This window comes from Shinella sp. M31, assembly GCF_049199205.1.
Taxonomy (GTDB): Bacteria; Pseudomonadota; Alphaproteobacteria; order Rhizobiales; family Rhizobiaceae; genus Shinella.
This window is the reverse complement of sequence record NZ_JBLZPH010000046.1, coordinates 1-48,178: the sequence shown is the minus strand read 5'-3', so window position 1 is coordinate 48,178 and position 48,178 is coordinate 1. Positions and strand designations below refer to the sequence as shown.

Annotated in this window: 39 protein-coding genes and 1 pseudogene; 19 read left to right on the top strand and 21 right to left on the bottom strand. The window is 60.8% G+C overall.

Translation table 11 applies throughout. The features are described 5' to 3' along the window. Positions 1 to 1,302 (bottom strand): DUF4347 domain-containing protein (locus ACOZKU_RS06900; protein ID WP_421578228.1); only part of this gene is annotated, 1,302 nt, incomplete at its 3' end. A gap of 130 nt (positions 1,303 to 1,432) precedes the next feature. Beyond that, complete coding sequence (locus ACOZKU_RS06895) at positions 1,433 to 2,203, bottom strand: outer membrane protein (RefSeq protein WP_421578227.1); 771 nt, start codon at positions 2,201 to 2,203, stop codon at positions 1,433 to 1,435. Positions 2,204 to 2,539: 336 nt separating this feature from the next. Between ACOZKU_RS06895 and ACOZKU_RS06890 the strand changes: the two genes are divergently transcribed. The 3 genes from ACOZKU_RS06890 (at position 2,540) to ACOZKU_RS06880 (ending at position 4,637) form a co-directional block, all read left to right on the top strand. After that, positions 2,540 to 2,785, top strand: coding sequence for a DUF1778 domain-containing protein (locus tag ACOZKU_RS06890; protein WP_421578226.1), 246 nt, complete (start codon positions 2,540 to 2,542; stop codon positions 2,783 to 2,785). 291 nt (positions 2,786 to 3,076) lie between these two features. After that, a complete protein-coding gene (locus ACOZKU_RS06885; RefSeq protein ID WP_421578225.1) occupies positions 3,077 to 3,391 on the top strand; it encodes a helix-turn-helix domain-containing protein in 315 nt (104 codons plus the stop codon). Continuing rightward, positions 3,384 to 4,637 (top strand): type II toxin-antitoxin system HipA family toxin, encoded by a 1,254-nt coding sequence (locus ACOZKU_RS06880; RefSeq protein WP_421578224.1) that lies wholly within the window; start codon positions 3,384 to 3,386, stop codon positions 4,635 to 4,637. Before ACOZKU_RS06885 ends, ACOZKU_RS06880 begins: the two co-directional genes overlap by 8 nt. Before the next feature lie 210 nt (positions 4,638 to 4,847). On the opposite strand, the gene ACOZKU_RS06875 is transcribed toward ACOZKU_RS06880, so the two are convergent. Both ACOZKU_RS06875 and ACOZKU_RS06870 read right to left on the bottom strand, forming a co-directional pair. Beyond that, a complete protein-coding gene (locus ACOZKU_RS06875; protein ID WP_421578223.1) occupies positions 4,848 to 5,600 on the bottom strand; it encodes an alpha/beta fold hydrolase in 753 nt (250 codons plus the stop codon). 46 nt (positions 5,601 to 5,646) lie between these two features. After that, positions 5,647 to 7,407 carry a cytochrome c biogenesis protein DipZ gene (locus tag ACOZKU_RS06870; RefSeq protein WP_421578222.1) on the bottom strand — a complete coding sequence of 587 codons (1,761 nt, stop codon included), beginning with the start codon at positions 7,405 to 7,407 and terminating at the stop codon, positions 5,647 to 5,649. A 236-nt stretch (positions 7,408 to 7,643) separates the two neighbouring features. Between ACOZKU_RS06870 and ACOZKU_RS06865 the strand changes: the two are divergent. From ACOZKU_RS06865 to ACOZKU_RS06845, 5 genes and pseudogenes are all read left to right on the top strand, one after another. Beyond that, a pseudogene (locus ACOZKU_RS06865) lies at positions 7,644 to 8,686 on the top strand (alpha/beta fold hydrolase). A 92-nt stretch (positions 8,687 to 8,778) separates the two neighbouring features. Further along, positions 8,779 to 9,519: a response regulator gene (locus tag ACOZKU_RS06860; protein WP_421578221.1), complete on the top strand. Its 741-nt coding sequence runs from the start codon at positions 8,779 to 8,781 to the stop codon at positions 9,517 to 9,519. Next, a complete protein-coding gene (locus ACOZKU_RS06855) occupies positions 9,516 to 10,817 on the top strand; it encodes an ATP-binding protein (protein ID WP_421578220.1) in 1,302 nt (433 codons plus the stop codon). The genes ACOZKU_RS06860 and ACOZKU_RS06855 overlap by 4 nt, the downstream gene beginning before the upstream one ends. A gap of 174 nt (positions 10,818 to 10,991) precedes the next feature. Further along, on the top strand, positions 10,992 to 11,408 hold the full coding sequence (locus ACOZKU_RS06850) for an organic hydroperoxide resistance protein (RefSeq protein WP_421578219.1): 417 nt from the start codon (positions 10,992 to 10,994) through the stop codon (positions 11,406 to 11,408). Positions 11,409 to 11,436: 28 nt separating this feature from the next. Continuing rightward, the gene (locus tag ACOZKU_RS06845; RefSeq protein WP_421578218.1) at positions 11,437 to 11,562 is read left to right on the top strand and encodes a hypothetical protein; all 126 of its coding nucleotides are present in this window, start codon (positions 11,437 to 11,439) and stop codon (positions 11,560 to 11,562) included. 110 nt (positions 11,563 to 11,672) lie between these two features. On the opposite strand, the gene ACOZKU_RS06840 is transcribed toward ACOZKU_RS06845, so the two are convergent. Next, positions 11,673 to 13,241 (bottom strand): ATP-binding protein, encoded by a 1,569-nt coding sequence (locus tag ACOZKU_RS06840; RefSeq protein WP_421578217.1) that lies wholly within the window; start codon positions 13,239 to 13,241, stop codon positions 11,673 to 11,675. Positions 13,242 to 14,342: 1,101 nt separating this feature from the next. Continuing rightward, positions 14,343 to 17,642, bottom strand: coding sequence for a DEAD/DEAH box helicase (locus ACOZKU_RS06835; protein WP_421578216.1), 3,300 nt, complete (start codon positions 17,640 to 17,642; stop codon positions 14,343 to 14,345). A 185-nt stretch (positions 17,643 to 17,827) separates the two neighbouring features. Between ACOZKU_RS06835 and ACOZKU_RS06830 the strand changes: the two genes are divergently transcribed. After that, complete coding sequence (locus ACOZKU_RS06830; RefSeq protein ID WP_421578215.1) at positions 17,828 to 18,310, top strand: pyridoxamine 5'-phosphate oxidase family protein; 483 nt, start codon at positions 17,828 to 17,830, stop codon at positions 18,308 to 18,310. 308 nt (positions 18,311 to 18,618) lie between these two features. On the opposite strand, the gene ACOZKU_RS06825 is transcribed toward ACOZKU_RS06830, so the two are convergent. From ACOZKU_RS06825 to ACOZKU_RS06800, 6 genes are all read right to left on the bottom strand, one after another. Then, a complete protein-coding gene (locus ACOZKU_RS06825) occupies positions 18,619 to 19,899 on the bottom strand; it encodes an aminotransferase class I/II-fold pyridoxal phosphate-dependent enzyme (protein ID WP_421578214.1) in 1,281 nt (426 codons plus the stop codon). 108 nt (positions 19,900 to 20,007) lie between these two features. After that, positions 20,008 to 20,709 (bottom strand): winged helix-turn-helix domain-containing protein, encoded by a 702-nt coding sequence (locus ACOZKU_RS06820; RefSeq protein WP_421578213.1) that lies wholly within the window; start codon positions 20,707 to 20,709, stop codon positions 20,008 to 20,010. Positions 20,710 to 20,819: 110 nt separating this feature from the next. Next, on the bottom strand, positions 20,820 to 21,884 hold the full coding sequence (locus tag ACOZKU_RS06815) for an ABC transporter substrate-binding protein (protein WP_421578212.1): 1,065 nt from the start codon (positions 21,882 to 21,884) through the stop codon (positions 20,820 to 20,822). A gap of 4 nt (positions 21,885 to 21,888) precedes the next feature. After that, the gene (locus tag ACOZKU_RS06810; protein WP_421578231.1) at positions 21,889 to 22,644 is read right to left on the bottom strand and encodes an ABC transporter permease; all 756 of its coding nucleotides are present in this window, start codon (positions 22,642 to 22,644) and stop codon (positions 21,889 to 21,891) included. A gap of 106 nt (positions 22,645 to 22,750) precedes the next feature. After that, on the bottom strand, positions 22,751 to 23,644 hold the full coding sequence (locus tag ACOZKU_RS06805; RefSeq protein ID WP_421578211.1) for an ABC transporter permease: 894 nt from the start codon (positions 23,642 to 23,644) through the stop codon (positions 22,751 to 22,753). Then, positions 23,641 to 24,930, bottom strand: a complete 1,290-nt coding sequence (locus tag ACOZKU_RS06800; RefSeq protein ID WP_421578210.1) for an ABC transporter ATP-binding protein — start codon at positions 24,928 to 24,930, stop codon at positions 23,641 to 23,643. The genes ACOZKU_RS06805 and ACOZKU_RS06800 overlap by 4 nt, the downstream gene beginning before the upstream one ends. 15 nt (positions 24,931 to 24,945) lie before the next feature. Here ACOZKU_RS06800 and ACOZKU_RS06795 point away from each other — a divergent pair, with 15 nt between their 5' ends. From ACOZKU_RS06795 to ACOZKU_RS06775, 5 genes are all read left to right on the top strand, one after another. Beyond that, entirely contained in the window at positions 24,946 to 25,632 is a 687-nt protein-coding gene (locus tag ACOZKU_RS06795; RefSeq protein ID WP_421578209.1) for a GntR family transcriptional regulator, read from the top strand. 96 nt (positions 25,633 to 25,728) lie between these two features. Further along, positions 25,729 to 27,078 (top strand): aspartate aminotransferase family protein, encoded by a 1,350-nt coding sequence (locus ACOZKU_RS06790; RefSeq protein WP_421578208.1) that lies wholly within the window; start codon positions 25,729 to 25,731, stop codon positions 27,076 to 27,078. Beyond that, positions 27,075 to 28,790 (top strand): acetolactate synthase catalytic subunit, encoded by a 1,716-nt coding sequence (locus tag ACOZKU_RS06785; protein ID WP_421578207.1) that lies wholly within the window; start codon positions 27,075 to 27,077, stop codon positions 28,788 to 28,790. The genes ACOZKU_RS06790 and ACOZKU_RS06785 overlap by 4 nt, the downstream gene beginning before the upstream one ends. Beyond that, positions 28,787 to 29,563 (top strand): SDR family NAD(P)-dependent oxidoreductase, encoded by a 777-nt coding sequence (locus ACOZKU_RS06780; protein ID WP_421578206.1) that lies wholly within the window; start codon positions 28,787 to 28,789, stop codon positions 29,561 to 29,563. The genes ACOZKU_RS06785 and ACOZKU_RS06780 overlap by 4 nt, the downstream gene beginning before the upstream one ends. 11 nt (positions 29,564 to 29,574) lie before the next feature. Then, on the top strand, positions 29,575 to 30,288 hold the full coding sequence (locus tag ACOZKU_RS06775; protein WP_421578205.1) for a winged helix-turn-helix transcriptional regulator: 714 nt from the start codon (positions 29,575 to 29,577) through the stop codon (positions 30,286 to 30,288). Positions 30,289 to 30,780: 492 nt separating this feature from the next. Here ACOZKU_RS06775 and ACOZKU_RS06770 read toward each other — a convergent pair whose 3' ends face one another. The 3 genes from ACOZKU_RS06770 to ACOZKU_RS06760 are packed head-to-tail and all read right to left on the bottom strand — an operon-like array spanning position 30,781 to position 36,222. Further along, positions 30,781 to 34,038, bottom strand: a complete 3,258-nt coding sequence (locus ACOZKU_RS06770) for an error-prone DNA polymerase (protein ID WP_421578204.1) — start codon at positions 34,036 to 34,038, stop codon at positions 30,781 to 30,783. Further along, complete coding sequence (locus tag ACOZKU_RS06765; protein ID WP_421578203.1) at positions 34,035 to 35,546, bottom strand: Y-family DNA polymerase; 1,512 nt, start codon at positions 35,544 to 35,546, stop codon at positions 34,035 to 34,037. Before ACOZKU_RS06765 ends, ACOZKU_RS06770 begins: the two co-directional genes overlap by 4 nt. Next, positions 35,467 to 36,222, bottom strand: a complete 756-nt coding sequence (locus ACOZKU_RS06760; RefSeq protein WP_421578202.1) for an ImuA family protein — start codon at positions 36,220 to 36,222, stop codon at positions 35,467 to 35,469. Before ACOZKU_RS06760 ends, ACOZKU_RS06765 begins: the two co-directional genes overlap by 80 nt. Before the next feature lie 219 nt (positions 36,223 to 36,441). On the opposite strand from ACOZKU_RS06760, the gene ACOZKU_RS06755 reads away from it, so the two are divergent. Both ACOZKU_RS06755 and dinB read left to right on the top strand, forming a co-directional pair. Beyond that, positions 36,442 to 38,511 carry an ATP-dependent helicase gene (locus ACOZKU_RS06755; RefSeq protein WP_421578201.1) on the top strand — a complete coding sequence of 690 codons (2,070 nt, stop codon included), beginning with the start codon at positions 36,442 to 36,444 and terminating at the stop codon, positions 38,509 to 38,511. 1 nt (position 38,512) lies between these two features. Further along, positions 38,513 to 39,601, top strand: coding sequence for a DNA polymerase IV (dinB, locus tag ACOZKU_RS06750; RefSeq protein WP_421578200.1), 1,089 nt, complete (start codon positions 38,513 to 38,515; stop codon positions 39,599 to 39,601). A gap of 285 nt (positions 39,602 to 39,886) precedes the next feature. Here the strand turns inward: dinB and ACOZKU_RS06745 are convergent, their stop codons facing one another. The 6 genes from ACOZKU_RS06745 to ACOZKU_RS06720 form a co-directional block, all read right to left on the bottom strand. Then, complete coding sequence (locus tag ACOZKU_RS06745; RefSeq protein WP_421578199.1) at positions 39,887 to 40,090, bottom strand: hypothetical protein; 204 nt, start codon at positions 40,088 to 40,090, stop codon at positions 39,887 to 39,889. A gap of 450 nt (positions 40,091 to 40,540) precedes the next feature. After that, complete coding sequence (locus ACOZKU_RS06740; protein ID WP_421578198.1) at positions 40,541 to 41,491, bottom strand: carbohydrate kinase family protein; 951 nt, start codon at positions 41,489 to 41,491, stop codon at positions 40,541 to 40,543. 10 nt (positions 41,492 to 41,501) lie between these two features. Then, on the bottom strand, positions 41,502 to 42,713 hold the full coding sequence (locus ACOZKU_RS06735; protein WP_421578197.1) for a trans-sulfuration enzyme family protein: 1,212 nt from the start codon (positions 42,711 to 42,713) through the stop codon (positions 41,502 to 41,504). Between the two features lie 20 nt (positions 42,714 to 42,733). Beyond that, positions 42,734 to 43,570 carry a carbohydrate ABC transporter permease gene (locus ACOZKU_RS06730; protein ID WP_421578196.1) on the bottom strand — a complete coding sequence of 279 codons (837 nt, stop codon included), beginning with the start codon at positions 43,568 to 43,570 and terminating at the stop codon, positions 42,734 to 42,736. Continuing rightward, positions 43,567 to 44,460, bottom strand: coding sequence for a carbohydrate ABC transporter permease (locus ACOZKU_RS06725; protein WP_421578195.1), 894 nt, complete (start codon positions 44,458 to 44,460; stop codon positions 43,567 to 43,569). Before ACOZKU_RS06725 ends, ACOZKU_RS06730 begins: the two co-directional genes overlap by 4 nt. Before the next feature lie 65 nt (positions 44,461 to 44,525). Then, positions 44,526 to 45,779: an ABC transporter substrate-binding protein gene (locus ACOZKU_RS06720; RefSeq protein WP_421578194.1), complete on the bottom strand. Its 1,254-nt coding sequence runs from the start codon at positions 45,777 to 45,779 to the stop codon at positions 44,526 to 44,528. A gap of 143 nt (positions 45,780 to 45,922) precedes the next feature. Between ACOZKU_RS06720 and ACOZKU_RS06715 the strand changes: the two genes are divergently transcribed. The 3 genes from ACOZKU_RS06715 to ACOZKU_RS06705 all read left to right on the top strand — a co-directional run. Beyond that, on the top strand, positions 45,923 to 46,777 hold the full coding sequence (locus ACOZKU_RS06715) for a MurR/RpiR family transcriptional regulator (protein WP_421578193.1): 855 nt from the start codon (positions 45,923 to 45,925) through the stop codon (positions 46,775 to 46,777). Between the two features lie 22 nt (positions 46,778 to 46,799). Next, positions 46,800 to 47,483: a phosphoribosylanthranilate isomerase gene (locus ACOZKU_RS06710; protein WP_421578192.1), complete on the top strand. Its 684-nt coding sequence runs from the start codon at positions 46,800 to 46,802 to the stop codon at positions 47,481 to 47,483. 304 nt (positions 47,484 to 47,787) lie between these two features. After that, positions 47,788 to 48,178: transposase (locus ACOZKU_RS06705; protein ID WP_421578191.1), on the top strand; the 391-nt coding region annotated here is incomplete at its 3' end.

Here is a 48,178-nt window from a genome sequence, read left to right as displayed (position 1 = left end):
ATTGTCGAGTGTGATAAGGTTGGTCGCGTCGGTTACGCCGGCGTTCGGCGTCAAGGTAGCAGTCCAGGTGACGCCGCCATCGGACGAACTGACGGAGCTCAGCATGCCGTTGGCGATCGTCAGATCGGCATTGGTGAAACCGTTGACGGCTTCGCTGAAGATAAAGGTCACCAGCGAGGTCTCGCCTACCGTCAGGGCACTGTCCGCCACGATGATGGTTGCGGCTGGGAACGATGCTGAAATGACAATGTTATTGATTGTGTTATAGGTTATAGACTGATCGCCTAGATAACCGCCCGCGGAAATGTAGAGGCGAACATCATCAACAATATCGAAATCACCGTTCAGTGAAATAATCCGTGGAAGATAATCTGTATTATATCCCTCAAAGCTTGTTGACGCGACCTCGACGCCATCAAGATACCCTTTGACTGTAATTGTCGTGGATTCCGTTTCGCCCCAATTGTAGTATGTAAATCTATCGATGTTGAAATTGCTTCCATCGGCTGATGCTATCGACATGCCCTTCATCCCGGCATTATCGTTTATTGTCAGGCCGCTAAAGCTGCCATCGTTACTGAACAGGAAATTATTATCCTGCCACGAAACATTGTTCACCGGTGTGCCGTTGATGTCGCTTATGTTGCGCACCAGGATATCGATGCCCGACAGATCAATCGAGCCGCCTTCGCCGTCCTGTGCTATGCCATCACTCAGACCAGCCGTGCCGGTGAACGTTAAAGTGCCCGAGGTTGTCGCGAGAAGCGCGCCATAGGCTAGTGATCCATCTGCGCCAAATACGTGCGCTTCGATGTCGCCGAGCTGACGCTCAAGGTTCCAGTCGCCTCCCAGCTGTGCGGCGCCGGTTGCATCCGTTGATGCTGCAACATCCGCGCCCGAGTATCGGGCCAGCAAATCGATAAATTCTTCCCCTACCGCTCCCGCCGCAATATTGCAGCCATAAAGAAGAATATCGCCACCTTCGTTCAATGCTGAACCCAAAGATGCGAGTTCCTGGTTATGTGCGTCAAGCGCGGTGGCGTCGATTTGTGCGCCACCAAGCAGAAGCCTGCCGGGCGCACCGTGAGATATGATGTGAATGGCATCATAGCCAGACTTTCCAACGGCCCATGCGCTCATCGTCGCGATTGAATCGACGTCCGCAGCTATCCAGACAACGTCCGCGCCCGCCGGAAGCCGGCCGGCAAGTTCTTGCGCGCCTTGGAGACCTGCGTCGATGAACACCACACAGCGGCTGCCGGTTCCCGCACCGGCGGCGAGTTCTCCAATTGTCTCGGTCATTGTATCCCCCGGCAAAATCATTTGGACTTGATATTTCTCCGGGCTTCGCCGGAGGGTCCTGTGGAACTTGTTGTAATAGATTTTCTAGACAATATTTACGCGGCGCGCCGCTCTGCCAGGACCCTGAAAGTCACATTCGCCACTTCAGGCCCACTCGAATTGTGTCGAGCCTCACGTCGTTCTCGAAGCGTGGAAAGGCGCCTACCGGTTCGAAAGCGGGACCGGTCGCCGTCACGGAGCCGAAATCGTAATGCAGGTATTCGATTGAAAGCGACAGATTGGGCTTCGCGCGCCACTCCGCACCGAGCCCGGCCGCCCACCCGATTGTGGACCCGCCTCCAGATACGTCCATCCGCCCAAACGTAGGTGCCGTCGCATTATCGAACGCGCGTACGTTGATATTTGCGAGGGCGAGGCCGCCTGAACCGAAAAAGAGAATCTCACCCGCCTCAAGCCCAACGCGTGCGCGCAAACTGCTCGCCCAGTCGATGTCGTATTGCGTTTTTGTATCTGAATAGAGCGCGGACTGGCCGTCACCTGATATATCGAGCAGGCTGAAATCGACGACCCCGCCTATGATAAACGGCAAAGTTCCGGGCAGTTCGACGTCGCAACCAGCCTCGATGCCGACCGAAGCGCCGGCATTGTTCATGTCGATTGTTTCGTAATTCGGACCGGAGGAATTCCAGGAAAAGCCGGCTCCTGCGAATGGGCCGTCCGTGAAAGGACTGTCGGTCGCTACGACGTCCGCCCGCGCAGAGGCCGCATTGACGCCGACGTAACAGCCGTTCCAGGACTTGCGTACCATCGCGTGTGGGTCCGCGGCACCGGCCGGGCCGCTGCCGCAAACCAAGCCAACCGCCGCCAGAAGTAATAAATGCGATCGTATTGCCGCCAACATTGGACCATTTCCTCGCTCAGCACGGCGCTGGCTCAAGCCAACCATACGTTGTCAACTTCTCCATGATTTCCGCACACGCGTCTAGAGGGCGTTCGACAAACTCTGCAGCAGGTATCGATACGCCCGCCGCATTGGCACCCAAGGTAATCGCTGAACACCTGACCGATGATCCCAATTTCTGCAAACCCTGAGACAAGCCACGAAAATAATACAAGTGTGGGCATCTAGCCTGTACGCCTTGAAGGCGCACAACCTCGACGCCGGAGGGGTTTAGCCTATATCCCATTGAGAGACGGAGGCCCACATGCCGAGCATAGCGAACGAGAACAGCGAGCTATGAGTTTGAGGGTGCCTGCCACGGCCAAGGCTAAACTCGTGCGCGCCGCAGCACTTCGTAATACCGATCTGACGAATTTCGTAACCCAATCCGCATTGCGAGAAGCAGAAGCTGTGATCGAAGAAGCCGAAACGATCAAACTGTCAAAGCGCGATCATCTTCGCATTCTTGAGCTTCTGGAAAATCCGCCCAAACCCAACGCCAAGCTGCGCGCGGTGATCGCCGGTTTGCAGGACGGCCTATGACTTTACCTGCATGGCATGAGGAAGCGATCGCCGCTACGCTCGCGGCCTTCGTCTCTGCCATTTCCCAGTAACCGGCGAATGCGGAGGGCCAGCGGAAATTGGGGCCCGCCATCAATAAGGCATGTAAGGTTGCCACGGCTGGCACTTTGGCACCATCAGTCTGAAACAACGTGGATGATAGGCAAAAAGATCAATTTACGAATCAATGATACGTATTTATATCTTTTTGTTGACCGATCTTAGAAAGCTTGCGATAGCTTACTGAACACGGAGAACTTTTGGGTAGGTAGGATGGCACGATCTGAGTCAGATGCCTTGCTGGAAGTCGGGCGGTTGCTGAAAGCTACGCGTAAAGGCAGGCAACTGACGCAGGAGCAGGTTGCCGACATGGCGGGCATATCGCGTCCCCGCTATCGCGAGATAGAAGCCGGAAGCAGTGCTGCGCGCACGACGACACTGATCAACATCGCCCGTGCTCTCGGACTTGAGTTGATGCTTATACCGCAGGCGATGGTTCCGGCGGTCGATGCGCTGCTGCGGCCGCATGACGATCTCGACGATCTCCCGGCATTCATGCCTCATGCAGATGGGGATGAGAATGCCTGAAGCTTCATCCGATCCGAAATCCATCTCGTCGCTCGACGTGCTGCTGAACGATGTGAAGGTTGGCACGATCGTCAGAACGCCCGGCGATTTCAACGCCTTCAGCTTCGAGGACAGCTATCGCGCAACGGGCGGCTTCCCGGTGCTCAGCCTGTCGTTTCGAGCAGTCACTGGCGGCTTACGTAAGGACCCGAAACCCGTCGCCAGAGCGTTGCCGGCGTTCTTCGCCAATCTGCTCCCGGAAGACAAGCTGCGCGAGGCAATGGAAAAACACCACGCGGGGAGTGTTCGCACGGGAAACGACTTCGACCTGCTCGTCGCGCTCGGTTCGGACCTGCCAGGCGCTGTCCGCGTCGTGCCGAGCGACGGGACGATTGCCCGTCTCGATAATCTGCCCGCCACCAAGCCGAAAGTCCGGTTTTCGCTCGCCGGCGTTCAGATGAAGCTTTCGGTCATCAAGAACACGGGGAAGGGCGGTGGACTGACGTTGCCGATCGGCGACGAACAGGGGGCTTACATTGCCAAGTTTCCATCGACCTCGTTTCTCGGCGTGTCGGAAAACGAATATGCCAATCTTGCACTGGCGGAAGCGATCGGCATGGAGGTTCCGGAGCGTGAACTCGTCGAGCAATCAGAGTTCGAAGGTATCCCGAAGGAGTTCGAGACGCTGTCGGACGGCAGAGTCCTGCTCGTCAAACGCTTCGATCGTGGCGCAAACGGCGAGCGGATCCATATCGAGGATTTCGCGCAGGTATTCGGCGTCTATCCTTCGCGGAAATACGAAGGAGCTGCATATCATGATATCGCCGCAGCCTTGAACGTTGCCATCTCGTCTGACGCTGCGCTTGAGTTCGTCCGCCGACTGGTTCTGGCTGCCATCACCGGCAATGGTGACATGCACCTGAAAAACTGGTCGCTGATCTATCGCGGAGCCGGCGACAAACCGAAGTTCGCGCCTGTCTACGACGTGCTATCGACAATTCCTTACATCCCAGTAGATGCCATGGCACTGTCGCTTGCCGGTGAGCGCCGCTTCAAGGCGTTGAATGCGCAACGATGGAAAGCCTTCGCCAATCGCGCGCGCTTGCCGGAAGCGGCGGTGCTTAAAGCGGTGGTCGATACGGTCGAGCGCGTCAACGAAGTTTGGTGGTCTCTGCCGGAACGGAGTGTCGCTCCGGCGAAGGTTCTCGAGCGTATCGATACGCATGTAAGGCTGATGACGCCGATCCTTGGCACGTGCGCGGAGTAAAGCCATCCGGCCAACGGTGGCCGAGCCTTGTCCTCGCCCGCGAACCAGTTTGTTGATCCCGCCTTGAGAGAGGATCAAGATCTGGCAGCGGCTCGATAATATGGCAATCACCTGCACGCACTTCCGAGCGCCAATGTCGACCCGGCACCCGACAGCCTCCTTCAAAGCGCCGAAAGGGGGAGCGACGATGCAAAGCCGCTGCCGCTTCTCTTACTTCGATAGCTCTTTGGCTGCCGCGTCGATGACGTCGGCCACCTTCTCCGGCTCTGACGCGAAGACGGCATGGCTGGCTTCGATCTCGGTGACGTCGCTGCCTGCACGCCCAGCCATATCCCGCTCAAGGTCTGGATTGATCGAGCGGTCGCGGGTGGCAACCACCGCCCAGCTCTTCTTGACCTTCCAGGCCGGCTCGCTCGCCTTTTCGGTAAAGGCCTTCTTCGCGGCAAAGACTTGGCTGCGGGCTAGGAAGGCAGCCTCATCTTTCGGCAGATCGGCAGCGAAGTCGGCAGGAAAGGCTGCCGGGTCAAGATAGAGGTATTCGCCATCCTTGGTCTCGCGGATGTTCATGCCGCCGGCCGGTTTAGAGCTTGCGAGGCCAATCAGGCTCTCGCCCTTGTTGGGCTGGAAGGCGGCGACATAGACGAGGCCCGCGACGTCTGGCCGGTCGCCGGCCTCACTGATCACCATGCCGCCATAGCTATGACCGACCAACAAAGTCGGGCCAGTCTGCAGGTCGAGCACGCGGTTGGTCGCGGCAACATCGTCAGCGAGCGAGGTAATCGGCTGTTGAACGATGGTGACGTTGTAGCCACGACGGGTGAGGATCTCGGTCGCCTTGCGCCAGCTCGAGCCATCGGCCAAAGCGCCGTGGACGATGACGATATTGCGGACTTCCGCAGCTTGGGCGGCGAAAGCGATTGCCGAGGTCAACAATGCGGCGGCGAAGATGGAAATGCGATTCATGATAGTCTCCTTTGGGTGGGTCTGGGTCGTCAGGGGAAGTGGGCGCCTAGCCGAAGGTGAAGGCGTAGGCTTCGGCGCCGGGATCGAGAAAACGGATCTCGAAGTTGCGTGCCTCGATCTCGCCCGATTGGCGGACGAGCTGGTAGAGGCGGGTCTTGGTGATCGTGCCATTGCCATTGGCATCGGTGTCCGCGCCGTGGTTCTGGTCCGGCGCCTTGCCGTCGACTGTCACCTTGAAGCGGACGGGCTTGCCGTCGGCCCGGGGGCCGAGCACGAGATGCAGGTCGCGGGCGCTGAAGCGATAGGCGATGGCGCCATCGGCCCTGTCGAGCACCGCCTTCTCCGCAGCTATGGTCCAGCGGCCGGCGAGACCCCATTCATTGAGACGGGGTTCCTTCACTGAATAGTCGCGTGGCGTGTCGGACAGGATGCCTTCTGGCGAGACGAAGCCGGCGGCGCGCTGGTAACCGAGATTGGTCTCGCCCGAACCGAGATTGACCAGATCGGGCGCCATTTCGGCGCCCTTGGCGTCGGGCTTGACCGTGGCCTCAGCCGCCATCTTGTTGCCGGCCTCGCGCAGCAGGTCCTGGATCGCCTGTTCGGTCTGGGCATAGTTGCCTTCGCCGAAATGGTGGTAGCGGAGCTGCCCCTTGGCATCGATCAAGTAATGGGCGGGCCAGTAGCTGTTGGAGAAGGCGCGCCAGATGCGGTAGTCGTTGTCGATGGCGACGGGGTAGCGGATGCCGAAGTCGGCGACCGCCTTGCGGACATTGTCGACCTGCTTCTCGAATGCGAATTCCGGGGCGTGCACGCCTATGACAACCAGGCCCTGGTTCTTGTACTTTTCGGCCCAGGCGCGAACATAGGGGACGGTGCGGATGCAATTGATGCAGGAATAGGTCCAGAAGTCGATCAGCACGACCTTGCCGCGCATATCGGCTGCGGTCAACGGCTTGGAATTCAGCCATTCGACGGCACCGTCGAGACGGGGTGCCACGCCTTCGAGCGGAAGGTTGCTGGTGAAAGGCTGCTTGCCCGACGCGTCGGTCATGACGAGGGAATTGTTGGCCACCATCGCGGACTCACGGACTTGGAAGCGGTCGAGCACAACCTGTTCGAAGGTCGAGGTGCTGGCATAGGACAGCCTGGCGAGCAGACTGGTATCGGCACCGAGAGCGATGGCGCCGACGCCGGCGATCACAGCCGCGCCGAGGCCCTGCCGCAGGCGTTCGCTCACATGCAGCGACTGCTTCATGCGGGCGAACACCTGGCCGCCGGCAAGCAAGGCGATTGCCAGCGATGTGACCGCACCAGCCGCATAGGCGAGCAGTAGGAACGTGGTCTGGAGATTGGCACCCTGAAGTGCTGCGCCCGTCAGGACGAGGCCGAGGATCGGGCCGGCGCAGGGCGCCCATAGCAGGCCGGTCGCCACACCCAGAATAGCCGATCCAGCGACTGACGGCGCGGCCGGGTTGCCGGCGGAATTGGCCAGCCGGTTGCCGAGATCGACGACCGGCCGGCTGAGCGAACTCGCGATACGCGGCGACAGCAGGCTGAGCCCGAATATCGTGAGCAGCGCGAGTGCTGCCAGGCGACCATATTCATTGGCGTGGATGGCCCAGCTGCCGCCGACCGCGGCGAGTGTAGCAACCGCGGCGAACGTGACCGCCATGCCCAACAGCATCGGCAGCGTGCTCTTGAGGAGGGGCTGACCCGCCCGGGCGAAGACGAAGGGCAGGATGGGGAGGATGCAGGGGCTGAGGATCGTCAGCGCGCCTCCGAGATAGGCTATGACCAGGAGCGTCATCGTCGTTTCCTTTGACCGTTTGGGGGATCGGCGCCCGGTGGTGGCCGGAGCCGGTAACGAGATGCATTTGTCGGGGAGGACGTATCCCGGATGTGTCCGGGCGAGGGTCGAAATGTATCGGACTGTAGCGAGCGATCTCCGCCGCTACAGTTCGATACAAAACCGACGAGGCTGGACATAAGGGGGATACATGCGGCCGACTTTCTCCTCATCACGTTCAACCGATGGAGAGAGCAATGACCGCTGAAATTAATCTCGAACGCCGACGCCTGTTCGGCATGGCCGCCCTGGGTGCCGCTGCGGTGCAGTTCGGCCTCGGCAAGCCCGCGGTTGCCGCGCCGATCAATGCAACGATCCGTGCTACACCGATTGCAAGCAACTCAGGCTTCGAAACGCTCAGGAGCGTGAAGGCCGGCGACCTGGAAATCGGTTATGCCGAAGCCGGCCCGCAGGATGGCCCCGCCGTGCTGCTGCTCCACGGCTGGCCCTATGACATTCACAGCTATGTCGATGTCGCGCCCATCCTCGCGGCCGAGGGTCATCGGGTGGTCATTCCGCATCTGCGCGGCTACGGAACCACGCGCTTCCTGTCCGATGACACGCTGCGCAACGGCCAACCGTCCGCGTTTGCCGTCGACATGATCGCGCTCATGGACGCGCTTGGCATCAGTTCGGCGATCATTGCCGGCTATGATTGGGGTGCGCGCACCCCGACATTATGGCCGCACTCTGGCCCGAACGCTGCCGCGCTCTCGTATCCGTGAGCGGTTACCTGATCGGCAGCCAGGCGATCAATGCCAAGCCGCTGCCGCCCAAGGCCGAGCTTGCCTGGTGGTACCAGTTCTATTTCGCCACGGAACGCGGCCGTCTGGGCTACGAAGCCAATACCCACGACTTCGCCCGGCTGATCTGGCAGACGGCATCGCCGACCTGGAAGTTCGACGATGCGACTTTCGCGCGCTCGGCGAAGTCGCTCGACAATCCCGATCATGTGGCGATCACTATCCATAACTATCGCTGGCGGCTGGGTTTGGTCGAGGGAGAGGCGCGCTTCGATGCCTATGAGGAAAAGCTCGCCAAGGGTCCGAAGATTTCGATCCCCACAATCACCATGGAAGGCGACGCCAACGCGGCACCGCATCCCGATCCGGTCGCCTATGCCACCAAGTTCATCGGCAAGTATCAGCACCGGACGATCATCGGCGGCATCGGTCATAACTTGCCGCAGGAGGCTCCGCGTGAATTCGCCCAGGCGGTGCTGGATGTGGTGCGCCTTTAACGGGCGCTTGCCTCTGCGCGATTAACAAAGGAAAGTCTCGGAGGGCCGGGCCGACGTACCGGCCTGTGATGATGAGCAGTCCGGAACGCCAAATGGAACATATCGATCACGTTCTAATCGTCGATGACGATCGCGAAATCCGCGAACTGGTCTCGACCTACTTGACCAGGAATGGCCTGCGCGCCACCACGGCCGCTGACGGTCGCCAGATGCGCAAGTTCCTCGAGGCCAATACGGTCGATCTGATCGTGCTCGACGTGATGATGCCGGGCGACGACGGCCTTGTACTGACGCGCGAACTGCGAGCCGGCAAGCACAAGGCGACCCCGATCCTGATGCTGACGGCACGGAGCGACGAGATGGACCGGATCATCGGCCTCGAAATGGGCGCCGACGACTATCTGCCCAAGCCGTTTGCCGCGCGCGAGCTGCTGGCCCGCATCAAGGCGGTGCTGAGGCGCACACGCATGCTGCCACCCAACCTGCAGATCTCCGAAGCCGGCCAGTTGCTCACCTTTGGCGACTGGCAGCTCGATACGGTGGGACGGCATCTTATCGACAAGGAGGGCACCGAAGTGGCGCTGAGCGGCGCCGAATACCGCATGCTTCGTGTCTTCATCGATCACCCCCAGCGGGTGCTCAACCGCGACCAGCTGCTGAATCTCACGCAGGGTCGCGATTCCGAGATCTTCGATCGCTCGATTGACCTGATGGTCAGCCGCCTGCGCCAGCGGCTCGGCGACGATGCGCGCGAGCCGTCCTATATCAAGACGGTGCGGAGCGAGGGCTATGTTTTCTCCGTGCCGGTCGAGATCTCGGAGCCACGGCAATGAGGACCCTGCGCCTCTGGCCGGGGTCGCTCCGTTCCCGGTTGTTCGTTATCCTGTTCGCGGGCCTTGTGATCGCCTATGGGCTTTCCTTCAGCATCCTCGCTCTCGAACGCTATATGTCGGCCAAGGCGGTCATGCTCGGCACGCTGGAGACCGATGTCGCAACCTCGATCGCCATCCTCGACCGTCTCCCGGCAGAAGAGAGGCCGCAATGGCTTGAGCGGCTGAACCGTGGAAGTTATCGCTTCGTGCTCGGGCCCGGCGATCCCGGTGTGCCGGATCTCTCGGCCCGGGCCAAGGATATAGCCGGCCGTATAGAGGAAGCCGCCAGGCACAAATTCGCAATCAGGGTTGAATCGATCCCGGGACAGGCTCCGCGACTGCAGGCGCATCTGACGCTGAGTGACGGCGCGCCGCTGACACTCGATGTCACGCCGCGCGGCGTCATGCCGATCGCTGCATGGTTGCCTTACGTGTTTGCGGTGCAGATGGCGCTTATCATAGTGTGCGTATGGCTTGCCGTCCGGCTGGCGACGCGGCCGCTCGGCCAGCTTGCCTCGGCTGCCGATGCGCTGACTCCCAGCCGCAAAGGTGTGCCGATGCGCGAAACCGGGCCGAGCGAGGTGGCGCATGCGGCGCGCGCCTTCAATGCCATGCGTGAGCGAATAGACCATTATCTCGAGGAGCGGGTGCAGATCCTCGCTGCGATCTCGCATGATCTGCAAACGCCGATCACCCGCATGAAGCTGCGCGCCGAAATGGCCGAGGAGTCGATCGAGAAGGACAAGCTGATCCGCGATCTCGGCGAGATCGAGCGGCTGGTGCAGGACGGCATCGCCTATGCCCGAAGCGCCCACGGCAATGTCGAGAAGGTGTCGCGGATCGATATCGCCTCTTTCATCGAGAGCATGGTCTATGACTATCAGGACACCGGCAAGGCCGTCGCCGTCATCGATGGCGTGGCCGGCAATGTCCAGACCAGGCCGCATGCGCTGCGTCGCATCCTCACGAATTTCATCGACAATGCGCTCAAATTCGCCGGCTCAGCTGAAATCATGATGGAGAGACGCGGCGAAGCCGTCGCCATCACCGTGATGGATCATGGCCCCGGCATTCCCGATAGCGAACTGGATGCGGCGATGCAGCCCTTCTATCGGCTCGAACAGTCGCGAAACCGGGAGACCGGTGGCGCCGGCCTCGGCCTCGCTATCGCCCAGCAACTGGCGACGGCCATCGGAGGCTCGATCCGTATTTATAACAGGGAGAGTGGCGGTCTGGCCGCCGAGGTCGTCATTCCCTGATCTATGCTGGCCCGTCTTTTCCGGGCCGATTTGTATCCGATGATATCTGCATCCTAATGTGCTACATCCCGATACAATTCAGCCATTTCCTGAAACATCGTGGACACGTCCACCGGTCAAATCATCCCTTGTCAAACAGATCGCGCCGGGCGCGACCCAAAGAAGGAATGATCCATGACCCGTATCGAAAAGGTTCTCTATACCGGCAAGACCCATACCACCGGCGGCCGCGACGGTTTCGCAAGGAGCAGCGATGGTGAGCTCGATATTAAGCTCTCACCTCCCGGCAGCAGTAAGCATGGCACCAATCCCGAACAGCTCTTCGCCGCCGGCTGGTCAGCCTGCTTTATCGGCGCCTTGGGGAGGGCCGCCGCCACGCAAGGATTCCGGCTGCCGGCGGATACGGCCATCGCCGCGGAAGTAGATCTCGGAATGACCGGTGACGCCTTCCACCTGCAGGCGCGCCTGAACATCAGTCTGCCCGGTATGGATCCCGACCAAGCGCGCACGCTGATCGACGCAGCTCATCAGATCTGCCCTTATTCGAAGGCCACCCGCGGCAATATTGCAGTCGAGCTCAGGCTTGCTTAAGCGCTGTCGCAACGTCATGGGCTTGATCATGAAGCGTCTGATCATCGGTTTATTGTTGCTTGCCGTTCTTGCAGCCCCTTGCATCTATGACGTCTTGTCACTGGAACCGTCGCCCTTGGGTGCTGTCGCTCTGGCGGTTGGTTTTCAAGGATAACTTTTGGGGAAGAAGGAAGGGAGCGGCTTTAGGCCAGTCGCTCTCTGGTGGTGTACGTGTTGTTCTCTACCGCGACATCAGCGGTTCAGATTCCTTAAGGCGCTCACCCGCTAGGTCGAAGATGAACTTACTCCAAAACCTGCCGCTGCCAACGCTTCCCTCAGCTCCTCGGCTTTGAAAGGCTTCGCCAGTCTGGGAAGATCAGGCGCAATGCCGTCGACATCAGCATATCCGGAGATTATCAGACAAGGCAGGGTAGGCCGATCAAGCTTTACACGCCGCACTAACTCTACCCCATCCATGCCCGGCATCAGGTGGTCCGTGACAAGCAGCCTCAGTTCGGACATCCGGTCGAGCGCAACCAACGCGGCGTCTCCGCTAGAGGCCTCCACGACATCGAACCCGATCTCGTCCAGCATGTGGGCGGCGCTTATGCGAACGATATCCTCGTCGTCGACGAGCAATACTGTTCCGTGATGGCTAAGAGATGCCGCGGTTGCGTCAACGCTCTTCGGAAGAGGGATAGGTACGTCCTCCGCCTCTGGCAACCATAGCTCAACGTTCGTCCCTACTCCTAGTCGGCTGAATATCCGGATGCCGCCGCCTAGCTGCTGAGCGAGACCGTGGACCATCGAAAGACCAAGCCCGGTTCCTTGTCCCAAACCTTTCGTCGAAAAGAAGGGCTCGATTGCACGCTCCATGGTCACTTCGCTCATGCCTTCACCGGTGTCGGCGACCGAGATCGTCACATAGCGGCCGGGCTTGAGATCGCTCCGCTTGCCAGCAGGAATTTCGCGGGAAGTCGCACTGATGCGCAGCGTACCACCGGTCGGCATTGCATCCCTGGCGTTGACGCTCAGGTTCAGGAGTGCCATCTCCACTTGATTATGGTCGGCGCGGGCCGCCGGTAGCTCTTGGGGAGCGTCGATAACGACCTGAACCTGCGGACCTGTCGTGCTTCTGATCAGCTCACCCATGCCGGTTACCAACGTTTCCACGTTGATCGCGGTCGGTTGAAGCGGCTGTCTCCGGGCGAATGCCAGAAGACGCTGCACGAGAATGCGGGCGCGCTCGGCAGATTGTAACGCGCCCGCAATAAGCTTGCGCTCTCGATCGCTTCCAATCTGTCTGCGCACCAGCATGTCGAGCGAGCCGATGATAGGGGTCAGCAAGTTATTGAAGTCATGCGCGACGCCGCCCGTGAGCTGACCGAGCGCCTCGACTTTCTGGGCCTGTCGAAGTTGTTCCTCCGCATCCACCAGACGGCGTTGCTCCGTCAGGCGCTCGCTAACATCGTACGCGATCTGGTAAGCGCCGATCTGGCGACCAGCGGCATCTCTCAGGACATTGAAGTTCAGTTCGAACCAGCGTTTGGAGAATTCCTCGTCACCGAACTCGTCCAGCAGTGTAAATTCATCTCCCGCAAGGGCGCGAGACCAAGTGCGACGCACATGCTCTCGGTGCTCAGGGAGATGATCGAGCACATCGAGCATGGACGTCCCGATCACCGGGCGCACGCCATAGACCTGTTCGAAAGCTTTGGCTGCCGCCTTGTTCATCGCCAGCCAACGGTACTCGCAATCCGCGACGAAGATGATCGCCGTCGTGTTCTCGACGACATCGGCGAGGAGTTTGCGTTCCGCCACGCCCTCGGCAACGCGTGCTTCCAGCGTCTTCATCGCGGAGTACGAGGCCCACATTGCAGCGCTCGAACGCAAGGTCGGCCAGCTCACGATGGAGCTGGATCTGGTGAAAAAAAACTCCGCGTCAGGCGACCGCCGGCGACAGCGGGAGCTCCTCCATCATCACCGGTTCCCGGCCTGCTCTGTCAGACAGGGTGCAAAATGATCGATCTCGCGAGGAGCACTACTATTACCGATCGACGGCAAAAGCTTTAAATTTCGGCGACACCGAGCTCGCTGCCATCATAGAGGATATCCAGGACGAACTGCCTTGCTAGAGCAAATAAACAGGAGCGCTAACCGCTGTCGGGATTGTCGCCTTCCTCAGCCACCACGATCCTACGATCGGTCCGCATCGAGGCAGGGTGCTTCCGGTTCAGGCCGGGTTCTATTTTGCGCGATCTATAAGAGATTTCGTATGTATACAATTTAGGGTAGCGTACAATCAATAGACATGGCGCCAAAAGAGCGTATGTTATCTCAATCGGCAAGATACTTTTAGGGCGTTGCTTTGGAAATCAACGATCTTCGCCCCAGTTAGGAGGCGAGGGTATGCCCTTCAACTCGGTACAGCTATTTCGCGAAAATAATGAATGGGTTGTCGTAATAGTCGATGACAAAGGCGAGACGCGGCGTTCGTTTGATTTCGGACAGTGCGCGCACAGCTATGCAGATGGACAGCGCGTCCGACTTGGGTTGCCGCCCCTCGGTCAGCACATCAGCAATGCCAGTTTGACGGATGAAGGTGGAGCGCTGTCGCAGTAGCGCAGGTGTCGAACGCGCTGATCGTTATTTTGACGGATTGTTGTTGCGTTGGTTCGCCATCGCCGGAACTATCTCAAGCCCCTATGCCCGAGTTTCGGCGATGAGAGCCGGGGTGCTGCGATGTGCCCCGGCTTTTCCTTCACGACGCCAGCGAGATCCAGACATTCAAAGCAGTCAGCGGTAAATAGATCGCCGTAAGGAGCGCTTCAAGGCGGCTGTCTCTATAACACGAGCAGCAAAGCCATTGCCAGTGCAGCGAGCTCGTGGCGTCCGTCCGGATCGGTCAGACTGGGCCGGACGGGTTCCCACATGCCCATGATCCGAAATTTGCGATCAACTGACGGCTTCGACCAAGCGCTCGAAGAGCTGGAGTCGCTTCTCAAAAGTGTCGTTCGATAACTCGATGATCAGTCGGTCCTCTCGCTGGACCGCCCCCGCCTTCTTTGTCAATGCTGCTATCGCTTTCTTCGGCGTGGCTCCCGTCAGCGTTATCGCGAGAGCCTTGGGTCCGCCTTCGAGTTTGGCAAAGCCCATTCGTCCTGCAGCAAGCTGCAAGCGGGTCGTTCGCAACAAAAGCGTTGCCTCCCGCGGCGGTTCGCCGAACCGGTCTTCGAACTCCTCCTCCATATCGTCGATCTCGCTCACGGTGGTTGCCCGCAGCAGATTGGCGTAGAGATTAAGCCTGACGGCGGCATCCGACACATAGTCTGCGGGTATTGTCCCCGCCTGACCGAGGTTCAATATGGCGCGATGTTGGGTGGACGACGGCTGTTTACGGATTTTCACGACGGCGCTTGCCAGCAGCTTCTGGTAGAGGCCGATGCCGAGAACTCGCATATGCCCCGCTTGGTCCTCGCCGGCGATGTCGCCTCCGCCCCGCAGGTCGAGGTCGCGAAGGCTGATGGCAAAGCCGGCACCCAGGCGGTCGTTTTCGACCAGCGTCGAAAGCCGCAGCTTGGTCTCTTCGGCGAGCTTGGCGCCTTGATCCGTTAGGAGACAAGCGATCCCCTGCGCACCTGCGCGCCCGACGCGCCCGCGCAACTGGTGGAGCTGTGCCAGCCCGAACCGTTCGGCATTCATGATGAATATCGAGTTCGCTCGTGGCACATCGAGCCCGTTTTCCACGATGTTCGTCGCCAGGAGGATGTCTCCGTCGCCATCCGCAAAACCGACGATTGTTTCATCGATGGCCGCTGCCGGCATCTTGCCATGTGCGACCTTGACGGAAAGTTCGGGAACGATCTTGCGGAGCATCTTCTCTATGCCATCGATATCTTCGATGCGCGGCACGACCACGAAGCTTTGCCCGCCACGTCGGTATTCACGCATCAGGCCGGTGCGTATAGACGCGCTGTCGAATGCCGCAAGCGAGGTGCGGACGGGCTGGCGTCGTTCGGGCGGCGTGGCGAGAAGGCTGACCTCCTGGACTCCCGCCATCGCAGACTGCAAGGTACGTGGAATCGGTGTCGCCGACATGGTGAGCGTATGGAGCGAGGGAGCAAGATCGGCCATCGCGCGCTTTTCCTTAATACCGAAGCGGTGCTCCTCGTCCACGATCAAAAGGGACAGGTGCGCAAAGCGGACGTCCTTTGCGAGAACCGCCTGGGTCGCGACAACGATGCCGATTCGGCCCTCCGCCAGCGCCGCCTTTACCTGCTTCGCCTCGCCAGGCTTGAGAAGCCGGGACAACATGCCGACGGAAACGCCCGTTCCCGCGAAACGACGCTCGAAGGTGGCAAAATGCTGACGCGCCAGCACTGTCGTGGGAGCGACGACGACCACCTGCCGGCCGCAGAGCGCGACCGCTGCGGCTGCGCGCAGCGCAACTTCGGTCTTGCCGAAGCCGACATCTCCGCAAACGAGCCGATTCATGACCTTTCCGGAAGCCAGGTCGGAAAGGACGGCGTCGATGGCGTCCGCTTGATCAGCCGTTTCGGCGAAGGGAAATCGGCGGGCGAATGCGGACAATCCGCCGCGCGGGGGCACCAGTTTCTCGCCCCGCGATGCCTGCCTCTGCCTGACGACCTTCAAGATATAACGTGCGGTGGACTGTACGTCCGCCGCGATCTTCTCGCGCTTCTTCTGCCAGGCATCCGTGTGAAGACAGTCGAGCGTGACGGCGTCGGGTTCGGAACCGTAGCGCCACAGCTTTCCGAACTCCTCCATCGGCACGAGCACGGAGCCGCCATCGCGATAGCGCAGGCGCGCAGCGTCGCGGGAGGCGCCTTCAACGACGATGCTCTCCAGATCTTCGAGAATGCCAATGCCATGCTCCTCGTGAACGATCACGTCGCCTATGCGCAGCTCCGGCTCAGCCAGCAACGTACTGAGTGTGATCTTCCTGCGTGCACCGTCGGTCGCGGCAAGCAAGGCTATCTTCGTGTCGGCGTCGATGAAGCCTTGCGTCAGATCGCATGGCAGCTTCAGAAGGGTTGCCGCCTGCGCCTCCAGCACCGCTTGCCAGCTGTCGACGGCCAGAGGCGCCATGCCACTTGCCTTCTCCGCCCGCCGGCAAAACCCCTCGGCCCGCTTGCCTGTCCCCGATATCACGACCTTCAGCCCCTGTTGCAGGCGATCGTGAATGAACCTGGCGAAGGCGGGTCGGCTGGTGACGTCAGGCGCATCCATCGAGAGATCGGCGCCCGCGTCGAGTGTGTGAGTTGCGCTGTTCCCGATATGCTGCTCCCATTCGTCGCGGGTGAGATACAGCGATCGGGCGGAAGTGCCCGTCTCGCCAAAGCCCTCGCGGGCATGGCGGGCATCCTCGATAATTTCCAGATGGCGCTCAAGTCGCTCAGCAGAGCCGGGAGCCAGAGTGACGACCGCATCGCCGAGAAAATCGAACACGGTCGGCATGGTCTCATAACGACGCAACACCAGGCGTTCCATGGTCTCCGCGTTCGGCGCGATATCTTCCGCGTCCCGTTCGATCGAAATAGCCTCGGATGCCGGGCCGAAAACGACGCGATCGAGATAGCTTTCCGTTCGTTGCGACAAGCGGTCGAAGCCTCGCAATTCTTCGATCCGGTCGTCCTCAGAAAGGACAATTCGCATCGGGCCGGGGGCGCCGGCAGGATAGATGTCGATCAAGCCTTCGCGAACGGCGACCTCGCCGGGATCGTCCGAAAGGCCTTCCTGCACATAGCCCGTGCGCTCGATGAAATCGAAAAATGCTCCGCGGTCGAAGAATGTGCCGGCCACAAGTTCCAGCCGGCTTTCGGCGATGACGGCCGCCGGCGGGACCCGCTGGAGCGTCGCATCGAGCGACGTCAGCAACAGCCGCGGCGCTTTCCCTGCCATGCTCCAGTTTCGCAGCGCATCCATGCGCCGGCCCATGCTGTGGCGTGAAGGCGGCACGCGGTCGTAGGGCAGGCAGTCCCACGGGGGCAGGACGATGAGCGCGATCTGGGGAAAGAGGGCGCCGACGGCCTGGGCAATCTCCTCGACGTGCCCTTCGCTCGTTGCCACGTAGCACAGCGAGGATTTAGAGCGTTGCAGACCGGCGGCCAGCCTGGTTGCGACAAAGCTTGCCGGTGGCCTGGAAGCGTGGGGATTGGCAACGGTTACTGCCGGTATGGGCGTTTCTCGATTTCCGGACGCAACGACTCTCACCTGAACCTGCCATTTCTTCATAAGCCAATGCCGAGTGCAAGAACGGGCAATCCATCGGGCTGTTCCGTGCGGCTGAGAGGCTTTGCGCGATTTGCACACGCCCGTCGCTTCGAACGTCTCCATCCGGTCAGCATGGTGGTTGCCGCAGCCACGGAACTTCGCGGGAGCATCGGCCGTTCTCCAAGGCCCGAAATCAGGAGGATGATATGGCGCAGGCGGAAAACGATCAGGACAAGGTTTGGGAGCTCGCCAAGGACATCGGCTTTTGCATGCTGACCACGCAGTCCGGCGATGAGTTGCGTGCTCGCCCGATGTCGGCGGATGCCGATCGCGAGGCCCACGCCTTCTACTTCCTCACCGATGCAGCAAGTCACAAGGACGAAGAGATTGCGAGCCACCCGGCGGTATGCTTGGCATTCGCCAACCCCAAAGGCCAAAAATACCTGTCGGTATCCGGCACGGCGGAAATGCAAAACGATCGCAAGAAGATCAAGGAGCTCTTTGCCATTCCCGCTAAGGCCTGGTGGGACAGCCCTGACGATCCGTCAATCCGTCTCCTGAAAGTCACGCCTTCCTCGGCCGAATATTGGGACAGCCCCGGAACGGTGGTCAGTTATATAAAAATGGCCGCTGCAGCCGTCTCGAACGTAAGGCCGGTCCTGGGCGACAGTGCAACTGTGAAGCTCTGACGCGACCGATGCGAGATGCCCTGAGGCTCAAGTGTTTCGGGGCTTCACGTATTCAATGATGATATGGTGGCGTGGTCGACGCATCGAAAGAACGCTGCCATGGGAGGCAGTTCAGCATCGGCCGATCCCCCGAGCCCAGGCGCGTCGTCGCGATTAGCGGTTTTCAGCAAAGGCGATGCGAGCGTGTCGGACGGGCCAGAGCTTCAGTTTGCGCCGAACATGTGTCGGAGCTCGCCGTTCCGAAGAGACTTCGGAAGAAATTCTCAGTCCGCAAGGCCCTATCCCCTGCTTCCCCCGGTCCGCAGAGCTCAAGGCCTTCCCTTATCGGATCCTTCCGGGAACACATCGATCCGATTGCTCGCAATCTCGGCCTTCACTTCGTCAATCGCATCGCAAAGCCTGTCGATGTCCTGGCTGGTATGAGAAGCGGTGAGGCAGACCCGAAGCCCGGCCTGGCCTCGCGCCACTGTCGGGAAGAAGATCGCCGACGCGTAGAAGCCTCGCCGCAGCAGTTCCCGCGCTGCGGCCACCGACAGCAACTCATCGCCAAACCGGACCGTTCGGATGGGCAGGTTTGACGGCGGCTCTCCGCTTTTCAATCGCGCATCGAGATGGGCCAGGTTTTTCTGGAGCTGTTGCTGACGCCGGCCGAGTTCCGGAGAGACATGGATAGCCGCCGATGCGAGCGCAGCGCCGACCGCGGCGGTGGTTAGGGACGCCGAGAATGCGTGCGCGATCGCAAATCTGCGGAAAAGCACCTCTTGGGCGGCCGTGCCGAGCATGAGAATGCCGCCGGATGCGCCGAAACCTTTTCCCAGCGACGCTGCGACGATCGTCCGATCGCCAAGATCCGGGATCGCGGTTCTTGCGTAACCCGATCCGGTCTCACCGTGGATCGAGATGCCGTGAGCATCGTCGATATACAGAAACAGACCGTACTTCTCCCGCAGCCGTATCAGCTCGCTCATCGGGGCATGTCCGCCCATCGAATACACACCGTCGCAGATATAGGCCACCTGGCGATGGCTTTGGCACAAGGCCTCCAGCGCTGACATGTCGTTGTGAGGTATTGTCGTCACTTCGGTTTCCTGCGCCGCCGCCGCTTTGTGATGGGCAAGCGTGGCGTGCGCGAGCCGGTCGAACACCATCAAGGGCTTGCGCCCGCCGGTCAGGTGTCCGGACGCGAGAATAGGAATAGCGCTCATGTTCGCTGCTAGAACAGTGGTGAAGGTCAGCACTCTCGCCTTGAACAGGTTTGATAGCTCCCGCTCCAGTTGACCGAGCACATCGAAGTTGAGGCGTGTTCGCGCGCAAGACCAATGGAAAGCACCCGTCCGCGAGATCGCTTCACGCGCGCCGTTCAGTATCTCTGGATGGTTGTCGAGCCCTAGATAGGAGCACCGAACAAAGTCCGTCACCACCTGTCCAGCCGGCTGCAGGAGAACAAGTCGATCGTTCGAAGGAGCCGCATAGATTGCCATTATCCCCTGGTAATGGGCATGGTCGAAGCTGGCGGAGGCCATGTCGATCATCGTCGATGTGTTGCGGAGAGATTTTTGGCTATTCTCGCCAATCGTAAAGTTTGTCATGTGTTTCATCCCAATGCATGTGCATACAGAGATCAACACGTCGACGGAGCGAACTCCACGAATGCATTTGAAAGAAAACGATAAGATTTTCTGAATGGAGTATCGTTCTTATCCCTTATTAAAATTTGCCATGAAACCATTTGATCGGACTGTCCTGATCGCCTTATCGCCGGTTGCGATATGAATTGCTTTGCGCAATTTGGAAACATGAACATCAACGGTCTTATCGTCTACAAACCGGCCCGGCGGCCAAGCCGCCTCAATGAGGTCGCGGCGACTGACGACCTGACCAGGCGAGGCCAGCATCCGTAGCAGGATCCTGTATTCGGTCGGACTGAGCGAAGCCTTTCCATGCGGCCCTTCGAGCATGCGCGTCGAGCCGTCGAGCGACATCGCCCCGATATGTTCGCTTCGCCGGCGGCATGTCGGCGCCGGGCCTGGCTGGTCACGGCGGGTGATGATCGCTCGCAACCCCGACAGGATGAGCTCGGGCGACAATGGCCGCAAAACGCATTCATCGACGCCCGCCTTCAAGAACTTCAGGTAGTGGTTCTCATGTTGGGCGCGGATGAAGGCCATCATGGGCACCGTTGCCGTCCGTTGGCGCGATCGTGCCCTCCGGCAAAGTTCAAGTGCTCGGTCGATATCCGTGCTGTCGACTATTAGCGCTTTGGACGTCGAAATCCTTGTTTCCACGTCCTCGATGCGCGGCGCGATCGCGATTGCCTGAAAGCCTCCGCTGGCGAGAGCATGTGACAGGAGAAGCGAGAAGTCAGCGTCTTCCGTCGCGACAAGTATGATGGGGGCCATGATCGACTCCGCGGGTGTCCCAGATCTGTCACCCGCAGAGTCGGGATGCTTCAATTTGCTTGCCCCTGAAAGGGGACTTTGCTTCCAAGGGCGGCGGCCGGGCGTGTCGTTCAGCGCACCCATTCGTTCCATCGCTCGAGAAGCGCCGGGGCATTCGCGTTGATCCACGCCGCGTCCGGCACCACCACATATTCTGAGATTTCCGCCGTTGTCGGGATCGACCGGCGCACGTCCTCGGACATCAGCGCAATGGCATCCGAACTCGGGGGCGCGCAGGACAGGACGTTACATGCCTTGGCCTGTGCGTCTGGATTATCGAGCCAGAACGCGATGAGCTTGAGGGCATTTTCACGGTTCGGGGCGCCCCGTATCAGGCCGACGCGATCGCCGACCAGAAAGGAGGCCTTGTAGGACCATTTGATCGGGAGACCTTCATTGGCCATCGCCTTGGCGCGGGTCAGCCAGATCTGACCGAGGTCGTACTCTTCGTTGCGAAAGCCCTGTACGCTCTGATCGCCGGTTTTCCACCAGAGAGTCACGGAATCCCTGATCTCATCGAGCTTGCGAAAAGCGCGATCGACGTCGAGTGGAAAAAGCTTGTCCTTTTCGACGCCATCGGCAAGGAGCGCCGCAGCGAGAACGCGCCAGGGATCGTCGAAATTGGGAAATGCCCGCCCGCCGGGAAAACGTTGCGTGTCCCACATATCGGCCCAGGTTTGCGGAGCCTCGGCGCCTTCGGTGCCCGCCCGGTAGACGAGCAGCGTCGCGGTGGACTGGGCGAGCGCGCCGCCGGCCTCGCAAGCATTCGCCGGAAGGTCCTTCCGCTGCTTGTAGGGGCGGCAGAACTCGGTCAGGTCCTCGGTGACGGCTTTGTGCGCTTCCGACGCCGCCTGGATCTCCCCGTCGAGATACAAATCCCAGGTCACATTGTCGGACTTTACCATGGCCGACGCCTTCGCGCGCAACTCGGCATTCGTCCCGGACACGACGACGACCTCGATGCCGGTCTCCCGCGTAAAGGGATCGAACCACGCCTCTTTCAGCGCTCGATCATACGCCCCGCCGGTTGAACCGATAATAACATACTCACCGGCCGTTGCGGCGCTGGCTCCGATCAACATCGCTGATGCGAACGCGGCGCCGGCGGCGGTTGAAAGTCCACTGATACTACGCATGATATTACTCCTGTTTGGTTCGAGCCGAGGTTGTAGAGGAGACGAGATGCGCGATGCCGATCAGGCAAAGGGAGGCGACAACAACGACCGTCGAGGCCGCGGCGATGACGGGCGTGAGGTTGAAATCGATGTCTTCGAACATCTTGCGGCCGATTGATTTTCCGCCGATGTCGGAGATGAAGAATGCGACGGTGGCCTCGTCGAATGAGGCCAGGAACGCAAACACCGCACCGGCCGCGATCCCAGGAAGTATGTTGGGGAACGTAACGTGGATGAAGCAACGCAGACGGGTCGCCCCGCAACTGGCCGCTGCAAGTTCGAGAGCCGGATCCATTCGCTGGAAAGAGGCGGTTACGGTGATCACGACGAACGGAACGGCAAGTACGGTATGTCCGATCAGGAAGCCAAGAAGCGAGCCCGTCAGTTCCAGTGGCGCGAAGACGAGATAGAGCGCGACGCCCAGGACCACATGGGGAACGATCATCGGGCCGATCGCCATCGCCTGGATGGCGCCCTTGAACGGGAGTTCGCCTCGCACGATCGCCAACGCGGTGAGCGTTCCAATGATGGTGGACGCCAGTGATGTGCAAACAGCTATCTTGAGGCTGAACAATGTCGAGGCGATCCAGTCCGGGTCTGAGAAATACGCGCGATACCAGCCCAGCGTTAGCGCCGACGGCGGGAAGGTCAGGTGTGAGGACGCGTTCAATGACATTGGAATGATGATTGCCGTGGGCAACATCAGGAAGAACAGCACCATCCCAACCGTGACTGTGGCGACAACCGAGGTCGGTCGTGGCCGCCAGAGTGTTGTCAACTTGGTCTGGCGAGCGGATCGCTCCGTTGCCTGCGAACCTCTGCTGTGATCAATGGACACCGCTGAATCCTTTGTTGTGCGCGAGCGCGCGTCTGAAGACCGCGACCAGCACTAAGCTCACCGTCAGTAGCAGGGTGGAAAGCGCGGCTGCGAATGGCCAGTCGAGAACGACGAGGGTTTGCTGGCCGATCAAAGTGGCCATCATCATGGAATTCGGACCTCCCACCAGCGCGGGCGTGATGTAAAACCCCAGTGCCAGCACGAAGCAGAGTAATGTTCCTGCGAAGACGCCGGGCAGGCTAAGGGGGAGGGTTACGAGCAGAAACGAACGGATCGGCGTCGCGCCGAGATTTGACGCGGCTCGGGTAAGATCCGCCGGGAGGCTCCTCAGCGTCGCTTGGATCGGCAGGATCGCGAAAGGCAGGAGAACGTGTGTCATCGCCAGGACGACGGCACCGTGCGTGTAGAGCAGACGAAGAGGCCCATCGGTCAGCCCGACGGCCATCAATAGATCGTTGACCAGGCCGTTGCGCTGAAACAACACGACCCACGCATAGGATCGGATGAGAACCGACGTCCACAACGGAATGAATACGCAAGCGGCCACGAGGAGTGCAGCCCGACGTCTCAGGTGTGCCATGGCCAACGCGACTGGATACCCGAGCACCAGGCAGAGGAGCGCCACGGCGGCGGAAATCAAAACCGTATCCATGAGAACATTTATATAGAGCCGGCTTCGCACAAGGCGGGCATATGGCTCTGCGCCATCGGCGAAGCTGAGTTGAACGAGGCGCGCGACCGGATACAAAAAGCCGACGACCAGTAGCGCCATGAGCGGACTGACCAGAAACAGCGACACGGCCGGCGGATAGGACTTCGCCGAGCGTCCTCGGCGAAACCGCGAAAACCAGCGGGAAAGTCTTGTCTCCGAAGCCGCGCTCATTGGAAGTCCTCGCTTTCGAGCGAGAAGAGGCGAGCGTCCCGCGGTGCGAATTCGAGATAAACCAACGCGCCTTTCTCAGGAATCGTCTCCGCACAAGGGACCTGTACCCGCACGACAGCGTCACCCATCGCAGCCAGGCGGACCAGCGCGGTGCGTGTGGCGCCCGCGAACACGACAGAGTCGAGCGTCCCCTCGATCGCCGAGTTCCGGTCCCATCGTGTCGGCCGCAAACCGAGATGCTCCGGCCGCAGGGCAAGATGGAGGGGTTGCCCCGGACTTGGATGGGGCGAACCTTGCCGTTCCACAGACAGCGGGGTCGTGGATCCTTTGAGGAGAACCACTATATTGTGCTCGTCGCTCGAAACCGCCGTCACGGGCAGAAAGTTGATGGAGCCGACAAAGTCGGCCACAAAGGCATTTCGAGGCTCACGATAGAGCTCCTCTGGGGCGCCGATTTGCTGAAGCGTGCCGCGGTGCATAACCGCGACGCGATCCGACATGGTGAGTGCTTCTTCCTGATCGTGCGTGACGTAGACGACCGTCGCGCCGACCCGCTGCTGAATGCGCTTGATTTCCAGCTGCATTGCCTCGCGGAGCTTCTTATCCAGCGCGCCAAGAGGTTCATCCATAAGAATGACCGGAGGATTGAACACTAGCGCCCTCGCGACGGCGACGCGCTGTTGTTGGCCGCCGGAAAGCTGATGGGGGCGCCGCTCGTCGAGTCCCGTCAACTGGACGAGGTCCAACATCTCGTTCACCCGCCTGCGCCCCTCTGCCGAGCCGGAACTCTTGCGCATTCGCAAGGGGAATTCGATGTTCTGCCGAACCGTCATGTGCGGGAACAGGGCATATCGCTGAAAGACCATCCCGATATTGCGTAGATTCGGGGCGACCGAGGTGATGTCATGGCCGTCGATACGAATGGTCCCGGCGCAGGGATGTTCGAAACCCGCGATCATCGTCAGCAGGGACGTTTTTCCGGATCCGGACGGCCCCACGATGGAGACGAACTCGCCAGCGTGGATATCCAGTGACGTGTCCCTAACCGCCTCGACGGCTCCGTAGGTTTTCGTAATCCCCGAAAGCGTTAAACTTTTTCCAATCAACTTGTCCCCCAATCGATGTGCTGATGCTCCCGTGGCATCTGAGGCAACGCCCATTTCCGGTCGTCGCGCGTTCGGGAATGTGACATCGGGTTGGCAAAGCGCTACTGTTGACGCGACATAACTTTGCAAAACCTTCACAATGCGATTTTTGTTGCAACAAAAGTCAGCCGTGTCAACCATCTTGGGGTGTGAAAAATGATGAATGGGGAAAACGCAAGCGCGAAAAGCGCGACGAACCCGCGCTTAGGCGAGGCCGCCTATGAAGCGCTTAGGGACCGGATCAGTAGGGGGGTCTATCGACCAGGGGACAAGTTGACGGTCCGCTCCGTCGCGGAGACCCTCGGAGTAAGCTCGACCCCTGCGCGCGATGCCATCAACCGGCTCACGGCGGAAAATGCCTTGGTTTACGCCGGCCCCAAGACCGTCATCGTTCCGATCCTTTCGGAGGCTGATCTCAAGGAAGTCACCGTTATCCGTATCGCGCTCGAAGGGTTGGCGGCGGAGGAGGCGGCCAAGAATTGCGGTCCACAAGACCTCGACAGGCTCAAGATCCTGCAATCACAGATCAATACCGGTCTGGAGCGGCGTGATTACGCGTCGGTCCTCTGGCACAACAAGGAGTTTCACTTCCATGTCTATGCCCGGTCGGGCCTTCCTCGACTTGTTAGTTTGATCGACGCACAGTGGCTGCGGGTGGGGCCATCGTTCTATGGCCTCTATCCGGAATTCGCCGAGGAGCGCTACGGGGTGCGTAATCACGAAATGGTTATGGACGCTATCGAGGAAGGCGACAGTCGCGCGCTGCGTGCCGCCTTCGAGGGTGACATTCGCATGGGATACCTGCGGCTGCGCGGCGCTGTGAGGGCGCGCGGTTCGGTGTAGCGGATTTTTTACTCGGTCGCATTGACACATCCATATTTTGTTGCAACAAAATACGAAGCTTTCACGAAGTTTCGATTTTGTCGCAAGGATGGTCAAATGCTTACAGAACCAGCCGACGGAGAGGAGCCTGCCTTCTCTCAGTCGATCAACCTTTTCCGTCGTGGGCAAACGGTGTTCCCGGGCGGGGTCACACGAGCCACCGTCGATAAGGACCCCAATCCGATTTACATGTCACGCGGGGAGGGTGCCTATCTGGTCGATGTCGATGAAGCACGTCTCCTGGACCTCAATAACAATTTCACGACATTGCTGCACGGCCATGGTTATGAGCCCATTCTTGAGGCTGTCAGCAGTCTTCTCTCGACCGGAACCTGTTTCTCCAATCCGACGAAGCATGAAATCGCGCTCGCGGAATTGCTGACGTCTCGAATTCCGAGCGTCGAGAGGATACGCTTCGTAAACACAGGTACGGAAGCCGTGATGTTCGCCATCAAGGCCGCGAGGGCCTTTACCGGGCGCTCGGCCATAGCGCGTTTCGCGGGAGCCTATCACGGAGCCTATGACTGGGCCGAGGCGGGCCAGAACGGCTTTGAAGCCGCCCCTGATGGGCGCCGCATAGCCCGTCTCGGATATCAGGGTGCGCCTTCCGCAGTTGCCAACGACGTCCTGGTGCTGGACTTCAACGATGCTGACGCCCTCGAGGAAGCCCTGACGGTGAACGCCGAGCGTCTCGCCGCCGTCCTGATTGATCCAATGCCCAGCCGGGCCGGGCTCATCGAACCGGCGCGCGAATTCATTGATCGCCTCATGACGGTTGCTGATCGACACGGCATTCTCGTCATAGCGGACGAAGTGCTCAATCTGCGGCAGAGCTTCTCTGGCGCTTCGGCGCGCTATGGCCTGACACCCGACCTTCTGGTCGCCGGAAAGATTATCGGGGGCGGGTTTCCGATCGGGGCAGTAGGCGGCAGCGCGAAAGTCATGGCGGTTTTTGGTGGCGACACGCGTTCGCCGATGGTGTCACAGGGGGGAACGTTCTCCGCCAACCCGGTGTCCATGGTGGCGGGCCGTATTGCGATGGAGGCCGCGACGCCCGCCGTGTTCGATCGGCTGGAGCAGCAAGGAGTCCGACTTCGCGCGCAACTCACCGCGACCGCGCGCAAACACAATGCGCCGTTCTCCGTGACGGGGGCGGCCTCTCTGCTTCGCCTACATCCGAAGTCCGAGCCCCCTCGTTCGTTCGCGGCGGCCGTGCAGAGGCCAGACGAACTGGCCCGGATGCGCTTCTTGTGCCGGTTCCTGCGGCGGGAGGGGGTTCTCCTGCCGCATGATGCGGCGGCCTGTCTCTCGACGCCGATGACTGACATGGACCTCGACCATGTGGCCGATGCGTTCGACAAATTTCTCACGCAACACAGTTTTGCAAGCCAGGAGGCTCAGCCTTGACGCTCACAATGTCCAACGAAACAGTGGCGGAATGCATCGCGAAAGCTTTAAAGCGGCATGGCGTCGATGCCCTCTTCGCTCAGAGCCTTCCTTCCGCGGTCGTGCTTGCCGCTGAAGCTATCGGGATTCGGCAGATCGCCTACCGGCAGGAAAACATGGGCGGCGCGATGGCCGACGGCTATGCGCGAATATCGGGCAAGGTTGGGGTTGTCGCCGCCCAGAATGGGCCGGCAGCGACCTTGCTGGTCGCTCCCCTGGCCGAGGCACTAAAGGCCAGCATTCCGATCGTGGCTCTGGTGCAGGACGTCGAGCGAGACCAGACCGACAAGAACGCGTTCCAAGATTTAGACCAGATCGCGTTGTTCCAGTCCTGCACCAAGTGGGTCCGCCGGCTTCAGGTCGAGGAGCGCGTCGAGGATTACGTCGATGCGGCGTTCACGGCCGCGACGTCGGGCAGGCCCGGACCGGTTGCCCTCCTCCTGCCTGCCGATCTTCTGCGCGCCGAAATCAAACACCCTCAGCGTCGTCGCACCGCAAATCTCGGAGTCTGGCCTGTCGATCGTATGCGCCCGGATGACGGGGCTGTGCGTCAAGCGGCAGACTGGATCTGCGAGGCGGAAAATCCCGTCGTCCTCGCTGGCGGGGGCGTGCATGCCGGAGAGGGAGCCGCCGCGCTCGCGCGCCTCCAGGATGTTGCCTCCTTGCCGATATTCACGACGAATATGGGAAAAGGCGTGGTCGATGAACACCATCCCCTTTCCGCGGGCGTGCTTGGTTCCCTGACCGGGCCGAAGTCGCTCGGCACGTTCACAAGAAAGCTCGTCGAGACCGCGGACCTGGCCGTCCTTGTCGGGACAAGAACCAACCAGAACGGCACCGACAACTGGCGCCAAATATCGCCTTCCGCCCGCATCATTCATATCGATGTCGACCCGAACGAGATCGGCCGCAACTACGAGGCCTTGCGGCTCGTCGGCGATGCGGCGACAACGCTCGACGCCCTCGTCGCGGCGCTTTCTTCGCGCGAGCTTCACAAAAGGGTGGGGGGCCGGAACCGAGTCGAACGCGAGATCGCGTCCTGCTGGGCGAAGTTCGAGGACGCGCGCAGAAGTTTTTATGAAGCGTCAGGCTCGCCGATCCGCCCCGAACGTGTCATGCGGGAATTGCAGCCGTGGCTGGAGCGGAAGCTTACGGTCGTCGCAGACGCGAGTTACTCGTCGATGTGGGTCGTCGGACAGCTTCGGGGGCAACGCGCCGGCGCGAGGTTCATCACGCCACGTGGGCTTGCCGGCCTCGGTTGGGGACTGCCTTTGGCGATCGGGGCGAAACTGGCGCGGCCGGAGAGCCCGGTCGTAGCGGTCGTCGGTGATGGTGGCTTCGCACATAGCTGGGCGGAGATCGAAACGATCGTCCGTCTCAGCATCCCGGTGACGATCATTGTCCTGAACAATGGTATCCTTGGGTTTCAGCGAGACGCCGAGACTGTCAAGTTCGGGCGCTTTACCACGGCCTGCCATTTCTCGCCGGTCGATCACGCGGCAATCGCGCGCGCCTGCGGTTGCGATGCGACGCATGTGAGCGATCCAGCCCTCTTGGCAAGCGCGATTGAAAGCGCGATCGGGTCGCAACGTCCGAGCCTCATAGAGGTCATCACCGACCCTGAGGCACATCCACCGCTTTCGCTTTTTGCCGGAATGGATGAGGCTGCGTGAACGAGGACCAACGCGCTCCTGTCGCCATCGTGACGGGCGGAAGCACCGGAATCGGGCTTTCGACCGTCACCACCCTTTTGTCCGCGGGCTACCGGGTCGCTTTCTTTAGCCAGAACGCGCATCACCTCGATCGGGCAGAAAAAATCTTAAGGGCGGCGGCGGATCAGCCGCAAATCCTCAACGGATGCGTCGATGTAAGGTCGCAGCCTGCGGTAGACGGCTTTTTCACTGATGTCGAGCAACACTGGGGCGTCATCGACGCCCTGGTGTGTAATGCCGGAATTTCCCCAAAAGGCATTCATGGCGCGGTTCCGTTCGAAGATGTCGAAGCCGCGGAATGGCAAGACGTTCTCAGCGTCAACCTTACCGGTGCGGTCTGGTGTTGCCAAGCTGCCTTGCGGCGGATGAAACCGCGCGGCCGCGGCCGTATCGTGCTCATCGGATCGGTCGCCGGGCGAACCATCCCGAAAATCGCGGGAGCGCCCTACGTCGCCTCGAAAGCCGCGATCGCCGGCCTGGCCAGATCCATGGTTGCCGCCTGCAACGGCACGGCGATCACCATCAACGTCGTCGCTCCGGGTCGAATCGCGACGGGGATGGCCGGCGACCCGACTAACAATACGAATGTGGAGGCCCTCCGGCGCATTCCCGTTGGGCGTTTGGGAACGGGAGCGGATGTCGCGTCTCTCATACGCTTCCTGCTCTCCGAGGACGCTGGATTTATCAACGGCGCGATTGTCGATGTGAACGGAGGGGAATTCGCTCCCCTGTGACGGAGTTTTCCATGGCCCAAAAGGTCCTTGCTCGATTCAACGACGCACAGCTCTTTCTCTTCGTCCGACACCTCTTTGCGGCCGAGGGATTCCAGGTGGTCCTCGCGGGAGACAACGACCCGTGTGCGCAAAATGGAGCAGACTATGCGGCCGTCGTTTTAGATGTCCCGGATCTGTCCTGCGCGATAACGCTTAAGCAGGTGCGCCAATCGTTTCCTGAAGCGGCTCTGGTCGTTCTGTCGAGAGCCGATCAACCGTTTGATGATGTGCTCGGCTGCGATGATCTTCTGCTAAGCCGACCGTTCGATCCGTCAAAGCTGGTGCGCTTTCTGCGACAACTGCGATACCGCGGTGCAACGGCGCCGAATGCGACGCTCGAATACGCGGATCTCGAGATGAACCTTGCCCGAATGCAGGTGCTGCGTGCGGGAGTTGAAGTGCCGCTGACGCCGCTACAGTTCAAGCTGCTACGCCACATGATGGAGCGCCCGGGAGACTTTTGCACAAGAGAGGAATTGATCGAGCGCTGCTGGCCAGAAAATGTCGAGGTTGAGCCACGGACCGTCGATGTTCACCTCGGTCATATTCGACGGACCCTGAAAAGGTTCGGGCCAGATATTATAAGAACCGTTCGAGGTTCGGGCTACGCGCTTCGCAAGCGGTGTGACATGTCTGACGGCGATGTCACGTCGTCAACCGATTCAGGACCTGGCTCCAGAACCTGACTTTCGTGTCGTCGCCCTCGAGCCACGTGTCTAGCCCACAATATGCGACGGCGGTAGGCGCATTGCTCCCAAAGATTTCGATTGCTCCTGCGGTCATTTCAGACGGATCGGTATCCGCGTCGAAGGCCACGATCGGCTCTTCATCCATCAAGTCTCGCGGTTTGATATCACGCGACATATCGGTCTCCAACGCGTCCGGCGATGGATTGATATGGGGCTGGGTGCCGGACGTTGGCGCACCTTTATCTTTGCGAACCGATATTGTGCCGTCCCTGGCGATATGTCTCTGGAAATTTGTAACGTGGCTGACAGCCCTCTGCAAGACCGCGCCGATAGGCTAGGATCATTTGTCGCGTCGAGCGACGTCTCGGTTTCAAAGGCCGCCCAAGTCGATGTTTCACTCGCAAAGGGACGTCAGGTTCGCTTCCCTTTGTGCAAGGCAGACGTGCTCCGCAGCTGGGATCCAAGCGCCAGGGCACATTATCGCTGCACCTATTGGAAATTTCGGGCCTTGACCTTGAGTGTGTCGATATGGAGGTCAGGCGTGAACATATCACGTGGGCGCACAGCCGGCGCCTGATGATCGCGCGGATCCGGCCCGCCACCATGGGCGAATTCGTCGCCGCGCCCGGCCGGTAGGCGGAAATCGGTATCGCGCTCCGACAGGCTCGACAGATCGCCCGATAGGTCGAACAGCTGCTGGGCGATGAGATGCACAACCTCGCCTTCGCGCTGAATTCGCCCGTTGATCGCCATCATCGAGGATCCGAGCACGACGCGACGGCGCCGTTCGAAGAGTTTTGGCCAAACGACGATATTGGCCGGCCCGGTCTCATCCTCGATGGTGATGAACATTACCCCCTTGGCGCTGCCCGGTTTTTGCCGGACGAGGACGAGGCCGGCGGTCATCAACCATCGCCCGTCGCGCGCGGACATAGCCTCCTGGCACGTCACGATGCTCCGCCTTGTCAAATTCTCCCGCAAGAACGAGATCGGATGGCTGCGCAAGGTCAGTCCCGTGTGGGTGTAATCCTCGATGACATTGTGGCCCTCGGTCATCGCACGCAGATCGACATCTGGCTCCTGCTGTTCGGCAATGGTGCGCGCTTCGCGCTCGGCCGCGGCGGCAAAGAGCGGGAGAGGTTCGTCGCGCAATGCCTTGATCGCCCAAAGCGCGTCTCGCCGTTCAAGACCGAGGGATGGCAGAAAGGCGTCGGCCTCGGCAAGTTCCACGAGCGCGGCAGCCGGCACGCCGGATCGTCGCCACATATCGTCGACGCTGTCGAAAGGCTGATCGGCACGGGCGGCGGTGATTTTCGCGGCATTAGCGGTCGCCAGCCCGCGCACCATCCGCATCCCGAGACGCACGGCATGACGATCACCATCTCCGATCGGCTCAAGCGTGCAGTCCCAGCGCGAGCGGTTGACGCACACCGGACGAACTTCGACGCCGTGCTTTCGTGCATCGCCGGCGATCTGGGCAGGCGCATAGAATCCCATCGGTTGCGAGTTCAACAAGGCGGCGCAGAAGGCATCGGGATAGTGGCATTTCACGAAGCTGCTCGCATAGGCGATCAGGGCAAAAGAGGCCGCATGGCTCTCCGGAAAACCATAGGACCCGAACCCTTCCAGCTGAGAAAACGTCTTTTCCGCGAAGTCCGCCGAATAGCCGTTGTGGATCATACCCTTGACGAGCTTTTCCTTGAAGCGGCTGACGCCGCCGGTGAACTTGAAGGTGGCCATGCTTTTGCGCAATTGATCCGCCTCGCCTCCGGTAAAACCGGCACAGACCATCGCCACCTTCATGGCGGATTCCTGAAACAGCGGTACGCCGAGCGTCTTGCGCAGGACGGCCTCCAGTTCGGGCGTCGGGTATTCCGGCTGCTCCTTGCCCTCGCGACGTCGCAGGTACGGATGGACCATATCCCCCTGGATCGGCCCCGGCCGCACGATGGCCACCTGGATGACGAGATCGTAGAACGTCTGCGGCTTCATGCGCGGCAACATCGACATCTGCGCGCGGCTCTCGATCTGAAATGTACCAAGCGTGTCGGCCCTCCGGATCATCTCGTAGGTGTTGGCGTCTTCCTGTTCAATCTTCGCCAAATCGAGATCGCGACCCTTATGCTGGCGGATCAGGTCGAACGCCTTGCTCATGCATGTGAGCATGCCGAGCGCCAGGACGTCGACCTTCATCATTTTCAGCGCCTCGACGTCATCCTTGTCCCATTCGATGACCTGCCGGTCCTTCATGCTCGCGGGCTCGATGGGGACGAGATCGTCAAGACGGTCGTGGGTCAGGACGAACCCGCCGGGATGCTGGCCAAGATGGCGCGGCGTGCCCATCAGCTGCTGAGCGAGCGTCAGCGTGAGCACGAGACGCCGGTCCTCGGGATTGAGGTTGAGTTCGCGGACATTGCGCTCGCTCACCTCTTCCGACCATGACCACATGCCCGACGAGAGTGCCTTGATCACGTCCTCCGGCAATCCCAGCGCCTTGCCGACATCCCGGATGGCGCCTTTCGCGCGGTAGCGGGTGACGGTGGCGCACAACGCCGCCTTGTCATGGCCGTACGTCCTGTAGATCCACTGGATGACCTCTTCGCGCCGTTCATGTTCGAAATCGACGTCGATATCCGGCGGCTCGTTGCGCTCGGTACTGACGAACCGTTCGAAAAGCAGGTCGTTCGTCTCGGGGTCGATGGAGGTGATGCCGAGAATATAGCAGACGGCTGAATTCGCGGCCGAACCGCGCCCCTGGCACAGAATGCCTGCGGACCTCGCATATTTGACAATGGAAAACACCGTCAGGAAATAGGGGGCGTATTGCATCGCTTCGATGAGATCGAGTTCGTGCCGGACGATCTTCAGGGTCTTGGGCGGCAGTCCCTCAGGGTATCTGTCGGGGACGCATTGCCAGACATAATGCTCGAGCGAGGCCTGCGCATCCTTGCCGGGAACGATGGCCTCCTCGGGATACTGGTAGGTCAACTCCTCGAGCGAGAATTTGCAACGGGCGACGATCTCCATCGTGCGGGCCAGCGCATCGCGATAACGGGGAAAGAGGCGCTCCATTTCCTCGGGTGGCTTCAGGTAGCGGTCGGCATGGCGCTCGCGCTCGAAGCCGACATCGTCGATTGTGGTGTTGGTCCTGATGCAGCTCACGACGTCCTGCAGCTGGCGCCGATCAGGATCGTGAAACAGCACATCGTTCGTCACCACCGGGCGCACGCCGAAGCGGGTGGCGAGGTTCGACAGGTTGTGCAGTCGCAACTGGTCGCGCGGCCGCCGGCGTAAGGTGAGCGCCATATAAGCGCGGTCTCCGAAAATCTCCGCCATCTTGCGGAGCTGCACCGCGCAGGCTTCGTCCGGCAGCCCGGGAACTAGCACGCCGATCAATCCCTCCGCATACCGGGCGACATCGTCGAGATGGAGAATGCAGTTCGCTTTTCCGCCTCTGGATTTGCCAAGGGTGAGAAGCCGGGTCAGCCTGGAATACGCGGCGCGATCGGTCGGATAGACGAGGATCGACATGCCGTCCTGGAGGTCAAGACGACAGCCGACGACCAGACGGATGTTCGTCTCGCGTGATGCCTCGAGCGCCCGGACGATGCCGGCAAGCGAATTGCGGTCGACCACGCCGAGCGCGGGAATGCCGAGCGCCTTTGCCGTCTGGAAAAGCGCGTCGGCCGATGATGCCCCGCGCAGGAAGCTGAAATGTGTCGTGACCTGAAGCTCGGCGTAGCTCATGCGAAGATCCCATGCATGAACCAGCGGTGAGAGCCGGTTGCCGGATCGACACCGTCACCGCTGCGGAAAATCCACAGCCGCTCGCCACTCTCGTCCTCGACGACAAAGTAGTCACGCACCGCATCATATTCCGCGTCGCGCCTCCACCATTCTCCGAATATCCGCTCTGGACCGTCGGCGCGCTTGACGCGTCGGCGCTTGCCCCGCCAGGTGATCGACACTGGCGGGTGGTCGGGCATCAGCGCGATCACCTCGATGAGCTCCGGCTGGGCGAGGAGGCGGACAGGTCGGGGCCAATGCTGGGTCCAGGTCGCGCCGACTGCGGCTGCTGCTGGGTCGAGCCGCTGCACGCTGCGCTCCGGAACGTCGCTTGCCACCGGCGTCACGCGGTAGACCCGCTGACCGCGGTTCGCGAAAATATCGATCAGGGGGACGACGTCGGTAACCTCCTCTTCGACCAGTGAGGATGCCTTTTGAACCTCCTCCAGCGGCTCGCTCATGGCGGCGACGAGCGATAGCCGCTCGATGCCGAAACCTGGTTCGATCTTTTCCGTCCGGTCGCGCAGGAGCTTGGTGAGCCAGGCGACATCGCGCGACGGCTTGGCCGTGCCGGCGCGAATGGCCTGCCTCGTGCCGTCAACCTTCTCGACGATCAGGTCGGTGCGGCGGACGCCGTGACCCCTTTTCTGCAACTCGCCGACGAGCTTCCGCGCGAGATCAGCGACGTACCGGTTGATCGTCTCGGCAGCACCGATCGGCTCGGCGAACGCCTTGCTGACCTCGACGATATCCGGTGTGCGGATGGGATCGATGGGCTCGGGCATGCGTCCATACATCTGGTCGAGGCGGCGGCCGATTTCAGGTCCGAACCGAAGGGCGAGGGGGGCGCGCGCCGTTGCCGACAGCTGGCCGATAGACTGGAACCCCAGCGTCCTGAGATCCGAGACGACCTTTTCCGGCAGGCGGAGCAGGGAAATTGGTAGGCGTTCGACAGCGCGCGCCGTCTCGCCCTTCGGCACGATGAAAGTTTCGCGCGCGATCGCCCGGGCACAGGCACGTGCCGCGCCCCAAGTATCGGCGATGGCGACACGGGCCGTCAGCGACTTGGCGCGAAACCGGTTGGCCGTTGCGGTCAGCATGTTTTGCTCTCCGCCCTGCAGATGGTCGGCGCCTTCCGTATCCATCACTATCCCGTCGGGCGCATCGATCGCAACGAGGGGCGAATATTGCGTCAGCGCCCAGAGCGTGATGCGTTCAAGGGCAGCGGCGTCGGCCGCCGAATCGGCATCGACCAGCATCAGATCGCGAAACAGCGCCTGTGCCTTTGCCGCCGGCATTCCGACCTTCACGCCCACTTTCCGCGCTGCCGCATCGGCCGCTGCAACCCAGCGCCGAGAACCGCTTTTTGCGATGACGGCGATCGGTTTTTCAGCCGGCAACGAAGGATCGGCCCGCCTGATCCTGTCGGTGGGCAGGTCCGGTAGATAGATCGATACGACCCGAGGCATCACAGGCTCCAACGATAAACTCAGCGCACTCGCCCGCTTTCACGCGCATCAATTCCAGAAGCCAGTTTGGCCGTCCGACGCAGGGGACCGGCAGTTCCTCTGAGGGAAGCACGCTTACCCGCCATCGCGTGGTCGAGGCGGTCGGCTGACCATAGTCGGAGGCCTCTGTCGGCCGACGCCAGCGCCGGACCACCAGCGCCATCGTCCCGGTCTTTTCGGCGGCAAGCTGCAGCCGTCGGCTCGCCACCATCGGCAGGCGCACAAGTTCGGCGACGACAGCGCCGAGCCCGCCATAGGCAAGCGCTTCCTCGGCGTTCGCCAAGACATCTTCCTCCTTGTCGCTCTCGACGAAATAGACGCGGTCGGGATGAAGCCCCGCCTGGGCCAGCGCAGGAAAAAACAGGTCCGGTCGCGTCATGCACCAGACGATCGGTCCTTTAGTGCGCGCCGCGACGCCGGCGGCGAAGAGTGCGGCGGCCGCGCCGTCGATCGTGCCGGGACCACCGCCTGCGACCTCATGGAGCGCGCCATAGGCAAGGCCGGCGCCGGGAAGGGATGCGTCGATCTTCGGCACCCCGAACGGCAGAGCCGACCGCACGCGTGCTGCACCCCCTTCCAACAGGCGGATGCGCTCGCGAAGCTCGACAAGCAAGGGATTGAGTGCAGGCTCCGACACGGTAGAAATGACGCTCCTTCAGGGGTTTCCAGCAGCTGACTAAGCTGATACGTTCCTTTTTTGTTCCTAACGCTTTTGCGAGTCAATCCACCTAAAAAAGCGTTCCCGGCCATGACGGTCGCCCTGGACCGAGCGCGCCGCGCGATTCCATAAGGCCGATCAAAGGGATGGGTGAAGGGAACAGAACAGGAATTTTTTCTTAGGAAAATTTGGGGTTAGATGACGGCAGCCTATCTGGAGAAACTGAACGACCGCCAGCGCGAGGCGGTCGAGCATGGCGTCGGCCTGACCGACGGCACGATCGGCGGCCCGCTGCTGATCATTGCCGGTGCTGGCTCGGGAAAGACCAACACGCTTGCCCACCGTGTCGGCCATCTGATCGTCAATGGTGCGGATCTGCGGCGCATCCTGCTCATGACCTTCTCACGCCGGGCGGCATCCGAGATGGTGCGCCGCGTGCAGCGCATCTGCCGTCAGGTGCTCGGCGACAAATCCGCCGTGATGACGGATGCCATGGCCTGGGCCGGCACCTTTCATGGTATCGGTGCCCGGATCCTGCGCATGTATGCCGAGCAGATCGGTCTCAATGTCGATTTCACCATCCACGACCGGGAAGACAGCGCCGACCTGATGAACCTCGTTCGCCACGAGCTTGGTTTCTCCAAGATGGAAACCCGGTTTCCGACCAAGGGCACCTGCCTTGCGATCTATTCGCGCGTGGTCAATTCCGAAAGCTCGATCAATGAGGTTCTGAAATCGTCCTATCCCTATGTCATGGGTTGGGAGGAGCAGTTGAAGCAACTCTTCGCCGGCTACGTCGAGGCAAAGCAAGCGCAGAACGTCCTCGATTACGACGACCTGCTGCTCTACTGGGCTCAGGTCATGTCTGACCCGGAGCTGGCCGATGATATCGGTGGCCGGTTCGATCATGTTCTTGTCGATGAATACCAGGACACCAACCGCCTGCAGGCCTCTATCCTGATGGGGCTAAAGCCCGGCGGCCGCGGCCTGACCGTCGTCGGCGACGATGCCCAGTCGATCTATTCGTTTCGGGCGGCGACGGTGCGCAATATCCTCGATTTCCCGAAGGAGTTCTCGCCAAAACCGGCCGACGTCATCACGCTCGACCGCAACTATCGTTCGACACAGCCAATCCTCGCCGCGGCCAATGGCGTGATCGATCTCGCCCGCGAACGGTTCACCAAGAACCTCTGGACGGACCGGGAGTCCGAACAGCGGCCGATGCTTGTCACGGTGAAGGATGAGGCGGACCAGGCCAACTACATCGTCGAGCAGGTTTTGGCGAACCGAGAGATTGGCATGACCTTGAAGCAGCAGGCCGTGCTGTTCCGGACGTCGAGCCATAGCGGTGCGCTGGAGGTGGAATTAACCCGCCGGAATATCCCCTTCGTGAAGTTCGGCGGCTTGAAGTTCCTCGACAGCGCGCATGTGAAGGACCTGCTTGCGACGTTGCGCTTTGCGCAGAACCCGAGAGACCGCGTCGCCGGCTTCCGCCTCCTGCAGATGCTGCCCGGAATCGGACCTCAGACGGCTGGCAAGATCCTCGATACGATTGCCGTCGATCCCGAGCCGCTTCAGTCGCTTGCGGAAATTCCGCCACCGCCGAAGACGGGCAAGGATTGGCCTGCGTTTATCAGCTTGCTCACAACCCTCCGCAAAACCGAGGGCGGGTGGCCTGGAGAAATTGGTCTCGCGCGCCTCTGGTACGAGCCGCACCTTGATCGCATCCATGAGGATGCCGATACCCGCAAGGCCGACCTCAGCCAGCTCGAACAGATCGCCAGCGGCTATCCAAGCCGAGAGCGCTTCCTGACCGAACTCACCCTCGATCCACCCGACGCCACTAGCGATCAGGCCGGTGTGCCCTTGCTCGATGAGGACTATCTGATCCTTTCGACGATCCACTCCGCCAAGGGCCAGGAATGGCGGTCGGTGTTCATGTTGAATGTCATCGATGGCTGTATTCCATCCGATCTCGGTGTCGGTACGACTGCCGAACTGGAAGAGGAGCGCCGTCTGCTCTACGTCGGGATGACACGGGCGCGAGACAGTCTCTCCCTGATCACGCCGCAACGTTTCTTCACGCACGGACAAAACAGCCAGGGTGACCGGCATGTCTATGCCTCGCGCACGCGCTTCATCCCGGCAACACTCTTGCAGTTCTTCGAGGTGACGAGCTGGCCAAAGGTCTCGGCCGCCGCCAGCGAGCGCAGCGCCAAGCAAATCCGTATCGATGTTACCGCCCGCATGCGATCGATGTGGACATGAGATGAGCCAGGACGACGCCACACCGACGCGAAAGATCATCCATGTCGATATGGATGCCTTCTATGCGTCGGTCGAACAACGTGACAATCCCGAACTGCGCGGCAAACCGGTCGCCGTCGGAAGCCCCGCGGCACGCGGCGTCGTCGCGGCCGCCAGCTACGAGGCGCGTGCCTTCGGCGTGCGCTCCGCGATGCCATCGGTCACGGCGGCGCGCCAATGCCCCGACCTAATCTTCGTCACGCCGCGCTTCGACGTCTACCGAGCGGTGTCGATGCAAATCCGTGAGATCTTCGCCGAGTACACGCCGCTGATCGAGCCGCTGTCCCTCGACGAAGCATATCTTGATGTGACGACCAACCTGAAAGGCATGCAGATCGCCAGCGAGATCGCTGCGGAAATCCGCGCGAAGATCAAGCAAACGACGGGCCTCAATGCGTCTGCCGGGATTTCCTACAACAAATTCCTGGCCAAGATAGCTTCCGACCTCAACAAGCCGAACGGACAGGCCGTGATCACGCCGAGGAACGGTCCGGCCTTCGTCGAAAGCCTACCGGTGAAGAAATTCCATGGCGTCGGCCCCGCGACGGCAAAGAGAATGGCCGAGGTCGGCATCGAGACAGGCGCCGACCTAAAGGCGAAATCGCTGGAGTTCCTGACAGAGCACTTCGGAAAATCGGGAACCTATTACTTTGGCATTGCCCGCGGCATCGACAACCGGAGGGTAAATCCGGACCGGGAGCGAAAGTCCGTCGGCGCCGAAGACACGTTTGCGGTCGACGTCGAGGACATCGAAAAGGCCAAACGTGAACTGGAGCCCCTGGTCGCGAAGGTATGGCGGTATTGTGAGAGCCACGACATCGGCGCGAAGACCGTCACGTTGAAAATCCGCTTCGCCGATTTCCAGATCATCACGCGCAGCCGGACGCACTCGGCAGGTTTCCACGACGACAATGCTATCCTGGCCGCGGCCCAGGCCTTGCTCGAAGGCGAACACCCGTTCCCGAAAAAGGTTCGGTTGCTGGGCGTTACGCTTTCGAGCCTGGGGCAGAAGGAACCTTCTGCCACCTCTCAGCTTGAATTCCACCTGTAGAAAGACGCAATCAACGTTGTCGACGCGGCCGACGCTCTACGCGATTGAGATACGACCGAGGAGCTGCCTGCGATGTGCAACCGTTCACCATCCGCGTTTCCCCCGCCGGGGCCGCGGCGCATTTCGGGACCGCGAACATCGCCCAATCGAACGCGCCCGATGAGACGTATCCTGGGTCACCAGGTTTGGTGGTCCGCCACGAGGATGGCCGATCGGTCATGCCATCGATGGTCTGGGGCCTTCCAATCCGGCTGAAAGGCATGAAACCGGACGCGAAACCAAAAGCTAGTCGCCGCTCTTCCCTAATCCCGATAGGCCATCAAGACGACCGACAGTAATGGCCAGCGCTCGAATTGCATCCATCGTCGTGGCAAGCCCCTGCATGAGCATGGCGATGTCCTGCTCCTCATTAAACTTACCCATCTCCTGCGCTCGACGCCGCAGGGCGGCACTGTCAGATTCCAAGCGAGTTAAAAGATCGTCGTCCATGGTCCCCTCTCTCAAGAGCCGTAGGCAGCTCTGTTTGGATGTTTCGGAGCTTCTGAATTTACCGTTGTCTCGCCTTCCTTAAGGTCGGGCTTGTCGGCGGAACCCGACACACGATCGGAAGTAACGCCTCCTTCGGATGGCTTCGGTTGCTTATGTTCCCTCGCCGCGGGATGTGTCCCGTCAGAGATGCTGCCAGGGTGAGGGTCTTCAACGACCGGCGTGGGTAGTACGGTCTCACTGTCATCAGGCTTCGTCATGGCGTTCTCCTTATCCAGGGAGAATGCCGCATGACCTCGCCGGTTCCGCCGGGATTTAAGGGGCAAGCGGCCGACCCGTTGGAAAGCGACGAATCTCCTACTGCTCGCGGCCATTGCGACGGCGACCACCGGTGCAGGGCACTGATAGAGCTTAGATGAGAAACGGAAAATTTAACGCTTATCGAATGGCCACTCAGGTCGGGTCGTCAGCCTTTTTCAGAAATTCCAAAACCTCATCTTTGGTGGGCATCGCCCGCCCGGCGCCCTTGCGTGTGACAGCTACCGCGCCATAGGCATTGGCGATACGGCAGCAGTCGGGATCGGTAAGGCCCGTGACGCGGCCATGGATATGGCCAGCGGCGAAGGCATCCCCTGCGCCGACCGTGTCAACTACCTCGACTGGGAACCAGGGCGCGCGCGCTGTTTTGCCGGTCCGGTAAAGGCAGGACGGCTTTCCGTCGGATCCCTTCATCGCCACGCGCCGGACGCCGCTTTCCAGCAACATGGCGACGAGTTTTTCCTCGTCCTCCGCTCCCGGCTGTTCCAGAAGGACCGGAAGATCGGCGCTGCCGAGCATGATCGTGTCGACCCGGGGAAGCAGCGCCCTTATCTGTGCTACGATGTCGGCCACCACACCGCCGGGAATGTCGAGAGTGACGGGAATATCCGCGTCGACGGCAATATCTATGGCGGTGAGGGCGGATTCCGTCTGATACGGCTCGAGCAGAGCATAGCCGGAAAGATGGAAGAGGGCCGCACCGGCAAAGGCTGCCGGATCGACATCCGTAGCTGACAGGCGCGCGTTGGCGCCGCGATAGGCGAACATCGTGCGCTCGCCGGCGGGGCTGACGGTGATAACGTTGATCTGGGTCGGTTCCCGATCGTCGCGGCCGATCCACCGGGTAGAGATGCCCGCAGCGGCAAGCTCCGACAATGCCTCGCGGCCCCAGGAATCGGTGCCCAGCCGGCCGATCAAACGGCAATCGTGCCCGGCCTTGGCGAGCGCGAAGGCCGTGTTCGTCGCCGATCCCCCGATCATCGCCGTCTGGCCAGTGGCGATCGCCTCGCCACCCACGCCGGGATAGGCGGGAATGGCGAGCACGAGATCAATGTTGATATCGCCGAGAAGGACGACGGCTGCCATTTTCTGCGCCTCAGAGGTCGACGTGCATAAGGGCGATGGCCTGGTCGACGTCGGCGATGATGTCGTTGATATGTTCGATGCCGACCGAAAAGCGCACGAGGCCATCGACGACACCCATCGCCTCGCGTTCCTGGCTCGGAATGTCGAGGAAGGCCATTGTGGCGGGCACCTGCGTAGTGGTGCGAAGCCCCCCGAGGCTGGCCGCAAAGCAGCAGAGCTGCAGGCGTTTCAGCAGGCGCACGCCACAGGCCTCGTCATCGACCTGGAACGAGAGCATCGCGCCACCGCCGATCAGTTGTTCCGAAGCCGAAGCGTAGTTCGGATGCGAGGGCAAGCCGGGATAGAAAACGCGCTTGACGGCCGGGTGGGCTTCGAGATGCTTGGCGAGCGCTATCGCATTGGCGCACTGCTTTTCGAGGCGCAGCGCAAGTGTCTGCGCACCACGTAGCAGGAGCCAGGCGTTGAAGGGCGAGATCGGCGCGCCGAGCTTGTTCAGCGTGTTCCAGCGCACGTCCTCCAGCCAGTCCTTCTGCAAGATATCGGATTTCAGAGTGATGACACCGCCGACCGCGTCGTTGTGGCCGCCGATGAATTTCGTGGCGCTTTCCACCACGACGTCGACGCCGAAATCATGCGGGCGGCAGACCGCGGGCGAGGCGAAAGTGTTGTCGCAGATGACGACGATGCCGCGCGCATGGGCGATCTCCACGAGCTTCCTGAGCGGCGGCACCTTCATTGTCGGGTTGGCGATGGCCTCGACGTAGAGGACCTTCGTTTCGGGCGTGAAGGCGTTTTCGACGGCGCGCACGTCGGTGCAATCGACTAGGCTGACCTTGAGGCCGAAGTCCCGGGCGCGATGATCGAAGAATTCATGGGTCGAGGAATAGGTGGTGAGGTCGGCGACGATATGATCGCCGGCCTTCATGATGCCGAAGAGGGCATGCGAGATGGCGGCCATGCCGGAAGCGGTGGCAAGGCAGCCGGTTCCGCCCGTCAGCTGTGCGATATGCTCCTCAAGCTTGTATTCCGTCGGGTTGCCGCAGCGCGAATAGATGTTCACTTCTTTGCGCGCGCCGGCAACGATCTGGTCGTAGATGTCGCCGCCATATTGGAAATTCGCCGACATGTAGATCGGGTAGCTGATCGACTGGGAATGCTCCTCAGGCTCGTAGAAGACGGCGCGGCTGGCAAATTCGAGGGCTTTGGAAGGGGTGTCGGACATGGGCATTTCTCCTGGAAAGGTCATTCCTTCACGGCGCCGCCGATGAGGGCGGCCGTGATCTGGCGTTCGAAAAAGACAAAAAGGATGAGGGGCGCGATGGCCGCCATCAGGATCGCTGCGAGCATGACCGGATAGTTGGTCACATGCTCGCCGACGAAATCAGTAAGGCCGACCGGCAGCGTCTTGCGGGCGGGATTGTTGATGAAGACGACGGGAAAGAGGAAATCGTTCCACACCCAGATCATGTTGACGATGCCGACGGTGAACATGGCGGGCCGGGCGATCGGCAGGGCGATGGTGCGGAAGATCATCCATTCGGAGGCGCCATCGACGCGGCCGGCATCGAAGAGCTCGCGCGGCAGCGTGTTGAAGAAGGCCTGCATGATGAAGATCGATACAGGCACGTTGAAGGCGGCGGTCGGCAGGATGACGCCGAGATGGGTATCTAGAAGGCCGGCGGTGCGCAGCATCACGACGAGCGGCACCAGCGCGACATAGGCGGGAATGGCCATCGCTGCCGTCAGCGACAGTTCCACAGCCGGCATCCAGCGTGGACGATAGACGGCGAGCGCATAGCCGGCGAGCGTCGAGACCAGCACCGCGATGATGGTCGCGCCGGCCATGATGATCAGCGAATTGACCGCGTAGCCGCCGAGCGCCCCGCCGCTCCAGGCGCCGATATAGGCGTCGAAATTCAGGCTCGTCGGGAAGGTCCAGACGGAACGCATGAATTCCTTGTTGGTCTTGAAGGTGCTGTAGATCATCCAGACGAAGGGGAAGATTACCATCAACACATGGAGCGTGAGGAGGGCGAGCACGATCGTGCTCGTGCGGTTCCAGCGGCGCACAGCGTTCATGCATCCCCCTTGCGGCGCAGGAACCGGAAGACGACCCAGGCGGCGAGCGCCGTCAGCACCATCTGCACGAAGCCGATGGTGGCGGCATAGCCCATCTGGAAACTGCCGAAGCCCATCTTGTAGAGATAGGTGGAGACGACCTCGCTGGCGTGGCTCGGCCCGCCATTGGTCAGCACGAAGACGAGCGAGAAGGTTTTGAGCGAACCGATGATCGCGAGCAGGGAATTGGCGCGTACGGCGTCCCACACCATCGGCACGGTGATGGAGAAGAATTTTCTGAAATCACCGGCGCCGTCGAGTTCGGCCGCCTCATAGACGCTTTCCGGCACGCTGCGCACGGCGGCGGTGAAGAGCAGGACATAAAGGCCGAGATAGGTGAAGCTCATCACCACGACAACGGCGAGGAAGGCGGTTTCGGATTCGCCCAGCCAGCCGCGCTTGAGGCTGTCGAGGCCAACGGCCTTCAGCGCGGCGTTCACCAGCCCGAAATAGGGGTTGTACATGAAGCGCCAAAGCAAGCCGATGCAGATCTCGCTGACCATGACCGGTACAAGATAAAAGAACAGGAAGATGCGGCTGAAGGCCGGCACGATGCGCACAAGGCAATAGGCGATGGCGAGCGCGAGAAAAACCTGGAAGACGATGGCCGACAGGGCAACCAGCAGATTGCGGCCGAGCGACGCCCAGAAGACGGCGTCGGCAGCAAGCCTGAGGAAATTGCCGACGCCGACGAAGATCGGTGCCGATGCGCCGTCCCATTCGAACATCGACAGCCAGCCGGCGTAGACCACCGGATAGGCGACGAAGGCGAAGACGAAGATCAGCGCCGGCGCCAGGAAGAGCAGCGTCGCCCGATTGTGTCTTTTCGCTAGGCCGATGTCCGTGCTCATGATCCCGCCGGCGTCTGGAGATGCGTGCAGCCGCCGGGCGCCCCGGCGGCTGCGGCCTTGGGAGGCTATTTGTTTTCTTTCAGCGCCCCTTCAAGGCGCTTGACGGCGTCGGCCGGCGTCACGGACCCATCCAATGCGCCCTGCAGGGCGGTGTAATAGGTGTTGGTCGCAGCCGGCGGCATCGCCGTGTCGTAGAAGGAGTCGAGATGGCCGGCGGCACTCATCAGGTCGTTGCTGATGCCGTAGAGCACGGGGCCGGCGGCCGCTTCCGTCGTGGCGCCCTTCACGGTCACCATCGTCTTGCGCAGCTCAACGTATTTGGTCATCACCTCGGGCGAGGAGAGGAACTTCAGGAGCGTGACGGCATCGGCCTTGTTCTCGGCCTTTTCCGAAATACCGAAGGAGGCGGCTACACCGGCCAGCACGTCGGTCTGGTCGCCCGCGCCGCCTTCAACAGTCGGGAAGGCAAAGGTGCCGAGGTCGAAGCCCTCGGGCGCATCGGCCGAAGCGCCGATCTGCCAAGTACCGTTGAGCAGGATCGCCGCCTGGCCGTTCAGGAAGAGCATGTTGGCTTCCTGGTCGCTCATGCCGTTGAAGCCGGTCGGGAAATATTCGTTCTTGGCGATATCGGCGACCTTTTCGAAGGCTTTTTCGCCTTCCGGGCCGAGCGTCGCATTGGCATCGCCATTGACGAAGGCGGCGACGACGCCGGAACCCTTCAGGCGCATTTCCATGTACTGGAACCAGAAAGTCGCCGGCCAGGAATCCTTGTTGCCGAGCGCGAAGGGCACGATGCCCTCGGCCTTGATCTTCTCGGCAAGCGCCATCAACTCGTCATAGGTCTTGGGAACCGTCCAGCCCTTTTCGGCAAACAGCGCCTTGTCGTACCAGAAGACGACGGAATCGACGTCTACAGGCACGGCATAGGTGTGGCCGTCCTTGCTCGTCTGGGCGATGGCACTTTCCAGGAAGCTCTCGCGCCAGCCATCCTTGGCGAGGTCCTGGTCGAGTGCGTACATCTGCCCCCCCTTGACGAAGGCGTTCAAGAAGCCGCCGGGCAGGGTGTAGAATACGTCGGGCGGGTTGCCGGAGGCCATCGCGGTGTTCAGCTTGGTCTTGTAGGCCGACTGTTCGGCCGCGACGACATCGAGCGTGATGTCGGGATGCTTCTTGGCGAAGGCGTCCAGCGCAAAGTTGATGAAATCGACCTTGTCCTGCTGTCCGGCATAGGCGTGCCAGAAGGTAAGCTCACCAGCGGTCGCTGGAAGTGTTGCCAGTATCAAGGATGCGCCTGCAATGAGAAGACGTTTCAGCTTCACGATTTCCTCCCCGAAAAGCGTATGCAGCGCCTCCGGCTGCCTCATGTAGTGAGGCCACATCAAAAATCTCATGTCCATAGTGACACCACAACATCGCCATGCTAGCGTCGTTCCTGAAGCGTTCGCCAGCGAGAAAACCGTCCATGAATGTCGATCAGCGTGCTCCGTTGAGCCCAGCCAGCAGCCGGTTGCGCAGCGTGCTTCCAAAGCTGTCGGATTCGGAGCGTCGTGTCGCTTTGTGGGTTCTCGACAATGTCGAGGCGACGATCCGCCATTCCATGTCGGCCATTGCCCAAGCAACTGACGTTAGCGACACGACGGTGCTGCGCATGTGCCGCACGGCCGGGTTCGAGGGCTTCACCGACCTCAAACTCGCATTGGCGCAAGAGCCGCGCGGTGGTGGCGCCGAGACGGCGAGCGAGCCGGAGGCAAGCGACCTTCAGGCCGCCAGCCGCCTGTTTCGTGCCGTAGCGCAGGCGATCAATGATACACAGGGCGTGCTGAACGAGGCAACTTTCGCCAAGGCGCTCGATCTGATCGCCGGCGCTCGGCACATCCTCGTCGGCGGCGTCGGCGGGTCGGGCATTGTCGCCCAAGCCTTCTATCAGCGTTGCATCCGTCTTGGGTTGCGCTGTGATGCGCCAGTCGATTCCCAGCTTCAGATCATGCATTCGGCGCTGACCGGAGCGGATGATCTCGTCGTGGTCATTTCCTATTCAGGCATCACCAGCGATCCTGTCTTGGTGCTGCAGGAAGCAAGATCGCGAGGCGCGGCGACGCTGTGCATTACCGGCAATAGCGCCTCGCCGCTGGCGCGGTTGGCCGATGTCGTGCTGGTCAGCGTTTCTCACGAGCAGGGCAGTGAGCCGATGGCCGCCCAGATCGCGCAGATGGCGCTTATAGACGCGCTTTATTCAGCGCTCGTCGCGCGCAACGCCGAACGCGCGCAACTCACCGAAGAGCGAATGGTCAACGCCATTCTTCCCAAATCAATTTAGTCCCCCAGACACAGGTAGTGCCGTGAAAGTCCAGATTTACACCATGCAGACCGTCTCCGAGGCTCTCGCCGCCGCCGCTGCCGGCGTCGACTATCTCGGCCTGACCCCGTCCAATCGCGGGCTGCCGGGGGAGATCGACTTTGCGACCGCCCGCGAGATCGCCGATGCTCTCAAGGGTAAGGCGCAACGCGTTGCGCTGTCGGTCGAAAGCGACCTTGGGGCCATCGCCAACATGGTGGCGGCGGTCCAGCCGGACGTGCTGCACCTTTGCGGCAATATCGCGCTGGTGACGCCAGAGCAGGTAAAAGTCTTGCGGGAAAAACTCCTGCCGATTTATCCGCAACTGCGCATCCTGCAGGCCATCCCGATGACGGGGCCGGAGGCGCTCGACCATGCGGCTGCCTTTGAGCCCTATTCGGATATTTTCATTCTCGATTCCGTTGCCGCCCATATCGGCGGCATCGGTGCGGCGGGCGTCACGCACGACTGGTCGCTGAGCCGCGAGATCGTCAAGCGCAGCAAGCTGCCGGTCATCCTTGCTGGTGGTCTCGGCCCAGACAATGTCGCGGATGCCATCGCCGCCGTGCAGCCCTGGGCGGTGGATTCGCTGACCCACACCAACAAGCCGTTGCCGCAAGGTGGTTTCCGCAAAGATATCGACAAGATCGCTGCCTTCGTGAAGGCGGCAAGGGAAGCTTTAGCGTAGCGCGAGTCTCACTAGAAACCAAATGTGCCGCACTTTGCCCGGACGTTTCGTTCAGCCTCAGTCTGAAATTTGCAGGATCGGCGCCGGATAGAGGGTGCCGACGTCCCATGCGCCGTCACGAAGCAGGCGCTGCGTGAGGCCCGCAAACAGCGACACGCCTCTTTCGGAGGGTGGAAAGGAGTCAGCACGGCAACAGGTTCCATAATAAGTCTTATGCGATATGTTCCAGGCCCAAGGGTGGGTTCAAGTATGAAGTGCGACTTACGAATGATGCCAATGGGTTATCAGTCGCAAGGACGCTGACATGAAACGCACCTACTCCCATCTTGATCTGAACGAACGCCGCAGGATCGCCCGCTGGCGCCACGCCGGCCTGAGCATCGATATCATCGCGGAGAAACTTGGACGTCATCGCTCGACGATCTTCCGCGAGGTTCGGCGCAATGTCTATATCGACAAGGAATGGCCCGATCTCAGCGGCTATCATTGCACGACGGCGCATGACATGGCGTGTGAGCGTCGTGCCAAGCTAAGGAAGCTTGCCAGCTTCTCGCATGTCCGCCAGTCCGTCATTGAACGGATCGTGCACGGCTGGTCGCCGCAACAGATCGCCGGTCGGATGCGGCTGGAGCGCCATCCGATCTCGGTCAGCCACGAGACGATCTACAAGTTCGCCTATTCGCCGGATGGTCACG

What these genes read in the sequence shown, in the direction of transcription:
- ACOZKU_RS06885 (WP_421578225.1), top strand. Translation starts at nt 3,077, where the DNA reads ATGGCACGATCTGAGTCAGATGCCTTGCTGGAAGTCGGGCGGTTGCTG.
- ACOZKU_RS06840 (WP_421578217.1), bottom strand. Translation starts at nt 13,241, where the DNA reads ATGAAGACGCTGGAAGCACGCGTTGCCGAGGGCGTGGCGGAACGCAAA.
- ACOZKU_RS06730 (WP_421578196.1), bottom strand. Translation starts at nt 43,570, where the DNA reads ATGAACGCTGTGCGCCGCTGGAACCGCACGAGCACGATCGTGCTCGCC.
- ACOZKU_RS06870 (WP_421578222.1), bottom strand. Translation starts at nt 7,407, where the DNA reads ATGACGCTCCTGGTCATAGCCTATCTCGGAGGCGCGCTGACGATCCTC.
- ACOZKU_RS06815 (WP_421578212.1), bottom strand. Translation starts at nt 21,884, where the DNA reads ATGCGTAGTATCAGTGGACTTTCAACCGCCGCCGGCGCCGCGTTCGCA.
- ACOZKU_RS06755 (WP_421578201.1), top strand. Translation starts at nt 36,442, where the DNA reads ATGACGGCAGCCTATCTGGAGAAACTGAACGACCGCCAGCGCGAGGCG.
- ACOZKU_RS06880 (WP_421578224.1), top strand. Translation starts at nt 3,384, where the DNA reads ATGCCTGAAGCTTCATCCGATCCGAAATCCATCTCGTCGCTCGACGTG.
- ACOZKU_RS06890 (WP_421578226.1), top strand. Translation starts at nt 2,540, where the DNA reads ATGAGTTTGAGGGTGCCTGCCACGGCCAAGGCTAAACTCGTGCGCGCC.
- ACOZKU_RS06855 (WP_421578220.1), top strand. Translation starts at nt 9,516, where the DNA reads ATGAGGACCCTGCGCCTCTGGCCGGGGTCGCTCCGTTCCCGGTTGTTC.
- ACOZKU_RS06845 (WP_421578218.1), top strand. Translation starts at nt 11,437, where the DNA reads ATGAAGCGTCTGATCATCGGTTTATTGTTGCTTGCCGTTCTTGCAGCC.
- ACOZKU_RS06860 (WP_421578221.1), top strand. Translation starts at nt 8,779, where the DNA reads ATGGAACATATCGATCACGTTCTAATCGTCGATGACGATCGCGAAATC.
- ACOZKU_RS06810 (WP_421578231.1), bottom strand. Translation starts at nt 22,644, where the DNA reads ATGGTGCTGTTCTTCCTGATGTTGCCCACGGCAATCATCATTCCAATG.
- ACOZKU_RS06825 (WP_421578214.1), bottom strand. Translation starts at nt 19,899, where the DNA reads ATGACAAACTTTACGATTGGCGAGAATAGCCAAAAATCTCTCCGCAAC.
- ACOZKU_RS06770 (WP_421578204.1), bottom strand. Translation starts at nt 34,038, where the DNA reads ATGAGCTACGCCGAGCTTCAGGTCACGACACATTTCAGCTTCCTGCGC.
- ACOZKU_RS06830 (WP_421578215.1), top strand. Translation starts at nt 17,828, where the DNA reads ATGGCGCAGGCGGAAAACGATCAGGACAAGGTTTGGGAGCTCGCCAAG.
- ACOZKU_RS06820 (WP_421578213.1), bottom strand. Translation starts at nt 20,709, where the DNA reads ATGGCCCCCATCATACTTGTCGCGACGGAAGACGCTGACTTCTCGCTT.
- ACOZKU_RS06725 (WP_421578195.1), bottom strand. Translation starts at nt 44,460, where the DNA reads ATGAGCACGGACATCGGCCTAGCGAAAAGACACAATCGGGCGACGCTG.
- ACOZKU_RS06895 (WP_421578227.1), bottom strand. Translation starts at nt 2,203, where the DNA reads ATGTTGGCGGCAATACGATCGCATTTATTACTTCTGGCGGCGGTTGGC.
- ACOZKU_RS06875 (WP_421578223.1), bottom strand. Translation starts at nt 5,600, where the DNA reads ATGAATCGCATTTCCATCTTCGCCGCCGCATTGTTGACCTCGGCAATC.
- ACOZKU_RS06850 (WP_421578219.1), top strand. Translation starts at nt 10,992, where the DNA reads ATGACCCGTATCGAAAAGGTTCTCTATACCGGCAAGACCCATACCACC.
- ACOZKU_RS06835 (WP_421578216.1), bottom strand. Translation starts at nt 17,642, where the DNA reads ATGAAGAAATGGCAGGTTCAGGTGAGAGTCGTTGCGTCCGGAAATCGA.
- ACOZKU_RS06740 (WP_421578198.1), bottom strand. Translation starts at nt 41,491, where the DNA reads ATGGCAGCCGTCGTCCTTCTCGGCGATATCAACATTGATCTCGTGCTC.
- ACOZKU_RS06795 (WP_421578209.1), top strand. Translation starts at nt 24,946, where the DNA reads ATGATGAATGGGGAAAACGCAAGCGCGAAAAGCGCGACGAACCCGCGC.
- ACOZKU_RS06800 (WP_421578210.1), bottom strand. Translation starts at nt 24,930, where the DNA reads ATGGTTGACACGGCTGACTTTTGTTGCAACAAAAATCGCATTGTGAAG.
- dinB (WP_421578200.1), top strand. Translation starts at nt 38,513, where the DNA reads ATGAGCCAGGACGACGCCACACCGACGCGAAAGATCATCCATGTCGAT.
- ACOZKU_RS06765 (WP_421578203.1), bottom strand. Translation starts at nt 35,546, where the DNA reads ATGCCTCGGGTCGTATCGATCTATCTACCGGACCTGCCCACCGACAGG.
- ACOZKU_RS06735 (WP_421578197.1), bottom strand. Translation starts at nt 42,713, where the DNA reads ATGTCCGACACCCCTTCCAAAGCCCTCGAATTTGCCAGCCGCGCCGTC.
- ACOZKU_RS06715 (WP_421578193.1), top strand. Translation starts at nt 45,923, where the DNA reads ATGAATGTCGATCAGCGTGCTCCGTTGAGCCCAGCCAGCAGCCGGTTG.
- ACOZKU_RS06775 (WP_421578205.1), top strand. Translation starts at nt 29,575, where the DNA reads ATGGCCCAAAAGGTCCTTGCTCGATTCAACGACGCACAGCTCTTTCTC.
- ACOZKU_RS06805 (WP_421578211.1), bottom strand. Translation starts at nt 23,644, where the DNA reads ATGAGCGCGGCTTCGGAGACAAGACTTTCCCGCTGGTTTTCGCGGTTT.
- ACOZKU_RS06745 (WP_421578199.1), bottom strand. Translation starts at nt 40,090, where the DNA reads ATGGACGACGATCTTTTAACTCGCTTGGAATCTGACAGTGCCGCCCTG.
- ACOZKU_RS06790 (WP_421578208.1), top strand. Translation starts at nt 25,729, where the DNA reads ATGCTTACAGAACCAGCCGACGGAGAGGAGCCTGCCTTCTCTCAGTCG.